The organism is Pseudoxanthomonas suwonensis (genome assembly GCF_010093235.1).
GTDB classification, from domain to species: domain Bacteria; phylum Pseudomonadota; class Gammaproteobacteria; order Xanthomonadales; family Xanthomonadaceae; genus Pseudoxanthomonas; species Pseudoxanthomonas suwonensis.
In genome coordinates, this window is sequence record NZ_PDWP01000019.1 from 1 (window position 1) to 56,607 (window position 56,607).

The 56,607-nt window shown below is 71.7% G+C and carries 47 protein-coding genes and 1 pseudogene (1 of these 48 only partly in view); 16 read left to right on the forward strand and 32 right to left on the reverse strand.

Going from position 1 to position 56,607, the window contains the following annotated elements:
* The first annotated feature begins 157 nt into the window (after window positions 1-157).
* A complete protein-coding gene (locus CSC68_RS10380; protein ID WP_162203492.1) occupies window positions 158-886 on the forward strand; it encodes a UPF0149 family protein in 729 nt (242 codons plus the stop codon).
* A 91-nt stretch (window positions 887-977) separates the two neighbouring features.
* Here the strand turns inward: CSC68_RS10380 and CSC68_RS10385 are convergent, their stop codons facing one another.
* The 3 genes from CSC68_RS10385 to CSC68_RS10395 all read right to left on the reverse strand — a co-directional run bounded on the left by CSC68_RS10385 (window position 978) and on the right by CSC68_RS10395 (window position 5,367).
* Window positions 978-1,994 carry a 3-oxoacyl-ACP synthase III gene (locus tag CSC68_RS10385; RefSeq protein WP_162203493.1) on the reverse strand — a complete coding sequence of 339 codons (1,017 nt, stop codon included), beginning with the start codon at window positions 1,992-1,994 and terminating at the stop codon, window positions 978-980.
* A 93-nt stretch (window positions 1,995-2,087) separates the two neighbouring features.
* A complete protein-coding gene (locus CSC68_RS10390) occupies window positions 2,088-2,402 on the reverse strand; it encodes a DUF4156 domain-containing protein (RefSeq protein ID WP_162203494.1) in 315 nt (104 codons plus the stop codon).
* Window positions 2,403-2,511: 109 nt separating this feature from the next.
* Entirely contained in the window at window positions 2,512-5,367 is a 2,856-nt protein-coding gene (locus CSC68_RS10395) for a M16 family metallopeptidase (protein ID WP_162203495.1), read from the reverse strand.
* 91 nt (window positions 5,368-5,458) lie between these two features.
* Here CSC68_RS10395 and CSC68_RS10400 point away from each other — a divergent pair, with 91 nt between their 5' ends.
* The 6 genes from CSC68_RS10400 to CSC68_RS10425 all read left to right on the forward strand — a co-directional run bounded on the left by CSC68_RS10400 (window position 5,459) and on the right by CSC68_RS10425 (window position 13,712).
* Window positions 5,459-6,163: an SDR family oxidoreductase gene (locus CSC68_RS10400; RefSeq protein ID WP_162203496.1), complete on the forward strand. Its 705-nt coding sequence runs from the start codon at window positions 5,459-5,461 to the stop codon at window positions 6,161-6,163.
* A gap of 420 nt (window positions 6,164-6,583) precedes the next feature.
* The gene (locus tag CSC68_RS10405; protein WP_162203497.1) at window positions 6,584-6,994 is read left to right on the forward strand and encodes a hypothetical protein; all 411 of its coding nucleotides are present in this window, start codon (window positions 6,584-6,586) and stop codon (window positions 6,992-6,994) included.
* A gap of 87 nt (window positions 6,995-7,081) precedes the next feature.
* A complete protein-coding gene (locus CSC68_RS10410) occupies window positions 7,082-7,558 on the forward strand; it encodes a tRNA (cytidine(34)-2'-O)-methyltransferase (RefSeq protein WP_162203498.1) in 477 nt (158 codons plus the stop codon).
* Window positions 7,559-7,965: 407 nt separating this feature from the next.
* Entirely contained in the window at window positions 7,966-10,983 is a 3,018-nt protein-coding gene (locus tag CSC68_RS10415) for a TonB-dependent receptor (protein WP_162203499.1), read from the forward strand.
* A 132-nt stretch (window positions 10,984-11,115) separates the two neighbouring features.
* Window positions 11,116-12,183: a cupin-like domain-containing protein gene (locus CSC68_RS10420; protein ID WP_162203546.1), complete on the forward strand. Its 1,068-nt coding sequence runs from the start codon at window positions 11,116-11,118 to the stop codon at window positions 12,181-12,183.
* Complete coding sequence (locus tag CSC68_RS10425) at window positions 12,180-13,712, forward strand: tryptophan halogenase family protein (protein WP_162203500.1); 1,533 nt, start codon at window positions 12,180-12,182, stop codon at window positions 13,710-13,712. Before CSC68_RS10420 ends, CSC68_RS10425 begins: the two co-directional genes overlap by 4 nt.
* A 20-nt stretch (window positions 13,713-13,732) precedes the next feature.
* Here CSC68_RS10425 and CSC68_RS10430 read toward each other — a convergent pair whose 3' ends face one another.
* The 4 genes from CSC68_RS10430 to CSC68_RS10445 form a co-directional block, all read right to left on the reverse strand.
* Window positions 13,733-15,109, reverse strand: coding sequence for a CehA/McbA family metallohydrolase domain-containing protein (locus CSC68_RS10430; protein WP_162203501.1), 1,377 nt, complete (start codon window positions 15,107-15,109; stop codon window positions 13,733-13,735).
* A gap of 86 nt (window positions 15,110-15,195) precedes the next feature.
* A complete protein-coding gene (locus tag CSC68_RS10435) occupies window positions 15,196-18,228 on the reverse strand; it encodes a TonB-dependent receptor (protein ID WP_162203502.1) in 3,033 nt (1,010 codons plus the stop codon).
* 130 nt (window positions 18,229-18,358) lie between these two features.
* Window positions 18,359-19,387 carry a FecR family protein gene (locus CSC68_RS10440; protein WP_162203503.1) on the reverse strand — a complete coding sequence of 343 codons (1,029 nt, stop codon included), beginning with the start codon at window positions 19,385-19,387 and terminating at the stop codon, window positions 18,359-18,361.
* Window positions 19,387-19,869 (reverse strand): RNA polymerase sigma factor, encoded by a 483-nt coding sequence (locus CSC68_RS10445; protein WP_162203504.1) that lies wholly within the window; start codon window positions 19,867-19,869, stop codon window positions 19,387-19,389. Before CSC68_RS10445 ends, CSC68_RS10440 begins: the two co-directional genes overlap by 1 nt.
* Before the next feature lie 263 nt (window positions 19,870-20,132).
* Here CSC68_RS10445 and CSC68_RS10450 point away from each other — a divergent pair, with 263 nt between their 5' ends.
* Window positions 20,133-20,690 carry an OmpO family porin gene (locus tag CSC68_RS10450; RefSeq protein ID WP_162203505.1) on the forward strand — a complete coding sequence of 186 codons (558 nt, stop codon included), beginning with the start codon at window positions 20,133-20,135 and terminating at the stop codon, window positions 20,688-20,690.
* Window positions 20,691-20,926: 236 nt separating this feature from the next.
* On the opposite strand, the gene CSC68_RS10455 is transcribed toward CSC68_RS10450, so the two are convergent.
* From CSC68_RS10455 to CSC68_RS16160, 4 genes are all read right to left on the reverse strand, one after another.
* The gene (locus CSC68_RS10455; RefSeq protein ID WP_162203506.1) at window positions 20,927-21,955 is read right to left on the reverse strand and encodes an NAD(P)H-dependent glycerol-3-phosphate dehydrogenase; all 1,029 of its coding nucleotides are present in this window, start codon (window positions 21,953-21,955) and stop codon (window positions 20,927-20,929) included.
* A gap of 22 nt (window positions 21,956-21,977) precedes the next feature.
* Entirely contained in the window at window positions 21,978-22,502 is a 525-nt protein-coding gene (gene secB / locus CSC68_RS10460; protein WP_162203507.1) for a protein-export chaperone SecB, read from the reverse strand.
* Between the two features lie 109 nt (window positions 22,503-22,611).
* Entirely contained in the window at window positions 22,612-23,046 is a 435-nt protein-coding gene (locus CSC68_RS10465; protein WP_211365734.1) for a rhodanese-like domain-containing protein, read from the reverse strand.
* Between the two features lie 81 nt (window positions 23,047-23,127).
* The gene (locus CSC68_RS16160; protein ID WP_425501240.1) at window positions 23,128-24,069 is read right to left on the reverse strand and encodes a YiiD C-terminal domain-containing protein; all 942 of its coding nucleotides are present in this window, start codon (window positions 24,067-24,069) and stop codon (window positions 23,128-23,130) included.
* A 51-nt stretch (window positions 24,070-24,120) separates the two neighbouring features.
* Here CSC68_RS16160 and CSC68_RS10480 point away from each other — a divergent pair, with 51 nt between their 5' ends.
* The 3 genes from CSC68_RS10480 (at window position 24,121) to CSC68_RS10490 (ending at window position 27,201) form a co-directional block, all read left to right on the forward strand.
* Window positions 24,121-24,867, forward strand: a complete 747-nt coding sequence (locus CSC68_RS10480) for a uroporphyrinogen-III synthase (protein ID WP_162203508.1) — start codon at window positions 24,121-24,123, stop codon at window positions 24,865-24,867.
* Window positions 24,868-24,963: 96 nt separating this feature from the next.
* The gene (locus CSC68_RS10485; protein ID WP_162203509.1) at window positions 24,964-25,938 is read left to right on the forward strand and encodes a uroporphyrinogen-III C-methyltransferase; all 975 of its coding nucleotides are present in this window, start codon (window positions 24,964-24,966) and stop codon (window positions 25,936-25,938) included.
* Window positions 25,939-25,944: 6 nt separating this feature from the next.
* Window positions 25,945-27,201 carry a heme biosynthesis protein HemY gene (locus CSC68_RS10490; RefSeq protein ID WP_162203510.1) on the forward strand — a complete coding sequence of 419 codons (1,257 nt, stop codon included), beginning with the start codon at window positions 25,945-25,947 and terminating at the stop codon, window positions 27,199-27,201.
* 81 nt (window positions 27,202-27,282) lie between these two features.
* Here the strand turns inward: CSC68_RS10490 and CSC68_RS10495 are convergent, their stop codons facing one another.
* Window positions 27,283-28,560, reverse strand: coding sequence for an acetyl-CoA C-acetyltransferase (locus CSC68_RS10495; protein ID WP_162203511.1), 1,278 nt, complete (start codon window positions 28,558-28,560; stop codon window positions 27,283-27,285).
* A gap of 168 nt (window positions 28,561-28,728) precedes the next feature.
* Here CSC68_RS10495 and CSC68_RS10500 point away from each other — a divergent pair, with 168 nt between their 5' ends.
* Window positions 28,729-29,616 carry a hypothetical protein gene (locus CSC68_RS10500; protein ID WP_162203512.1) on the forward strand — a complete coding sequence of 296 codons (888 nt, stop codon included), beginning with the start codon at window positions 28,729-28,731 and terminating at the stop codon, window positions 29,614-29,616.
* 252 nt (window positions 29,617-29,868) lie between these two features.
* Here CSC68_RS10500 and CSC68_RS10505 read toward each other — a convergent pair whose 3' ends face one another.
* From CSC68_RS10505 to glnA, 7 genes and pseudogenes are all read right to left on the reverse strand, one after another.
* On the reverse strand, window positions 29,869-30,438 hold the full coding sequence (locus CSC68_RS10505) for a superoxide dismutase family protein (RefSeq protein ID WP_425501241.1): 570 nt from the start codon (window positions 30,436-30,438) through the stop codon (window positions 29,869-29,871).
* Window positions 30,439-30,517: 79 nt separating this feature from the next.
* Window positions 30,518-31,945 carry a nitrogen regulation protein NR(I) gene (ntrC, locus tag CSC68_RS10510; RefSeq protein WP_162203514.1) on the reverse strand — a complete coding sequence of 476 codons (1,428 nt, stop codon included), beginning with the start codon at window positions 31,943-31,945 and terminating at the stop codon, window positions 30,518-30,520.
* Window positions 31,942-32,985 (reverse strand): two-component system sensor histidine kinase NtrB, encoded by a 1,044-nt coding sequence (locus CSC68_RS10515; RefSeq protein ID WP_162203515.1) that lies wholly within the window; start codon window positions 32,983-32,985, stop codon window positions 31,942-31,944. The genes ntrC and CSC68_RS10515 overlap by 4 nt, the downstream gene beginning before the upstream one ends.
* 54 nt (window positions 32,986-33,039) lie before the next feature.
* A complete protein-coding gene (locus CSC68_RS10520; protein WP_162203516.1) occupies window positions 33,040-33,786 on the reverse strand; it encodes an N-acetylmuramoyl-L-alanine amidase in 747 nt (248 codons plus the stop codon).
* A gap of 206 nt (window positions 33,787-33,992) precedes the next feature.
* The gene (locus CSC68_RS10525) at window positions 33,993-35,432 is read right to left on the reverse strand and encodes an ammonium transporter (RefSeq protein ID WP_162203517.1); all 1,440 of its coding nucleotides are present in this window, start codon (window positions 35,430-35,432) and stop codon (window positions 33,993-33,995) included.
* Between the two features lie 19 nt (window positions 35,433-35,451).
* Window positions 35,452-35,790, reverse strand: a complete 339-nt coding sequence (locus CSC68_RS10530) for a P-II family nitrogen regulator (protein ID WP_019399321.1) — start codon at window positions 35,788-35,790, stop codon at window positions 35,452-35,454.
* A 285-nt stretch (window positions 35,791-36,075) separates the two neighbouring features.
* A pseudogene (gene glnA, locus CSC68_RS10535) lies at window positions 36,076-37,484 on the reverse strand (type I glutamate--ammonia ligase).
* A 231-nt stretch (window positions 37,485-37,715) separates the two neighbouring features.
* Here glnA and CSC68_RS10540 point away from each other — a divergent pair.
* Both CSC68_RS10540 and CSC68_RS10545 read left to right on the forward strand, forming a co-directional pair.
* Window positions 37,716-38,507, forward strand: coding sequence for an undecaprenyl-diphosphate phosphatase (locus CSC68_RS10540; RefSeq protein ID WP_162203518.1), 792 nt, complete (start codon window positions 37,716-37,718; stop codon window positions 38,505-38,507).
* A gap of 51 nt (window positions 38,508-38,558) precedes the next feature.
* Entirely contained in the window at window positions 38,559-39,353 is a 795-nt protein-coding gene (locus CSC68_RS10545) for an META and DUF4377 domain-containing protein (protein WP_162203519.1), read from the forward strand.
* A 3-nt stretch (window positions 39,354-39,356) separates the two neighbouring features.
* Here the strand turns inward: CSC68_RS10545 and CSC68_RS10550 are convergent, their stop codons facing one another.
* The 10 genes from CSC68_RS10550 to CSC68_RS10595 form a co-directional block, all read right to left on the reverse strand.
* Entirely contained in the window at window positions 39,357-39,962 is a 606-nt protein-coding gene (locus tag CSC68_RS10550) for a GyrI-like domain-containing protein (protein ID WP_162203520.1), read from the reverse strand.
* A gap of 21 nt (window positions 39,963-39,983) precedes the next feature.
* Window positions 39,984-40,595: a YbhB/YbcL family Raf kinase inhibitor-like protein gene (locus CSC68_RS10555; RefSeq protein WP_162203521.1), complete on the reverse strand. Its 612-nt coding sequence runs from the start codon at window positions 40,593-40,595 to the stop codon at window positions 39,984-39,986.
* Window positions 40,596-40,614: 19 nt separating this feature from the next.
* Window positions 40,615-42,681 carry a tetratricopeptide repeat protein gene (locus CSC68_RS10560; RefSeq protein WP_162203522.1) on the reverse strand — a complete coding sequence of 689 codons (2,067 nt, stop codon included), beginning with the start codon at window positions 42,679-42,681 and terminating at the stop codon, window positions 40,615-40,617.
* Window positions 42,682-42,723: 42 nt separating this feature from the next.
* A complete protein-coding gene (locus CSC68_RS10565; protein WP_162203523.1) occupies window positions 42,724-43,719 on the reverse strand; it encodes a YheT family hydrolase in 996 nt (331 codons plus the stop codon).
* 77 nt (window positions 43,720-43,796) lie between these two features.
* The gene (locus CSC68_RS10570; RefSeq protein WP_162203524.1) at window positions 43,797-44,606 is read right to left on the reverse strand and encodes a lysophospholipid acyltransferase family protein; all 810 of its coding nucleotides are present in this window, start codon (window positions 44,604-44,606) and stop codon (window positions 43,797-43,799) included.
* A 74-nt stretch (window positions 44,607-44,680) separates the two neighbouring features.
* Window positions 44,681-45,124, reverse strand: a complete 444-nt coding sequence (locus CSC68_RS10575; protein ID WP_162203525.1) for a hotdog fold thioesterase — start codon at window positions 45,122-45,124, stop codon at window positions 44,681-44,683.
* A gap of 47 nt (window positions 45,125-45,171) precedes the next feature.
* Window positions 45,172-47,139 (reverse strand): phospholipase D family protein, encoded by a 1,968-nt coding sequence (locus CSC68_RS10580; protein WP_246193532.1) that lies wholly within the window; start codon window positions 47,137-47,139, stop codon window positions 45,172-45,174.
* The gene (locus tag CSC68_RS10585; RefSeq protein WP_246193533.1) at window positions 47,136-47,726 is read right to left on the reverse strand and encodes a YceI family protein; all 591 of its coding nucleotides are present in this window, start codon (window positions 47,724-47,726) and stop codon (window positions 47,136-47,138) included. Before CSC68_RS10585 ends, CSC68_RS10580 begins: the two co-directional genes overlap by 4 nt.
* Before the next feature lie 16 nt (window positions 47,727-47,742).
* A complete protein-coding gene (locus CSC68_RS10590) occupies window positions 47,743-48,219 on the reverse strand; it encodes a SixA phosphatase family protein (protein WP_162203527.1) in 477 nt (158 codons plus the stop codon).
* A gap of 27 nt (window positions 48,220-48,246) precedes the next feature.
* Window positions 48,247-48,879 (reverse strand): ParA family protein, encoded by a 633-nt coding sequence (locus CSC68_RS10595; protein WP_162203528.1) that lies wholly within the window; start codon window positions 48,877-48,879, stop codon window positions 48,247-48,249.
* A gap of 111 nt (window positions 48,880-48,990) precedes the next feature.
* Here CSC68_RS10595 and CSC68_RS10600 point away from each other — a divergent pair, with 111 nt between their 5' ends.
* Window positions 48,991-50,475: an AAA family ATPase gene (locus CSC68_RS10600; protein WP_162203529.1), complete on the forward strand. Its 1,485-nt coding sequence runs from the start codon at window positions 48,991-48,993 to the stop codon at window positions 50,473-50,475.
* A 33-nt stretch (window positions 50,476-50,508) separates the two neighbouring features.
* Here the strand turns inward: CSC68_RS10600 and CSC68_RS10605 are convergent, their stop codons facing one another.
* Window positions 50,509-51,426 carry an AEC family transporter gene (locus CSC68_RS10605; RefSeq protein WP_162203530.1) on the reverse strand — a complete coding sequence of 306 codons (918 nt, stop codon included), beginning with the start codon at window positions 51,424-51,426 and terminating at the stop codon, window positions 50,509-50,511.
* Between the two features lie 128 nt (window positions 51,427-51,554).
* Window positions 51,555-52,187, reverse strand: a complete 633-nt coding sequence (locus CSC68_RS10610; RefSeq protein ID WP_211365735.1) for a tetratricopeptide repeat protein — start codon at window positions 52,185-52,187, stop codon at window positions 51,555-51,557.
* 146 nt (window positions 52,188-52,333) lie between these two features.
* Here CSC68_RS10610 and CSC68_RS10615 point away from each other — a divergent pair, with 146 nt between their 5' ends.
* Entirely contained in the window at window positions 52,334-56,080 is a 3,747-nt protein-coding gene (locus CSC68_RS10615; protein WP_162203531.1) for an indolepyruvate ferredoxin oxidoreductase family protein, read from the forward strand.
* A 16-nt stretch (window positions 56,081-56,096) separates the two neighbouring features.
* Here the strand turns inward: CSC68_RS10615 and CSC68_RS10620 are convergent, their stop codons facing one another.
* Window positions 56,097-56,607: the 3' end of a LacI family DNA-binding transcriptional regulator gene (locus CSC68_RS10620; protein ID WP_162203532.1), read on the reverse strand. It continues 557 nt past the right edge of the window; 511 of the gene's 1,068 nt are visible here — the last part of the coding sequence; its start codon lies off the right edge, out of view; its stop codon occupies window positions 56,097-56,099.

Genomic DNA, 56,607 nt, shown 5'->3' on the forward strand with positions numbered 1-56,607 from the left:
CGCATGTGATCTGTATGTTTTGAAAGAACTGCAGCACACGCCCAGTCCACCACTGACTCGACCGCCGGCGGCGTCGGTTGTTAATAAGCACCCCCCCACGGCCCCGCCGCGGTCCGCCAGGGTCTACCATGCACGCCCCTCCATCGTTCCACCCGCCATGGCCACGCCCCCGCCCTATCTCGACGACGCGCAGATCGAACGCCTCTCCAACCTGCTCGACCAGCGCGCCGTGCCATTCCGCGGCTTCAACCTGGAGGCGCTCGACGGCTTCCTGTCGGCCCTGGTGGTCGCACCCTCGCCGGTGCCGCCGGAGGAATGGCAGCCGGTGGTCTGGGGCGGCAAGGCCCCGGCCTGGGGCAGCGCCGAGGAGGCCGAAGAGGTGCAGGCCCTGCTGCTGGGCCACTGGAACATGTGCGCCGCCCGCGCCCGCGCCGGGGACGAAGAGCTGCCCGACCACCTGATGCCGCTGATGTGGCTGCCGGACGACCCGGAGAACGCCGAGGAAGCGCTGGCCGAGGACGAGCTGGACGTCGGCCGCGACTGGGCGCTGGGCTTCTTCGAGGGCGTGGCCCTGCGCGAGGAGGGCTGGGACGCCTGGCTGGACGAGCACGAGTGGATCGAGGAGATCTTCGACCTGCTCGAGCGCCTGGCCTCCGGCGAGGTGGTCGATCCCGAGGACCCGGACAAGGCGCCGACCCCGCTGGCCTACCGCGAGCGCCTGGACATCGTGATGGAGCTGCCCGGCATGCTGGCCGACCTCAACCACCACCATTTCGAATCGCTCACCCCGCGCACCCCGATCCGTCGCGAGGACGGGCCGGGCCGCAACGACCCCTGTCCCTGCGGCAGCGGCAAGAAGCACAAGAAGTGCTGCGGCGCCGGCTGAGGCCGGGCGCCTGACGCCGACCGGCGGAAGCGGCGCAAAAGGAAAGGGCCGGCATGGCCGGCCCTTTCGTTTCAGGCGAAGCTGGAGGGGATTACCACTCCACCTCGGCCATCGAGCAGTTCAGGCCCGAGCCGATGCCCAGCAGGGCGATCCGGTCGCCCTTCTTCAGGCGCCCCAGCTCCTTGAGCTTGCTCAGCACGATCGGCACCGAAGCCGGGCCGATATTGCCGTGTTCGCCGAAGATGGTCATGACCTTCTTCGGGTCCACGCCCAGCGACTTGACGAAGGCCTTGGTGTGCGGGCGGCTGACCTGGTGGATCACGAACTGGTCCAGCTCGTCCACCGCCCAGCCCAGGGCCAGCTTGGCCGCGGCGAAGGTCTTGGTGGCCAGCTTGATGCCCTCGATCAGCAGCAGGCGGGTATCGGTGACCATGCGGTCCAGGTTGCCGCGGCACAGCTGGTTGAACTCGGTGGCCGAGCGGGTCACGCCGCCCTTGTAGCGCGGGGCATCCGGCACCAGCTCGCTGCGCGCCAGGACCATGGCCGCCGCGCCGCAGCCCAGGGTCAGGGCCGCCATCTCGTCGCGGAACTCCTGTTCGGTGACGTCCGGCGAGCTCATCCGCTCCAGGGTCTTCTCGTACACCAGGTTGGCGGTCTCGCCGTCCACGACCAGGGCGTAGTCGATCTCGCCGCGCTCGAGCATGCGCGCGGCGATATCCATGCCGTTGATGAAGGCCAGGCAGGCGTTGGCGACGTCGAAGGTCATGCACTCGTCGGACACGCCCAGGTTGCCGGACACGATGGAGGCGGTGGACGGCTCCAGGTAGTCGCGGCTGACCGAGGTGTTGACCAGCAGGCCGATCTTCTCCACGCCGATGCCGGCGTCGTCCAGCGCCTTGCGCGCGGCCATGGTGGCCACGTCGGAAGCCTGCAGACCGTCATCCCACAGGCGCCGCGCATGGATGCCAGCGATGTCGCCCAGCACGTCGACCCGGATGCCCAGGCGGTCCAGGGTCGGCTTCAGGCGAGCGTTGATTTCCTGGGAAGTGAGGGTATGCGGCGCATCGATGTGCGCCAGCCCCGCGATGGAGACGTTCTTGAAAAGCATGGCTGGACCACGCCGGTAAGGCGAAAGGGGCGTCGATTCTACCGGTTGCCCGCTTTCACCGCACCTTTACGTACGGCCCCGGGCCGCCCCCGTTCAGGGACAGCGCCAGGCTGCGAAGCGCTGGGTGCCGCCCGCCGGCTCGTCCAGGGGCTGGATCACGTTGGCGCCCAGGCCCGGGGCCTCGTTGCGGGCCAGGGTTTCCAGCTCGTCGCGGACCTTGACCGGGTTGCGCTGGTAGAAGGCCACGCTGTGCTTGACCGAGACCTCCACGTCGCCCAGGCGGGTGCAGCCGGCCGGGGCGGGGCCGGCGGCGATCACGCGCACCGCCTTGGCTTCGGGCTGGATCGGCACCCAGGTGCAGGCGACCAGCGGCAGGAGGAGCAGGGCGGAGGCGGCGATACGGCGCATGCGGTCGTTCCGGAATGTGAAGACAGGCTCGAAAGCCTGCCATGGTTCGGTGCAACAGGGGGACAACCGCCGGCGCCGCCCGTCGGAGCGGCGCCGGCGGCGGGCAGGTTCAGCGCTTGACCGGGCGGCCGTCGGCGTCGATCACATGGACCGGGCCGAGGTCCAGCGAGCGCACCGGCTGCTCGACCTGCTTCAGGTCGCCCACCACCACCCAGACCAGCCGGTCCGGATCCAGGGCCGAAGCGGCCTGCTGCACCTGCTCGACGGTCAGCGCCTCGATCCGCGCCTTGCGCTGGAACACCCAGTCGTCCGGACGCCCGTAGCGGACGATCCCGCCGATCGTGCCCAGCACCGCGCGACCGGTCTCGTAGGCGCCCGGCAGGCTGCGGATCTCGGTGGCCTGGATCTTGGCCACCTCGGCACCGGTCGGCGGCTTGTGCCCGGCCACGTATTCGCGGATCTCGCGATCCAGCTCGGCCAGGGCCTCGGCGGTCTTGTCGATCTGCACCGGGGCGAAGGCCATCCAGGGGCGCTGGCCCAGCGCCGGGGCGGTGAAGCTGTAGGCGCCGTAGGCCCAGTGCTTGTCCTCGCGCAGGTTCATGTTCAGGCGCGAGGAGAACTCGCCGCCCAGCACGGAGTTGCTGAAGTCGAACACGATCGCGTCCGGGTCGCGGGTGGAGGGCACGACCTGGCCGGCCAGGATGGTGGCCTGCACCGCGCCGGGCTGGTCGATCAGGTACACCGCCGACGCCCTGGGGCGCTCGACCTGCGGGATTTCGCCCGCGCCCGCCGGCGCCGGCGCGACCGCCTTCCAGTCGCCGAAGTGCCGCTCCAGCAGGGGCATGATCTCCTCGAGCGTGGTGTCGCCGACCACGATCAGGGTCGCGTCGTCGGGCCGCACCCACTGCGCATGGAAGGCCTGCAGGTCCTCGCGCGTCAGCGAGGCGATCGACGCCTCGGTACCGGAACCGCTGAACGGGATCGCATAGGGATGGTCCTTGCCGTACAGCAGCGGCGGCAGCACGCGCTGGGCGGCGCCGTTCGGGCGCGCCTTCTCCTGGGCGATGCCGGCCAGCCAGGTGGCGCGGACGCGGTCGATCTCCTTCTGCTCGAAGCGCGGACGGCGGACCATGTCGGCGAACAGCGCCAGCGACTCGTCCAGGTTCTCCTTCAGCGCCGACAGGTAGGCATTGCCGCCGTCCAGCGAGGCGCCGGCGCCGACCGAGGCACCCAGCGACTCGACCCGGTTGGCGAAGCCGATCGCGTCCAGGTCGCCGGCGCCCTCGTCCAGCATCGACATGGTGAAGCTCGAGGTGCCCAGCTTGCGGCCATGGTCGGCCGCGAAGCCGCCCTTGAACTCGTAGCTGAACTGCACCACCGGCACCGCGTCGCGGCGGGCCAGGACCACCTGCGTGCCGTTGCCGAGGGTGGCCCGCTCCAGCGCCGGGAACTTCAGGTCCGGGAAGCGCTCGGGCATGGGAACGCCCTTGCTGCGGTCGACGTCGGTCCTGACCGTCCTGTACTTGCGGTCCGGCTTGGGCAGGTTGAACGGCGCCGGGGTCGGCGACGGTTCCTCGGCCAGGACCTGGCGCTCGCCCGGCTCCACCACAAGGGTGTGCGAGCCTTCGCCCAGCCAGGTGCGACCGGCCTTGCGCACGTCCTCGACGGTGGCGCTGGAGAACACCTCCAAGCTGTCGCGGAAGCAGCCGGGGTTGCCGGTGTAGACCGCGCATTCGGCCAGCGCGTCGGCCTTGCCGCCGAAGCCGCCGATGCGCTCTACGCCGCGCACGACCGAGGCCTTCACCATGGCCTGGGCCTGCTGCAGCTCCGCGGCGGTGGGACCCTCGGCCAGCAGGCGCGCGATCTCCTCGTCCAGCACCTTCTCGACCTGGGCCGGGTCCACGCCCTGGCGCACGTCCGCGGTCACGTAGAAGGTGGAAGCCAGCTCGAACGGCAGCACGTAGGCGGAGACCTTGTCGGCGAGCTTGTCCTCGAACACCAGGCGGCGGTCCAGGCGCGAGCTCTTGCTGCCGCCCAGCACCTGCGCCAGCAGCTGCAGCCGCTCCAGGTCCGGCCTGCCGTAACGCTCCACGCTCCAGGCGCGGTAGATGCGCGCCTGCGGCACCTTGTCCTGCATGGTCTCGCGGGTGGTCGCGCGCTTCACCGGGCCCGCCTTGATGCGATCCAGCCCAGGACCCGCGGGGATGTCGCCGAAGTAGCGGGTGACCTTCTCCTTCGCGGTGGCCACGTCGATGTCGCCGGCCAGCACCAGCACCGCGTTGTTGGGGCCGTACCAGGCGCGGAACCACTGCTTCACGTCCTCCAGCGAGGCCGCGTTGAGGTCGTTCATCGAGCCGATCGTGCTGTGGTGGTACGGGTGGTCCTTCGGGTACAGCGCGCGGTAGATCAGGTCGTCGGCCTGGCCATAGGGCTGGTTCTCGCCCTGGCGCTTCTCGTTCTGGACCACGCCGCGCTGCTCGTCCAGCACCTTCTGGTCGATCGCGCCGAGCAGGTGGCCCATGCGGTCGGACTCCATCCACAGCGCCAGGTCCAGCGCGGTGGTGGGCACGTTCTGGAAGTAGTTGGTGCGGTCCAGCCAGGTGGTGCCGTTCATGTCGGTGGCGCCGACCAGCTCGAACGGCTCGAAGTACTCGCCGCGGTGGTTTTCCGAGCCGTTGAACATCAGGTGCTCGAACAGGTGGGCGAAGCCGCTGCGCCCGGCCGGTTCGTCCTTGCTGCCGACGTGGTACCAGATGTTCACCGCCACGATCGGCGCCTTGCGGTCGGTGTGGACCACCACCCGCAGCCCGTTGGGCAGGGTGAACTCCTCGTACGGGATCAGCTCCTCGCTGCCCGCCGGCGCGGCGCGGTCGGCGGCCTGCGCCGGGGCGAGGCCAGCGCCTCCAAAGGTCGCGGAAATGGCCAGTACCACTGCCGCGGCAAGCGGCCTGCGTGCGATCCTCATGGTGACGCTCCCTGTGCTTTGTGGAGCCGCGATCCTAGCCCCCGGACAGGATCATTACACTAGGCCATACGCCACACTGGCAGGAGCGGTCATGGACATGCGCCATTGCCTGGTCACCGGGGCAAACCGCGGCCTCGGCCTGGAATTCGTGCGCCAGCTGCTGGCCGGCGGCGCCCGAGTTGTCGCCACCGCGCGCCATCCGGGGCGGGCGACCGCGCTCAACGCACTGGCCGGCGCACATCCGGGGCGCCTCCACGTGCTGCCCCTGGACGTGACCGTGGCCCGCAGCCGCGACGAGCTGGCGCGGGAACTGGAGCTGGTGCTCGACGGCCAGCGCCTGGACCTGCTGCTCAACAACGCTGGCGTGCTGCACGGGGGCGAGCGCTTCGGCCAGGTGACCGAGGCCGACCTGGAGACCAGCCTGCGCACCAATGCGATCGGCCCGTTCCTGCTGGCCCAGGCCCTGGCCGGGCAGCTGGCCGACGGCGGCATCGTCGCCAACCTGTCCTCCGAACTCGGGTCCATCGCCCTGTGCCGCGAGTTCCGCACGCCCAGCTACGCCATCGGCAAGGCCGCGCAGAACATGGGAACGGTGCAGCTGGCCAAGGCGCTGGCACCCCGCGGGATCCGCGTGGTGGCGCTGCATCCGGGCTGGGTGCGCACCGACATGGGCGGCGAACGCGCGCCGGTCGCGCCGGCCGAGGCCGCTTCCGCCCTGCTGGCCGTGCTCGGGCGGCTTGGCCCCGGAGACAGCGGCCTGTTCCTGGATCCCGGCGGCAACGTCCTGCCCTGGTAGCGCGGCCTCCCGCCGCCTCCATCCTTTCCCGCCCGCTGGCCTGCGCCGCCCCCCATGGCGCAGGCGATGCGTCGCCTCGCCCCGTCTTTGCCGCCCTCCGGCGCCTTCCCAACCCCCACTGCCCCTTCCACGGCCCTGCGAGGCTTGCTGGCGTTCCGCCGTCCGGACAGGGCCGTCCGCAATCCCGCGGACGTCCGGACACCCGTGCGGACACCGGTCATCGCCAATAAACCATTGATTTTTATTGGATAAAAGTTGGCACGCGCCCTGCTTGGTAGAGGTTATCCAGGAATCCCAAACCCGGGATTCACTGAACAAACGCTGAAGCAAGGCGCAAAAACGAAAGGTTCTGGTTGCGCCAGCTGCTTAGGTGTTTTACTTTACTACCACACCACTGATCAACGACACCGGAGCACACTGATGAACGCCAAGACCCTCGCCGCCTCCCTGGCCCTGTCCCTGGCCGCCACCTCCGCCTTCGCCGCCGAAACGCCGCGCGTCGATCACATCGTCACCCTTCCCGCCGTCGAAGTCCGCCCGGACGCCGCCCTGCAGGCCGAACTGGTCGCCCACCGGATCGTGAACCTGCCGGCCGTGGAAGTCCGTCCGACCGCCACGCAGAAGGCCGAGTACCTGGCCCTGCAGGCACTGCAGACCCGCGTCGTCGACCTGGCCACCGTCTACGTCCGCCCGACCGCCGAGCAGCTGGCCGAGCGCGCCGCCATCGCGGCCCGCGAGCAGGCCGAAGCCCTCGCCACCCAGGTCGGCACGACCCTGGCCGAGCAGGCCTCGCCGGCCCGCGTCGCCGGCTTCGCCAGCGCGGGCAACTGAGTGCGGCCCGCGGAAGACACCGGCGGACGCGGCGCAGGCCGCAAGGCGCACCAGCGCCCCGTCCGCCGGCACGTCTAGAATCCGCGAATGCCAGATCCCGTTTTCGACGTCCTGCTGTACCAGCCCGAGATCCCGCCCAACACCGGCAACGTGATCCGGCTCTGCGCCAACACCGGCGCCCGCCTGCACCTGATCGAGCCGCTCGGCTTCGCCATGGAAGACCGGCAGCTGCGCCGCGCAGGCCTCGACTACCACGAGTACGCCAGCGTGCAGGTCCATCCGGACCTCGCCACCGCGCTGGAACGCATCTCCCCGAAGCGCCTGTTCGCCCTCAGCACCCGCGGCCAGGTCCGCCACGACCAGCCCGCCTACGCCGACGGCGACGCTTTCCTGTTCGGCTGCGAGACCCGCGGCCTGCCCGACGAGGTCCTGGAGTCGGTGCCGGAAGCACAGCGCCTGCGCCTGCCGATGCGACTGGGCAACCGCAGCCTCAACCTCTCCAATGCCGTGGCCGTGGTGGTTTTCGAAGCCTGGCGCCAGCACGGTTTCGCCGGCGGCCACTGAACCGGCACGGTCCCCGCGTGGCGTTCCCCGGCTGCGCCCCGGTCCCCGCATGGCGCCTGTGGCTCGCAGAGGCATGTCAACGTTGTCACAAATGTCCCAATCATCGTCTGCGACGGTCCCGGGCGGACAACCGCCGCGCCAATGCGGGGCCAGGCCGGTCCATGCACTGTCCCGCAGGGCCCTTTATCGGACAGGCAGTGGAATCCCCAGACTTTTATGCGCTTTTTCGCCTGGCTGCGGAAAACCTTGCTGCACGGCAGCAACAGCCGGAAGTGTTAGCGCTACATCTCCCGGGAATCGCCCGATTTCGCGGTTTTGTGTTGACAACGCTGTCACGCGCCATCCAAATCCGGCCCGTCGGGCGCACCGCGCCTCCTCATCCACCGTGCCGAGAGAAGGAAGGAACCATGAAGCGTTCGTACGCACACCGCCTGCCGCGCCGGCGCCTGCTGGCCACGGCGCTGCTGGTCGCGCTGGCCCCGTCCGCCACCCATGCCGTCGCCCAGGAGGTGGATGGACGGGATGACGTCAGCGAACTGGATGCCGTCGTGGTCACCGGCATCCGCGCCAGCCTGGCCTCGTCCATGAACCTCAAGCGCGACGCCCAGGGCGTGGTCGACGGCATCGTCGCCGAGGACATCGGCAAGTTCCCCGACACCAACCTGGCCGAAGCGCTCCAGCGCATCAGCGGCGTGTCGATCGACCGCACCAGCAGCGGCGAAGGCTCCAAGGTCACCGTGCGCGGCATCAGCCCGGACTACAACCTGGTGCTGCTCAACGGCCGGCAGATGCCGGCGTCCAACCTTGGCCCGGGCGGCGGCGGCACCTCCAACTCGCGCTCGTTCGATTTCGCCAACCTCGCGGCCGAGGCGATCTCGGCGATCGAGGTGCACAAGACCGGCCGCGCCGACCTGCCCACCGGCGGCATCGGCGCCACCCTCAACGTGAAGACCGCCCGGCCGCTGGACATCGGCCAGTTCCTCGGCAGCGTCGGGCTCAAGGCGGTGCACGACACCTCGGTCGACAACCTGCCGCGCAGCTTCGCCGGCAGCAAGTTCACCGGCGAGCTGTCCGGCATCTTCAGCCAGACCTTCGCCGACAACCCCTTCGGCGTCATGGTCAGCGGCAGCTACCAGGCGCGCGACTCCGGCTTCTCCCAGGCCTCGGTGGCCGACGGCTGGCTGACCTTCCCCGGCGACGATGCCACCAGCGGCCCCCGCCTGCCGCTGCCGGGCGAGCCCGGCTACGAACGCATCCAGAACCGCCCCGGCCCCGACGACATCTATGCCCGGCCGCAGAACACCGGCTACAGCGTCAACGGCGTCCAGCGCCAGCGCACCAACGGCAACATCACCCTGCAGTGGGCGCCCAGCGACGCGGTCACCGCGACGCTGGACTACAACTACATGGAGAACAAGGTCCAGCAGCAGCGCAGCGAGCTGTCGGTGTGGTTCAACTACCAGCCCGGCGACAGTTCCTGGACCGACGGCCCGGTGGCCGCGCCGACCTGGTACTCGGAGGACATCCCGGCCGGCAACAGCGACCTCTCCATGGGCGGCATGCGCCTGGCCACGAAGAACAGCGGCGATTCGCTCGGCTTCAACGTCGAGTGGGAGGTCAACGACGCCCTGGGCCTGGAGTTCGACTACCACAAGGCCAAGGCCGAATCGCGCCCGGACGGCCCCTACGGTTCGGCCGGCGTGCTCGGCGTGGCCGCGTTCGTGCGCGGCACCACCTCGGTGGACTACACCGGCGAGATCCCGATCGTGAACGTGGCGCTGCCGCCGGGCATGGGCGAAGTCAGCCCGGCCGACGCGGTGGTCACCGGCTCCGTGTTCCAGAACAGCTACAACCGCTCGGAAGTCGAGCAGTTCCAGGTACGCGGACGCTTCGAGTTCGGCGACTACTCGGGGCTGGATTTCGGCGTGTCCGCCACCGAGGTCCAGAACCGCACCGCGGCCTCGGTGATGCAGGCCGACAACTGGGGCGGCCTGGGCAGCCCCGGCGACTACGACGATGGCATCTGGTACCTGGACCACATGTCGCGGTACTTCGACGCCTTCGGCAATGCCGGCGACCCGCGCTGGAGCGACGGCTTCCTGGTGTTCGACTTCGAGCGCCTGCGCCAGCGCGCGGCGCAGATCCCGCAGCCCGACGGCCAGCCTTGCCCATCCTGTTACGAGATGCGCCCGGACTACACCGACGACCTGCGCACCAAGGAGAAGTCGCGCAGCGCCTACCTGCAGTGGACCAGCACCTTCGACTGGTCCATGCCGCTGGACGTGGCGGTGGGCGTGCGTTACGAGAAGACCGAGGTGGAGTCGTCGGCGCTGGTACGCATCCCCACCGGCATCAGCTGGGTCGCCGCCAACGAGATGTACGTGCAGTACGCCGACGAGCAGGGCTTCACCACCCTGGACGGCGAGTACGACTACGTGCTGCCCAACCTCGACCTGGCCCTGCACATCCGCGACGACCTGGTGCTGCGCGGCAGCTTCAGCGAAACCATCGGCCGCCCGGGCTGGCAGGACATCCAGGGCGGCCAGCGCCTGGACAACATCGTGCGCACCATCGGCGGCAACGGCAGCCGCGGCAACCCGGCGCTCGAGCCGCTGAAGTCGCAGAACTTCGACCTGTCGCTGGAGTGGTACTACGGCGAGGCCAGCTACGTGTCCGCCGGCTACTTCCGCAAGAACGTGGAGAACTTCATCAGCAGCACGGTGCTGCGCGAGTCGCCGTTCGAGCTGCACACGCCGGTCGGCGGCGCCTACTGGAACGAGGCCACCTCCGCCGGCGGCTGCGGCCAGACCGACCTGCCCTGCATCCGCGACTACATCTTCGCCAACTTCGACGGCCAGCCCGGCGTGGAGTTCACCGGGCTCAACTCGGCCGGGCAGCTGACCGGCACCATCGAGGGCCTGCCCGGCGATCCGGTCGCGCAGTTCGACATCACCGTGCCGGTGAACCAGCGCCGCGACCATGTCGACGGCTTCGAGGTGAGCATCCAGCACGTGTTCGGCGAAAGCGGGTTCGGCCTGGCCGCCAACTACACCAAGGTCGATTCGGGCCTGACCTTCGACAACACCAGCCTGGAAACGCAGTACCCGATGGTAGGCCTGAGCGACACCGCCAACCTGGTCGCGTTCTACGACAAGGACAGGTGGCAGGTGCGCGCGGCGTACAACTGGCGCGACAAGTTCTTCAACGGCATCGGCGGCCAGGGCCCGAATCCGAACTGGACCGAGGAGTACGGCCAGCTGGATGCGATCGTCAGTTATTCGGTGACCGACAACCTGGTGCTGAGCCTGGAGGGCATCAACCTGACAGACGAGACCCAGCGCATCCACGCCCGCCACCCGAACATGGTGCGCTATGCCACCCAGACCGGCCCGCGCTACATGTTCGGCCTGCGCTACCGGTTCTGACCCTGCAGCAATCCGCCGCGCCCCCCTCCCTGGCGCGGCGGCTTTCCGGGTCGCCGGAAGGAACCGGCGACCCTTCTTTCCACCCATGCCTTCCGGCACGATGCCGGCATGGCCGATCCGGAAACCCGGGCAATGGATGAGCAGGCCCGCCAACCCGAGGATGCACTCCTGCCGGTCGCCGCGGCGATCCCGGAGTACCTCGTCACCGCGCCGGGCGTTGTCCCCGACGAGGTGCTGCAGTCGACGCGCCCGCTGGTGCTGCGTGGCCTGGTCGCGCACTGGCCCGCGCTGGCCGCGGCCCGGCAGTCGCCGGAGGCCGCGATCGCCTACCTGCACGGCCTGGAAAGACCGGGCGCGCCGCCGGTCACCGCCACCGTCGGCCCACCGGAAATCGAGGGACGCTTCTTCTACGACGACGCGTTCACCGGCTTCAACTTCCGCCGCGAGGAGGTGCCGCTGGGCGTGGTCCTGGCCACCCTCCGCAAGTACCTCGGCCAGGAACGGCCGCCGGCGATCTACGTGGCATCGACCACGATCGACACCTGGCTGCCGGGCTTCCGCGCCGCCAACGCGCTTGCGCTGCGCGGGCAGGATCCGCTGGCCAGCATCTGGATCGGCAACCGCAGCCGCATCGCCGCGCACCAGGACCTGCCGGAGAACATCGCCTGCGTGGTCGCCGGGCGCCGCCGGGTGACCCTGTTCCCGCCCGAACAGCTGCGCAACCTCTACGTCGGCCCGCTGGAGTTCACCCCGGCGGGGCAGCCGGTGAGCCTGGTCGACTTCGCCGCACCGGACCTTGCGCGCTTCCCGCGCTTCGCCGAGGCGATGAGCCACGCCATGCGCGCCGAACTGGGGCCCGGCGACGCGGTGTTCATCCCTTCGATGTGGTGGCACCACATGGAGGGGCTGGAAGACTTCAATGTCCTGGTGAACTACTGGTGGCGCCGGGCGCCGGCGTGGATGGACAACCCGATGGACGCGCTGATGCTCGCCATCGCCAGCCTGCGCGGGCTGCCGCCCGAGCAGCGCGCGCTCTGGCGCGACGCGTTCGCGCATTACGTATTCGAGTACGACGAGGACGCCGTGGCCGGCCACGTACCCCCGCCCGCCCGCGGCGTGCTCGGACCAATGGCCGAGGCGCGGGCCGCGCGCATCCGCGCCAAGCTGCTGCAACGGCTCGCACGACGAGGATCCCGATGAGCAATCCGCCGCTGCCCGACACTCCCATCCGCCGCGTCGTGATCGCAGGAGGCGGAACCGCCGGCTGGATGGCCGCCGCCGCGCTGTCGCGCACGCTCGGCAAGGTGCTGGACATCACCCTGGTCGAGTCGGAGGAGATCGGCACGGTCGGCGTGGGCGAGGCCACGATCCCGCCGCTGCGCACCTTCCACCGCCTGCTCGGGATAAGCGAGCAGGAATACCTCGCCGGCACCCAGGGCACGATCAAGCTGGGCATCTCGTTCGAGGGCTGGAAGGCACGGGGCCACCGCTACATCCATTCCTTCGGGACCAGCGGACGCGACCACTGGTCGGCCGGATTCCAGCAATTCTGGCTGCGCGGACGGCAGGAGGGACTGGCCTCCGACTACGCCGACTACTGCATCGAGCTGCAGGCCGCGCACCAGGACCGCTTCGCCCACCTGCCGGACAGCCACGTCAACTACGCCTACCACATGGATGCGGCGCTCTACGCGCGCTTCCTGCGCGAGCTGGCCGGGCGCCATGGTTGCCGGCGCGTTGAGGGAAAGATCGCCGAAGTGGAGACCGATGCAGGCAATGGCTGCATCCGTGCGCTGAAGCTGGAAAGCGGGGACGTGCTGCAAGGCGACTTCTTCATCGACTGCACCGGCTTCCGCGCGCTGCTGATCGGCCAGGCACTGGGCGTGGGCTTCAGCGACTGGTCGCAGTGGCTGCCCAACGACCGCGCCCTTGCCACCCAGACCACCGCGGTGCGCGACGCCGTGCCGTACACCCGCGCCATCGCCGGCCGCGCCGGCTGGCAGTGGCGCATCCCGCTGCAGCACCGGGTCGGCAATGGCATCGTCTATTCCAGCCGCTTCATGGACGACGACGAGGCGTGCGAGGCGTTCCTTTCCAGCCTGGAAGGCGAGGTGATCCGCACGCCGTGGCCGGTGCGCTTCCGACCCGGCCAGCGCGAGCGCTGCTGGGAGAGGAACTGCGTGGCCCTGGGCCTGGCCGGCAGCTTCATCGAGCCGCTCGAGTCCACTACCATCCACCTGATCCAGCGCGGCATCGTGCGCCTGCTGCAGTCGTTCCCCGGGGTGCTCAGCCAGGCCGCCATCGACGATTACAACGCGCAGCTGGACGCCGAACTGCAGCACGTGCGCGACTTCGTGGTGCTGCACTACCACGCCACCGAGCGCCGCGACTCGCCGTACTGGGAGGAGGTGGCCTCGATGCGGCTGCCGCCGAGCCTGCAGCACCGCATCGACCTGTTCCGCGAGACCGGCCTGGTGTTCCACCAGCCGGGCGAGCTGTTCGCCGAGAACTCCTGGATCCAGGTGATGATGGGCCAGGGCATCCAGCCGCGGCGCCACCACCCGGTGGCCGACGTCATGACCCGCGAGGACCTGGGCCGCTTCCTCGGCGACATCCGCCGCAACGTGCTCGACACCGTGCGCCAGTTCCCGGCGCACATGGACTACCTGCGCCGCTACGCCCCCGCGCCCGTCCCCGAGGCGGTGAAGCGGGCGCAGGCGCTGCCGTAGGTGCCGGCGGTGCCGCGCGGTCAGGTCCCGCTGCGGACGAACACCGGGTTGGAGTAGAACCACAGGTCCTGCCAGGGATCCTCGCCGGGCGGATCGGGCTGCGGCTCGGCCTCGGCGGTGCTGCTGCCGCGCACGCGCAGGAAGCCGCCGCCCGCCGGGGCCGCGATCTCCCAGGACAGCGACAGCCAGCGGCCGTCGCGGCGCCAGTCGCCCGCGCCGGCGCGGCGCACCTCCATCCGCGGCGCGCCGTCCGGGCCGCGCGCGCCGACGATCAGGTCCACGTGGTCCAGCCGCGGCCGCTGTCCGTTGGCGTTGGGCCCGGCGGGCTGGCGCAGGCGCAGTTCCACCCGCAGCCGCGCGCCCTCCGGCACCCGCAGCGTGCCGCCCAGCGTGGCCGCATCGCCGCCGTCCGGGCCGCGCACGGTCAGTTCCAGCGCATCGACCAGGTCGCCGGTGACGGCGAACATGCGCCCGTGGCGCATGGCGTCGAGGATGTCGGCAGGTTCGTGCCGCGCCCACACGTAGGTCTTGCTGTACTCGCCGGGGTCGAAGTCGCGGCCGCCGTCGCGGCGGTTGACGTGCGAGGCCGAGGGCGCGGGGATCCAGAAGCGGCGGCCCTGGGCCAGCATGCCGTCCCAGACGCCGCCGACCTCGGCGGTCATCTGGTCGAAGCCGCCGAAGGTGGGCGCACCGGCGTGGCGGTAGAGCCCGCGCTCGGGCGCGGCCTGGTGGCCGGGCGCGCCCTCCATGCCCACCAGCACCTGCGGCGCGGCGTCGTGCCAGGCCAGCAGCTCCACCGGCTCCACCTGGCCCCAGCGGCCGACGCCGGTGGAGCTGCGCGAGGGGTGGTTGACGAACACCAGCGGCGGCGCCGGCAACGCGCGCATGAGCGCCAGGGCCCGCAGCATCAGCCGGCCGTCCTCGCGGGTGCCGGGCTGCAGCGGCTCGGCGCGGCCGTAGTCGCGTTCGATGGCCACCAGTTCGTCGCGCTCGGCCGGCCCGGGCGCGATGATCAACGAAGCGTGTTCGCCGCCGGGTACGTCGAATTCCATGCCGTTGAACTGCACCAGCTCCAGCACCTCGCGCCTGGCCTGCAGCAGCGCCGGCCAGGCATGGTCGCGGGTGACGGCCGAATGGCCCGGGCCGCCGTGGTCGGTGTGCACGATCCACGCCAGGCCGTGGGCCAGCGCCTGGCGCGCGTTGCGCGTGCGGCTGTAGGGGGAGTCGCCGCCGCGGATCGGCGTGGGCGGCGTGGTGCTGCGGTCCCAGCCCACGCTCCATTCGCTGTGGACGTGGTGGTCGCCGGCCAGCCAGCGGCGGCCGTCTTCGGCCGCGGCCGGCACGGCGGCGGCGCAGGCCAGGGCCGCCACGGCCCGCAGGAGGGGCGTGATGCGCATGTTCGGTTCCTCTCGGGGCGGCGGCACGGCAAGCGCCGTCGCGGGGATGCCCGGCGGCGCGGCGGCCGCCGGGCGCGGTGCGCCGGTCAGAAGTCGGCGCGGATGCCCAGGCTGATGCGGCGGCCCGAGCGCTCGTACATGGTCGGGAAGGCCGGGTCCATCGTGTACCCTGTGGTTTCCTCGTCGGTCATGTTGATCCCCTTCAGGCTCAGCTTGACGTGGTCCGTCAGCCGGTAGCCGATGGAGATGTCCACCTGGCCGTAGGCGTCGCGCCAGATCGGGTACATGTCGTAGCCGATGGACTCGACGTACTCGCCCTTGTGGTTGTACGAGACGCGGGCGTCGAAGCGGTCGTTCTCGTAGTAGGCGGTGAAGTTGTAGCTCTTCTCCGCCAGGCCCGGCATCGGGGTCTGGATGCCCAGCGCGGACTCGCCGGCCAGGGAGCTGTCGAGCATGGTGTAGTTGGCATTGATGCCGAACCCTTCCAGCGCCGGGTGCAGCGTGCCCAGCGGCAGCTGCGCGATCAGCTCGATGCCGTCCACGTCGTACGAGCCGTCGGCATTGACCGGCTGGTAGACGTCGAAGTCGAAGTGGCCGTTGAGCGTGCCGTTGGCGTTGTAGACCGCCACGTTCTCCACCACGCCGGTCAGCGAGTTGATCACCACGCCGTCGATCTTCTTGTGGAAATACGACGCCGCCAGCAGGCCGCCGTTCTCCAGGTACTTCTCCAGGCCGATCTCCCACTGCCTGGCGTACGTGGGCTGCAGGTCGGGGTTGCCGTCGGTGAAGCGGAACGAACTCCAGCTGGCGGTGCGCTTGTAGGCCACGTCGGTCAGCGCCGGGCGGATCAGCGTCTCGGAGGCCGCCGCGCGCAGCAGCAGGTCCGGCGCCAGCTCGGCGGTCAGGTTCAGGCTGGGCAGCACGTCGCTGTAGTCGCCCTTCCGCGACACCGGCGCGTCGGTGTAGCCGGTGCTGCCGTCCGGGTTCTGCACCGGGTGGTAGCCGTAGGACTGCACCGCGGTGTCGACGTAGCGCGCGCCGGCGTTGAGGTTCGCCGGCACGCTGCCCAGGTCGAAGGCGAAGCCGGCCATCGCGTACAGGCTGGCCACCTCCTCGTCCACGCGGTAGTACTGGCCGTCGTCGAACGGGGTGGAGAAGCCGGGGTAGCGGAAGTAGCCGCGCGCCCAGTCGTTGGACGCCTGCTGCCAGTCCAGGTCCTTGACCGTGTAGGCGCCACCCGGCACCAGGTCGCTGATCCACTGCAGCGGGCTGTCGGCCAGGGTGCGGGTGTTGACCCAGGAGGTATCGCCGGCCCCCGGGCCGGTGATCTTCAGCTCGCCGTAACTGCGCTCCTTGGACTTGTCGGTGTAGCGCGCGCCGAACTGCACGGTGCGCAGCGCGGGCAGGAACGCCAGGTCCATCGCGCGGCTCACGTCGACCTGCGCGGCATACTTGTCGTCGGTGATCTTCTCCAGAGTGGTCTCGTAGGCCTCGAACAGGTACAGCTCCGGCGCGCCGTACATGTCGATGGTGCCCGGGTTGGCGCTGGGGACGGTCTCGCCGCTGCGTCCGGTCCAGCGGGTGCGCGAGGGCGCGTAGGCCACGTGCTTGAGGTTGGCGTAGTCCAGCGTCTTCTCCGCGCCGGAGTAGCCGACCATGGCGTCCACGCCCCAGACGTCGCCCTTCCAGTCCAGCGCCAGGCTGTACTGCGCGTAGTCGGTCTCGTTGACCCGCTCCTTGCTCAGGAACTCGTGCTGGGTGGCGGTGTAGGACACGTCGCGCAGGACCACCATGCCGTACTCGGACAGGGTGCGGTCGTCGTACTCGTGGATCGTCTCCAGCGTGCTGCGGCTGGAGGCCGAGTACGCCGCCGCGTCGTACTCGTCTTCGGTGGCGTCGTAGCCGCCGAGCATGGCGTCGAAGGTCAGGCTGAAGCGGCTGCTGGGCCGGTATTGCAGCGACGCGGTGGCGCCCCACTTGTCCTGCTCGTTGAGGTACACGCGGTCGCCGACCTTGTCCTGGAACACGATCAGGTTGGTCTCGCCGGTGTCGGTGCGGTCGCGCACTACCACGCCCGCGTCGCGCGCCAGCACCTCGGCGGCCTGGGTGCCGCGCGTGCCCGAGGCCCCAAGGAAGCGCGACATGGGGCGGAAGTTGATGCCGGAGGTGGAGTCGGTGCGGTTGGTGCGCCTGGCGGTCGAGAACGACACCAGCGCGCCCCAGTCGCCCCAGGTGTCGCTGGCCAGGAACGAGAACTTCGGGTCGGTCTCCTCGGAGATGGAGTTGAACGCACCCTCGGCCGAGGCCACCAGCTTGCGCCCGGTGTAGTCGAACGGCCGCGCGGTGGAGATGAGCACTGAGCCGGCGATGCCGCCCTCCTCGTCCGCCGCCGTCGGCGACTTCTGCACCGTCACCTGCTGGATGATCTCCGAGGCGAAGATGTCGAACTCCACGTCGCGCCCGCCGCTGCCCGAGGCGGTGGCCAGGCCGTTGATCGACACGTGGGTGTACTCGGACGGCAGGCCGCGCACGTTGACCTTGGTGCCCAGGCCCTTGCTGCGCTCGATGGTCACGCCCGGCATGCGCTGCAGCGCCTCGGCCAGGTTCTGCTCGGGGAAGTCGGCCACGTCGGTGGCGACGATGGAGTCGGAGAAGCCGATGCCGGCGCGCTTGATGTCCACCGCGCGCTCGAGGCTGCGGGCGTAGCTGCCCACCACCTCGATGCTCTCCAGTTGCACCGGGCCGCCGGACTGCGCCTCGCCCGCCCCGGCCGCGGGCGGCGTCGCCGGCTGCCCGGTGGCGGGCGCGGCCGCCGGGGCCGCTTCCGCCTCGATGGTGACGGTGGCGGCGTTGAGGTAGCGGTGGCGCAGGCCGGTGCCGGCCAGCAGCCGCCGCAGCGCCTCCTCGGCCGGCAGCCCGGCCGGCACCGCGCGCGTGGCCGGGTTGCCCGCGGCCTGCGCGTCGTAGACGAACTGCAGCCCGGTCTGGCGCGAGAGCGCGTTGAGCGCGCGGTCCAGCGACTGCGCGGGGATGGCTTCGGCCGCGACCGTGGCGGCTTCCTGCGCGGTCGCGGTGGCGGCCAGGGCGAGGGCGATGGAAAGAACGAGGGTTCGACGCATCGTGGGGTCCAGTGGGGGTGGTGACGAAGGGCGCGGACGTCGCCGCGCATGCCTAGACATACGATGGGTTCGGAAGCGGATCGGGCACCGCTTTTTCCGTGAATTTTTTCTTACACCGCGGCCGATGCGGCTAGCGCTGCGGCGCCCGCGCGCGGCGGCGGCTGGCGACGTGGATGCCGCCGTCGGCCACGCGCGTGGACAGCGTGGGCTGCTCGTCGAGGAAGGCGCGCAGCGAGGCGAGGTCGCCGGCGGCCAGGTTGCCGGGCGGCCGCAGCGGGCCGGCGGCCTCGTCCTCCACGTGCAGGCGCAGCGGGTTGAGGCGGTTGAAGCGCTCGGCCACCTCGCGCTGCGGCACGTCGCGGAACACGACGCGGCCGCGCCGCCCCGCGGTCATCGCGTCCGCCTCGCCGCGCTCCAGGCGCACCGTGCGGCCGTCGTAGGCCACGCGCGCGCCGTCGCCGGCACGCAGGTCCGCCAGCAGGCGCGCGCCGGCGGCCACGTGCACGCGTCCTTCGCTCACGGCGATGCGCGCCTGGTCGCGTTCCAGCGCCACGTCGAAGGTGGTGCCGATGTCGCGCACCACCAGGCCGGCGGCGTGCACGGCGAAGGGACGGCGGTCCGGCGCGACCTCGAAGCTGGCCTGCCCGCGCGCCAGCTCCACCCGCCGCTGCAGCAGCCACAGGCGCGCGCGCAGTTCGCTGTCGCCGTTCATGTGCACCCGCGTGCCATCGGCCAGCGCGAAGCTGCGCGGCGCGCCGGCGGCGGTGCGGTACTGCACCGGCTGCGGCCACAGCAGCGGCAGCACGCCCAGCGCCAGCACCGCCGCCGCGGCCGCGGCGAACCGGCGCAGCCGCGGCCGCGCGGGCGGCCGCGCGGTCGCGCCGCGGGCGACCGGCAACGGCACCACGTTGGCCGGCTCGGCGGCGGCATCCTCGCCTCCGGCGGCGTCCAGGTCGATGCGCATGCCGCGCATGGCCTCGGCCAGTTCGCCCGACACGCGGGCCACGGCCAGGTATTCGTGCAGGTGCTCGGGCGCGGCCACCAGCCAATCCATGAACTGCGCCTGCTGCGCCGCGCTCATCGCGCCCTCGCGCTGCAGCACGTGCCATTGCGCCGCCTCCTGCGTCGCCCACCCTCGGGCGGGCCGGGTTCCGTCCATCACGCCTCCGCGTCGGCCAGGGCCCGCCGGCACACCGACAGCCCGCGCACCACGTGCTTCTTCACCATGTGCGGCGAAACCCCCAGGCGGTCGGCGATCTGCCGGTAGCTCAGGCCGTCGCGGTACTGCATCACCAGCACCGCGCGGGTGCGCTCGGGCAGGCTGGCCAGCAGCGCCTGCAGGCGCTGGCGCCGCTGCGCGCGTTCGGCCGCGTCTTCCACGCTTTCCTCGCTCGCCAGCAGGGTGGTGAGGTTCTCCAGTTCCTCCAGCGGCACGGGCGTGCGCCGGCGGCGCGCCGCCTGCTCGCGGGCCAGGTTCAGCGCCACGGTGAACAGGTAGGCCTCCGGGTTGGCGATCGCCGCCTGGCCCTGGTGCGCGCGAAGCAGGCGCAGGTAGGTCTCCTGCACCAGGTCCTCCGCGTCGTCGTTGGCCCCGCGCCGCGCGAAGAAGCCCCGCAGCACCGGACCGTGTTCCGCGAACATGCGGGCCAGTCCCCGCTTTGCCTGCTCGGCCAATGCGCCGTCCTGCCCCTGGAGTGGGCGGCAGGGTAAGCGCCGGTCATGACGCGGCGGTGACGCGCACGCAAGGCGAGGAAAGTTCCCGCACGCGCCGGGCAATTCATGTACCGGTCAGTTCGGTATTCAGGCCGCGTTCCCGCGGCCTGCGAATAATTCGTTACGCCGCTGCCGCAGCCGCTTTCCGCGCCGGTGGTGGCGCACACAACAACGAGACAGCGAGTGTCCACATGAAGAAGAATTCCGTGCTTGCCCTGGCCCTGCTGGCCGCCCTTCCCTTCGCCGCCACGGCCGCCGAGGGCGTGTCCTACAACTACGTCCAGGGTGGCTACACCGCGACCAACACCGACGGCGCCGACGCCGACGGGTTCGGCGTGGACGGCTCGGTTGCCATCGCCCCCAACTTCCACCTGTTCGGTGGCTACAGCAACCAGGAGATCGATCACACCTCGATCGACTTCGACCAGTACCGCTTCGGCGTCGGCTACAACCGCGAGGTTGCCCCGGCCGTCGATCTGGTCACCCGCGTGGCCTATGAGAAGTTCGATGCCGGCCACGGCTTCGACTACGACGGCTGGAGCGCCGAGGTCGGCGTGCGCGGTTCGCTGCATCCGAACTTCGAGGGCTACGCGATGGCCGGTTACGAGGACGGCGACGAGTACGACGGCGAGTTCTACGGCCGCGTCGGTGCGCTGGCCAAGTTCAACCAGAACTGGGGCATCAGCGGCGACGTGAAGTTCGTCGATGGCGATACCCAGTGGTTCGTGGGCCCGCGCTTCACCTGGTGACCCGCTGCAAGTCCGCGCAGGGCGGGTGGTCTCTCCCCCGACCCGTCCTGCATGGCGGTGCTGGCGTGTTCCTCTCCCCCACGCCAGCCACCCGGAGCCCGGCCTCGTGCCGGGCTCCTTTTTTTTGCGCGGGCACCCGGCGGCGGGCGCGCGAAACGGCACGCACGCAGGCGCCGCCCGGCCGGGCGGCATCGACGGATGAGGGACGCAGCCCGCGCCAGCTACGGCGCGGGGGCTCAGCGGAACAGGGTTTCCGGGTATTCCGGTTTCTGTTCGCGGGCCAGCAGCTGCTCCAGGCCCTGGCGCGGCGTCAGCTCGCCGTGCAGCACGGCATGCACGCCGGCGGAGATCGGCAGTTCCACGCCATGGCGCCCGGCCAGGCGCATGACCTCGTTGGCGGTCTGCACCGACTCGACCACCTGGCCGATCTCGCGCACCGCTTCCTGCAGTTCCTTGCCGCGGCCCAGGGCCAGGCCCAGGCGACGGTTGCGGGACAGGTCGCCGGTGCAGGTCAGCACCAGGTCGCCGAGGCCGGCCAGGCCCATCAGGGTCTCCGGGCGCGCGCCGATCGCCGCGGCCAGGCGCAGCATCTCGTTGAGGCCGCGGGTGATCAGGCCGGCGCGGGCGTTCAGGCCAAGCTCCATGCCGTCGGCCACGCCGGTGGCCACGGCCAGCACGTTCTTCATCGCCCCGCCCAGCTCGGCGCCGACCATGTCGTCGCCGGTGTAGGCCCGGAACGCCGGGCCGTGCAGCGCCGCGGCGACCTTGCGGGTGAACGCGGCGTCCTCGCCGTGGACGGTCACCGCCGTGGGCAGGCCCAGGGTGACTTCCTTGGCGAAGGAGGGGCCGGTGACCACGGCCAGCGGCACGCGGGGGCCCAGCACGTCGGCCGCGACCTCGTGCAGGAAGCGGCCGGAGCCGGGCTCGAAGCCCTTGGTCGCCCAGGCCACGCCGGCACCGGCCGGCAGCAGCGGCTTGAGCGCGTGCAGGGTCTCGGTGAAGGCGTGCGAAGGCACCACCACCAGCACCCAGTCGCAGCCGGCGACGGCCGCGGCCAGCTCGGTGGTGGCGCGCAGGTTCCCGGGCAGCGGAATGCCCGGGAGGTAGCGCGGGTTCTCGTGGCGCTGGTCGATGGCCTCGACCACCGCCGCGTCGCGGCCCCACAACGTGGTCTCCAGGCCGTTGCGCGCGCTGAGCGTCGCCAGGGCCGTGCCCCACGAGCCGGCCCCGAGGACCGCCAGCCTGCTGCCGGTTGTAGCAGTCATCGGATGACCGTGGACCGCCGGATCAGGCGTTGCCGGCCGGCTCGGCCGAGGCCACGTCGCCGCCGGCCTGGGCCTGCTGCTGGCGCTGGCGCAGGGTCTCGGCGTACAGCGCGTCGAAGTTGATCGGCTGCAGCAGGAACGGCGGGAAGCCGCCGGCCTGGATCAGGTCGCTGGCCAGCTGGCGCACGTACGGGAACAGGATGTTCGGGCACTGGGTGCCGAGCAGCACGTCCACGCCCTGCGGCGGCAGGCCGGCGATGCCGAACACGCCGGCCTGGTCGATCTCGACCATGTAGGCGGTCTTCTCGCCGACCTTGCAGGTCAGGGTTACGCGCAGGGAGACCTCGAACGCGGTCTCGTTCAGGCGCTGGACGCGCTGGTTGAGGTTCAGCTGCAGGTCGGGCTGGCCCGGCTCGTTGAAGATGGCCGGGGAGCCGGGCGACTCGAAGGAAACGTCCTTGACGTAGATCTTCTCGACGCTGAAGGCCGCGCCGGCGGCTTCCTGCGGGGCGGCGGCGGCAGCGCCGTTGGTGGTTTCGTCGGACATTTCGGACTCCAGAATCGCTGATGGTGGGCCGGTGGCGCCGGCCGGGAACGGTAACGCGGGATTATGGCACGGGCGCCCGTGGCGGCGGGGCGCGGCCCCGCCGGAGGGCTCAGCGGCCCTTGACCAGCGGCAGGCCGGCGGCCTGCCAGGCGACGATGCCGCCGTCGAGCCAGGACACCTGCTCGAAACCGGCCTTCTTCAGCTTGCGCGCGGCGCCGGCCGAGGCCATGCCGGTGCGGCACACCACCACCACCGGCGACTGCTTCGCGCCGGCCAGCAGCTTGCCGGCCGGGTCGAACTGGCTGGGAATGACGTTGCGGCTGCCGGCGATGTGGCCCTTCTCGAAATCGGCGATCGCCGACAGGTCGACCACGACCGCGCCGGGCTGGTTGGCCACCAGCGGCAGCTCGGCCGGCTTGAGCGCCTTGTAGCCGCGCAGCAGGCGCATGATCTCGGTGTAGATGATCGCCACGGTCAGACCGGCCAGCGCCAGCGACAGCATCGGGTGGCGGCCGGCGAAGGCCATCAGGGTCTCAAGATTCACGGCGCGCGTTCTTCGTTGCGGATGGGACGGGGCGGCGATTGTCGCACACGGCCCGGGCGACGCCGCGGACGGCCAGGGGGGCTAGTGGCCGTCCCAGAAGTCCGGCAGGCCCGCGCCCTGCCACCAGCGGCCGGCGGCCGCATCCCAGCGCCAGGTCTCGCGCCAGCGCACCGTGCGTTCGGCCTGGGTGTGGCGGTTGACCGCGCCCACCTCGACCTCACGCACCACGGTGCCGTCGGGCAACGCGATGCTGCCGCCCTCGCGGTAGCTGGTCACGCGCAGCTGGCGGTAACGCTCCAGTTCCAGGTCGGTCACGGGGTTGGCCGCCAGCCAGTCGGGATCGACCAGCTGCAGCGCCTGCTCGTAGTCGCTCCAGCGCACCGCGGACGCAAACGCGGCCTGGGCCTGTTCCAGCAGCCGCCCCTGGCGCGCGCCGCGGGCATGCGCCGGCAGCGCCAGCAGCATCGCGGCCAGCACCAGCAGCAGGATCGCGGGCTTGCGCATCGTCGGGCTCCAGCGGGAACTGGCCGGCATGCTAGCAGCTGGCGCCGCTGCCCGGCCGCCGGCCAGGGCGACGTAGCGACCGCTGAACACCGTGGCCTCGCCGCCATCCGGCAGGGCGATGCGCGCGGCGATGCGGCAGCGCGCGCGGGAGCGCTGGCGGAAGGTGGCGACAAAATCGTCCCACTGTCCGTCCTCCAGCCACGCCTCGGCTTCCAGCGCGTCGTACAGCGGCGCCAGGTAGCGCACGTTGCTGTCGGCCACGTAGACATCCGCCGGCAGGCCGGCCTTCGCCAGCTGCCAGGTCGCCAGGCCCCAGCCGGCCAGGGTCATCAGCGAGACCAGGCTGCCGCCGAAGGCCGAGCCCTTGTCGTTGATGTTCGGTGCCAGCGGCGCACGCAGGCGCAGCCGGCCGTCGCCGGCATGGGCGATCTCGATCTGCATCTGGCGGGCCAGCGGGATCGCGCACAGCTGCGCGCGCACCGCGGCCAGGGATTCGTCGCGGGGGTCGATTCCGGTCATCGGCACAGGGTAGCGGAAGCCCGCGCCGGGCTGCGCCCGCATAATGCCGCGATGCCGACGCCCACCTGGACCCTGTTGTCGCTGCGCCCGGCCGGCGGCCACGATGGCATGCGCCGTGCCGCCGCGCGCCATGGCGGGCGCCTGCTGGCGCTGTCGCCCTGGACGCTGCTGCCCTGCGCGGACGCCGAAGCCACCCGTGCCCTGAATGCCGCGCTGTCCTGCGAGGCGGTGCTGTTCACCAGCCCCGCGGCGGTGCGCGCGGCGGCGGCGCTCCGGCCGCTGCGCCCGCGTCCGGGACAGGCATGGCTGGGGGTGGGGGCCGGCAGCGCCGGGGCCCTGCGCCGCGCCGGCGTGGACCAGGTGCTGGCCCCGGGGCGGATGGACAGCGAAGGCGTCCTCGCCCTGGACGCGCTCCAGGCCCCGGCCAGCGTCGGCCTGGTCACCGCGCCGGGCGGACGCGGCGTGATCGCACCTACCCTCCAGGCCCGCGGCGCGGAAGTCGTGCGCGCGGACGTGTACCGGCGCCAGCCACTGCCGCCATCCCCGCGCGCGCTGCAGTCGCTGCGCGCGCTGCAGGGTCCGGCCTGCCTGGCCGCCAGCAGCGGCGAGGCGCTGGCCCTGGTGCTGGACACCTGGCCGGCGGACGTTGCCGCCGTGCTGCGCCGCTGCAGCGTGGCGGCCGCCAGCGAACGGCTGGCGGAGCTGGCCAGGGAGCGCGGCTTTGCCCGGGTGGCGTCGGCGGGAAGCCCCCGGCCGGCCGCGTTGGCCGCGCTGGCGCAACAGCTGGTTGCCGGCTGAGTCCTTGCGGCACCGGCGGGGCCAAGCGATGCTTGTCGCCGGCCGGCTGGCCGCGGACCCCGCGGCACCCCCGCCCGGCCCGACAAGGATGCAGCCGTGAACGAGATTCCCCCTTTCCGCCGGCCGTCCGCGCGCCTGCTCGCGTGGCTGCTGGCGCTGTGCGCGCTCGTGCTGGTCGCCGCCTACGGGTGGCATGCCTGGCGCGAGCGGCAGGCGCAGGCGCAGGACCAGGACGCCGACCAGGCGCGCCAGATCGAGGCCCTGCTCGCGCGCCTGGACAACCTGCGTGGCGACCTGGCCACCCAGTCGCGGCTCATCCGCGACGCATCCAATGCCAACCGCGTCCTGCGCGACGAGGTGCTCGGCCTGGGCCAGCGCAATGCGCTGCTGGAGGACAACGTCGCGCGGCTGGCGGCGACCACCCGCGACAGCGGCCGCAGCGCGCGCCTGGACGAGGTCGAGCTGCTGCTGGTGATGGGCGCCCAGCGCCTGCGCATCGCCGGCGACATCGAAGGCGCGCGCCGCGCCTATGCACTTGCCGCCGGCGTGCTGGACGACCTGCGCGATCCGTCGCTGATCAACCTGCGCCAGACCCTGGCCGAGGAACGCGCCCTGCTCGACCGCCTGGGCCCCGGCCCGCGCGCGGCCATCGCCGCCCGCCTGGACGCGATCGCCACACGCATGGCCAGCCTACCGCTGGATCCGCCCGACGCGACCGAAGGCGGCGCGCACGCGCCCTGGTGGCAGCGCGCGCTGGCACCGCTGGTGCAGATCCGACCCTCCGGCCGGCACGCCCTGCTTACCGGCAGCGAGCGCAACGCATCCGAGGCCGCCCTGCAGCTGGAACTGACCCTGGCGCGGGCCGCGCTGGAACGCGGCGACGCCCGTGCATTCACCTCGGCGCTGGACCGCGTGCTCGCCGCCACCCGGCGGTTGTGGCCGGATTCACCCGCCCTGCGCGAGGTTCAGGGTCAACTGCAGGCCCTGCGCGGCGAACCGCTGCAGCTGCAGGAGCCGGTGCTGGAAGCCACCCTGCTGCAGCTGCGGGCCGCGCGCGACGCAAGGAGGTAACACGCAATGAAGCCCTATCGATGGCTGGTGGCCTTGCTGGTGGCGGCGGTACTGGGCGTGCTCGCCGCGCAGTGGATGGCGCAGCAGGACGCGGCCGCGCTTGGCCGGGTGATCGTGCGCACCGGCGGCTACGACTACAGCGCCAGCCTGCCGGTGGCGATCGCCCTCGCGTTGCTGGCGTTGGTCCTGCTGGCCGTGGTCTGGCGCCTGTTGCGCCTGCCCTTCCGGGCATGGGGCCGCTACCGCAAGCGGCTCGGCCGCGGCCGCCTGATCGAGGGCATGCGCGCGGTGTACGGCGGGCGCTGGAGCCAGGGCGAACGCCTGCTGGGCGATGCCGCCGAGGACGCGGAGGCCGGCACCCTGGCCCTGGTCGGCGCGGTGCGCGCGGCCGACGCCCGTGGCGACGAGGCCGCCGCCGACCAGTGGCTGGCCCGGCTGGCCGAACGCGATCCGGGGCTGCACGCGGTGCTGCAGGGCGAACGGATGCTCGCCCGCGGGCGTCCGGTCGATGCGATCAATGCACTGGACGTGGCCCGTGCCCAGCCGCTGCCGCCGCGCGGCCTGCTGCTGCGTGCCCGCGCCCTGGCCGCGGTGCATCGCGCCGGCGAGGCCTACGGCCTGCTGGGCGCGCTGCGCCAGCAGGGCGCGCTGCCCCCGGACGAGCTGGCCACGCTGGAAGTCGAGCTGGCGGCCGCCTCGCTGGACGAGACCGACGACGCCAACCTGCTGGCCGAACGCTGGGAAGCCATGCCCAAGGCGCTGCGCACCGAACCGGCGGTGATCGGCGCCTATGCCCGCCGCGCTTCGGCCCTGGGCTGGCACGAGGCCGCGATGCGCCACCTGGAGCAGGCGCTGGAAGCCAACTGGGACGAGGAGCTGGTGGACCTCTACGCACGGCTGCCGGTCGGCCACGTGGATTCGCGTCGCGCCAGCGCCCAGCGCTGGCTGCAGCAGCGCCCCGCCAGCCCCGCGCTGCTGGTCGCGCTGGCGCGGCTGGCACGACAGCAGGAACAGTGGCCGCAGGCGCGCGACTTCCTGCAGCGAGCCCTGGAACAGGGGGCCGGGGCCGATGCCTGGGAACTGCTGGGAGACGGCCTGGCGGAGGCCGGCGAGCACGCCCTGGCTGCGCAGGCCTACGCCAACGCGCTGCTGGCCTCGCGCGGCGAGCCGGTGCAGCCGCTGCCGGCCGCGCTGGTCGAGGCCGCCCCCGACATCGACCCGGACGTGCGCGACGCCAACGGCCTGCCTCGCCTGCTGGAGTAGGCCGGCGTTCCGTCCCGGCGAGGACGCGGAAAAAGAAAGGCGGCCCGGAGGCCGCCTTTTTTCATCGCGCCGGCGCGAAGTTCAGCGCTCGACGATCGCCACCACGCCCATGCCGCCGGCGGTGCAGATCGACACCAGGGCGCGGCCGCCGCCGCGCTCGGCCAGCTGCTTGGCGGCGGTGGCGATCACGCGCGCGCCGGTGGCGGCGAACGGATGGCCGGTGGCCAGCGAGGAGCCGACCGGGTTGATCTTCTCCGGGTCGATCCTGCCCAGCGGCGCATCCAGGCCCAGGCGGTTGCGGCAGTAGTCCTCGCTCTCCCACGCGCGCAGGGTGCACAGCACCTGGGCGGCGAAGGCTTCATGGATCTCGTAGATGTCGAAATCCTGCAGGGTGAGGTTGTTGCGCTTGAGCATCTCGGCCACGGCCACGGTCGGGGCCATCAGCAGGCCCTCGCCATGGACGAAGTCCACCGCCGCCACGTGCGCGTCGCGCAGGTAGGCCAGCGGCTCGTGGCCGTGGGCGCGCGCCCACTCCTCCGAGGCCAGCAGCACCGCGGCGGCGCCATCGGTCAGCGGGGTGGAGTTGGCGGCGGTCAGGGTGCCGCGGCCGGAGGTCTTGTCGAACGCCGGCTTGAGCGTGGCCAGCTTCTCCAGCGAGGTGTCCGGACGCAGGATGTTGTCGCGCTCCACGCCACGGAACGGCGCGATCAGGTCGGAGAAGAAGCCGCGCTCGTAGGCGGCGGCCAGCTTCTTGTGCGAGGACACCGCCCACTCGTCCTGCGAGTCACGCGAGATGTTCCACTGCTTGGCCATGTCCTCGCAGTGGTCGCCCATGCTCTTGCCGGTGCGCGGCTCGGCCACGCCCGGGAAGTCGGGCTTGAGCTCGGACAGGCGGAAGCCCTTGAACGCGGCCAGCTTGTCCTTGAAGGTCCTGCCGCGGTTGGCGGCCAGCAGGCGCGCGCGCAGCTTCTTGCCGTAGACGATCGGCACGTCCGAGGTGGTATCCGAGCCGCCGCCGATGCCCGAGTCGATCTGCCCGACGGCGATCTTGTTGGCGATGGTGATGATCGAATCCAGGCTGGTGCCGCAGGCGCGCTGCAGGGTGATGCCCGGGGTCAGCGGCGACAGCCCCGACGACAGCGCCGCCTCGCGGCCCAGGTTCCAGTCGGAGGAGTGCTTGATGACCGCACCCATGGCCACCTCGCCGAGCTGCTGGCCGTGCAGGCCGAAGCGTTCGACCAGCGCCCCCAGGGTGCGCACCGACATGCCGAGGTTGCCCACGTCGGAGTAGGCGGTGTTCTGGCGGCAGAACGGGATGCGGACGCCGCCAATGATGGCGACGGGGCGGGTGGATGGCATGGGATGACCTCGGGTGGATTCCATCGGGATTACGGTCTGCATACGCGACCGAATGCATAATGGCCGAAGTGTATCCCCCAGCCGTCAGGCGGCCAACGATGCAGACCGATTTCGCGATGAATGGCACCCCCCGCCTCCGCATCCACCCTGCCCGCGGGAGGACCGCGCGTGGCTGACACCGTGTTCCGTGGCGTTTTCGCGCTGGAACTGGCCGGCGGCCAGGCTCCGGGCCGCGCGGCCCTCACCCAGGAGGAGGCCGGCGCCCTGGCCGTGGCCGTGGGCCGCGACCTGGCCCGGCTGGTGCCCGACGTGGCCTCGCTGGACCTGGTCCTGGCGGCGGCCCACTTCGACCCGGCCGAGGCGCTGCGCCCGGGCTGGTCGCTGCACCGCAGGCTGGAGGAGCTGCACATGCGTGCCCCGGGCCGCAACCAGAGCCCGCGCGTGGTCGCCTTCGGCGCCGATGCCTCCGGCGACATCCCGCTGCCGCTGCAGGCCGATCCGGCCCTGACCGGCGGCGGCCTGCGGGTACTGCCCTTCATCCTCGCCGGTTCCGCCGACGTCCTGGCGATGGTGTCCGGTGCCCTGGAGGAACAGCTGCTGCCGCAGGGCATGGCCAGCGCCGACACCGCGCTGCTGGCCCAGGACGGCTTCCAGGCGCGGATCGAGCACGCACGCTACCTCAGCGCCCACGACCTGGCGGCGATGATGGCGATGCAGTACGAGAACCAGGGCCTGTCGCCGCTGTGGAACCTGATCGAGGCGGCGCTGCTGGCGCCCGGCTCGGTCGAGTGGCTGGACGCCGGCCCCGAGCCGCTGCTGCGGCTGGCCGATGGCGAAGCGCGCATGGCCCTGTTCGATCCGGCCAGCTGGTGCGCCCATTCCCACGGCGGCTCGCCTGGCGAGGGCGAATGCGACCGCCTGCAGAAGGTCTACGAAATGTTTCTCGCCCGCCAGCGCCAGCTGGCCGCGGTGCTCGAGGCACACGGCATCCCGGTGCTGTACGTGCATGCCGACGGCCGCCGGGACGCGCGCGAACTGCTCTCCCAGGCGGGGTGATCTGGTTCCCTCTCCCTGCGGGGTGAAACGTGCTTGCGCGCATGGCACGCACGCACCGTCGAACGCCCGCGTCCTGCCGGTCGCGGGCCGGGGCGCGAAACGGGGGATGGGGAGAGGGTTGGTTGCCGGCGGCAGGAGCGGGCGCATGGATCCGTTCGCGCCCGGTTGCGCGGCCGGACTTCGACGTCGCAACGGTTCCGGCCTCTCCGCAGCCCCTCTCCCATGTGGGGAGAGGGGCCAGGAAGCCGCTTTTCAGCGGACGACCTTGATCACGCCGCACGCCACGCGTGCGCCCGCATTGCCGGTGGGCTGGCTCTGGTAGTCGTCCGGGTCGGCATGCACGATCACCGCGCGGCCGGCGATGTCGTTGGCCGCGCCGCCGCCGAGGGTGACCCCGTGCAGGTGCGCATCAACCGCGGCCACGCCTTCGGCATTGCTGGTGAGGTTGTCCATGTCGCCGCCGTGGTGGGCGCCGCTGCCGGCGCGGCCGTGCGGCGCACCGGCCGGATTGAAGTGGCTGCCCGCGCTGGTGGCATCGGCTGCGCTGCAGTCGCCCTTCTCGTGCACGTGGAAGCCGAAGCGGCCGTTGGGCGCCAGCCCGCCGACCTCGCCGCGCACGTGCACGCCTCCGGTCACCGGGACCAGGCCCAGCTTGCCGCTGACGCGGCTGCCGGAGGCCGAGGCCAGGACCACCGTCGCTTCCTGGGCGGTGCTGACCGGGGCCGGCTCGGCCGGCGGCGGCGGAGCCACCGGTTCGGTGGTGCTGCAGGCGGCCAGCAGCAGCAGGCCGGTCGTCGCAAGGCAGGCGCGGGCGATATGCATCATCGGCTCCTCGGGTCCATCGGGGCCGCCGAGGATACCCGGCCGGGCGCATGGGGCGGATGAACCCGCCGCTGGCGCGTCAGCGCCGGCTGCGTCCGGGCCCGAGCTTGCGCGTCACCGTGTTGCGGCCCACGCCCAGCAGCGCCGCCGCCTCCACCCGCCGCCCGCCGGTGTGTTCCAGTGCGGCATTGAGCAGGGCACGGTCGAAGCGTTCGCGCGCCTCCGCATGCAGTTCGCGCGCGCCGGCGCGCAGGCAGTCCAGCGCCCACTGCCGCAGCTGCATGTCCCACTGCCCCGCCGGGGTCGCCGGGGCCGGGCTGGACGCCACCGGCGCCTGCAGCACCTGCAGGTCCTCCAGGGTGATGGTCTCGCCGGGGGCCAGCGCGGCCAGGCGCCAGCACAGGTTCTGCAGCTCGCGCACGTTGCCCGGCCAGTCCATCGCCTGCAGCGCGGCCAGCGCGCCGGGCTCGAAGCGCTTGGCGCCGCCGCCCAGCTTGCGCGAGGCACGGTGCAGGAAGGTGGTGGCCAGCAGCGGGATGTCGCCGCGGCGCTCGCGCAGCGCCGGGATCTGCAGCCGCACCACGTTGAGCCGGTGCAGCAGGTCGGCGCGGAAGCGGCCCTGCTGCACCAGCGCCTCCAGGTCCTGGTGGGTGGCGGCGATCACCCGCACGTCCACCCGGATCAGTTCGCGGCCACCGACGCGGAAGAACTCGCCCTCGGCCAGCACGCGCAGCAGGCGGGTCTGCAGCGAGGCCGGCATGTCGCCGATCTCGTCCAGGAACAGGGTGCCGCCGTTGGCCTGCTCGAAGCGGCCGACATGCCTCTTCTGGGCGCCGGTGAAGGCGCCGGCCTCGTGGCCGAACAGTTCGCTCTCCAGCAGCTCGGCCGGGATCGCGGCGGTGTTGAGCGCCACGAACGGACCGTCGGCGCGCGGCGACTCGCGGTGCAGGGCGCTGGCGACCAGTTCCTTGCCGGTGCCGGTCTCGCCGGTGATCAGCACCGACAGCGGCGCCTGGGCCAGGCGGCCGATCGCGCGGAACAGCGCGCGCATGGCCGGGGTATCGCCGATCAGCTCCTGGCTGGCGGCCTCCTCGGCGACGGCGGCCGGCACGGGCGCCGGCGGCGGCGTGCCCTCCGCCGGCAGCGCGCGCGCGGCCAGCGCCACCGCATCGTCCAGGTCGAACGGCTTGGACAGGAACTCGTGGGCGCCGCCGCGGAACGCGGAGGCGGTGCTGGCCACGTCGGTATAGGCGCTCATCACGATCACCGGCAGCTGCGGGTGCGCGGACTTGAGCCGGTCCAGCAGCTTGAGGCCGTCGTCGCCGGGCATGCGCACGTCGGTGAACAGCAGGTCCGGTGCGCCGCGCACGCGCAGCGCCGCCAGCGCGCTGGCGGCGTTCTCGAAGCCGTCCACCTCGTAGCCCGCGTCGCGCAGCGCGGTGGCCAGCACGAAACGCACCGAGCGGTCGTCGTCCACCACCCAGACGCGGCGGCTGTCGGAATTCATGCGGCGGTTTCTCCTTCGGACTCGGTCTGCGGCAGCAGGAGGGTGAAGACGGTGTGCCCCGGGCGGGAGCGGAAGGTCAGCGAGCCGCGGTGCTCGCGCGCGACCTGGTGGGCCAGGGCGAGCCCCAGGCCGGTGCCTTCGGCGCGACCGCTGACCAGGGGCAGGAACAGGTGCTCGGCCAGTTCCTCGGGCACGCCGCGGCCGTCGTCGACGATTTCCACCCGCAGCGCGCGCGCGTGCATGTGTTCGCGGATGCTGAGCCCGTGCTCGAAACGGGTACGCAGGATGATGGTCGTGGCGCCGGCCTGCAGCGCGTTGTTGACCAGGTTCCACACCGCCTGGGCGAGGCGGTCGGCGTCGCCGGGGAATTCGGGGATGGACGGGTCGTAGTCGCGCTGCATGCGCACCGGCTTGCCGCCCTCGGCCTCGGCCAGGCGCAGCACCCGCTCGAGCACGGCATGGATGTTCACCGGCGCGTGCGGACGCTGCGGCACCGGAGAAAGCAGCTGGTCCACGAGGGTGCTCAGGCGTTCGATCTCCGAGCCGATCAGCTCGATCAGTTCGCGTTCGCCGGCATCGTCCTGGCGCGCGGCGGCGCGCCGCGACAGCAGCTGGGCCGCGCCCTTGAGCCCGGCCAGCGGATTGCGCAGCTCGTGGGCCAGGCCCTTGAGGGCGGCCTGCAGGGCTCCCGGCAGGGCCTGTGCCGGATCCGGCACGGCCAGGCCATCGCTGGGATGGGCCTCCAGCAGCCAGCCGCCGTCGACCCGGGTGAGCCAGCCATCGGCCATGTGCGGGGCCTCGCCTGGCACGCCCAGCGCGATCCGGTGCAGGCGCAGGACCTCGCGTTCGCCCTGCTCCAGGAACCGCGCCAGGGCATCGCCTTCCTGCTCCAGCGCGGCCAGCGGCTGGCCAACCAGTCGCCGGGGACCGATGCCCAGCCAGCGCGGGAAGGCGGCGTTGACCCCCACGATGCGGGCCTGGTCGTCGGCCCAGACCACGGGCGTGGCGAGGTGTTCGAGGGTCGGAGCGGCGGCGGTCATGGGCATTGCACCAATTTAGTGCAAGCCGGGTCCGCCGGCGATGCCCGGCCGCATTCAGCGCCGTCGGCGGGCCTGCAGCACCAGCGAATGCAGGATCCGCAGGTCCTCCGCATCCAGGGTGTCCGCCTCGTCACCACGGTAGTGGCGGCGGGACGCGCGCACGGCAGCGGCAGGGGCGTGCCGCGGCCAGCCGATGGCCTGCATCGCCAGCCACGGGTCGAAGCCTGGCGGCGGCGCGCCGTCGGCCGGGTCCGGCCAAAGGCCAAAACCGGCTTCGGCCAGCTGCCGCCACGGGAACAGCGGACCCGGGTCGCGCTTGCGCGTGGGCGCCAGGTCGGCATGGGCGATGACCGCGTGGCGCGGGATGCCCAAGCGCGTGGCCAGGTCCTCGAGCAGGCGCAGCAGGGCCTCGATCTGCGCGGGCGGGAACGGTGCGGCTCCATCATTGTCCAGCTCGATCCCGATGGACGCGGAATTCAGCTCGCCCAGCGTGCCCCAGCTGCCGCCGCCGGCGTGCCAGGCCCGGCGTCCGTCCTCGACCAGCTGGTACAGGCTGCCGTCGGCTCCGACCAGGTAATGCGCGCTCACCGGCCCGCCGCTGTTGCCGGTGCGCAACGTGCGCAGGCTCTGCGCGACCGAGTCCTGCTCGGTCGCATGCAGCACGACCAGCGAAGGTCGCCGCGCGTCGTGGTTGGGCGAGGGCGTCCACTGCGCCAGCGGACTGCGCTGCGGCGCGCTGGCGCAGGCCGCGAACAGGAGGCAGAGGACGGCGGGAAGGAGCGTGCGCAGGTCCGGGCTCATGCCCCATTGCACCGCCCCGCGACGGCGGCGGCAAGCACTGCCTCCGGCGCGCATGGGTGACGGGAAGGCGGAACACGGTTCACCTCGGCGCATTGCGGCGCATCGCACGGGTGGCGGTGCGCGGGAATCGGGCGGTGGCGCCGGCAGGCGCCACCGCGGTTGTTGCCGGAAACGCGCCGCGGCCGGGGCCGCGGCGCGGGTACCACTCAGGCCTCGTAGGCGGATTCGCCGTGCGAGGTGATGTCCAGGCCGACGCGCTCGGCCTCTTCGCTGACGCGCAGGCCGAAGGCCAGCCTGGCGACCAGCAGGGCCAGCACGGTGACCACGGCGCACCAGACGATGGTGAAGCCGATGCTGACCACCTGGATCCAGACCTGGCTGCCGATGGAGAAGTCGGCGTCGCCGGTGCCGCCCAGCGACGGAGCGGTGAACACGCCGGTCAGGATCGCGCCGACGATGCCGCCGACGCCGTGCACGCCGAACACGTCGGCGGTGTCGTCGACCTTCAGCAGCTTCTTCAGGCCGGTGACGCCCCACACGCAGATGGCGCCTGCGGCCAGGCCGATGACGATCGCGCCCAGCGGGCCGACGGTGCCGCAGGCCGGGGTGATGCCGACCAGGCCGGCGACCGCGCCCGAGGCGGCGCCCAGCGCGGACGGCTTGCCCTTGCTGATGGCCTCGACCAGGGTCCAGCCCACGACCGCCGCCGAGGTGGCGAGGATGGTGTTGATGAAGGCCAGGGCGGCGGTGCCGTCGGCGGCGGCGGCCGAGCCGGCGTTGAAGCCGAACCAGCCGATCCACAGCAGGGCGGCGCCGATGAAGGTGAACGGCACGTTGTGCGGCTTCAGCGCGGTCTGGCCGAAGCCCAGGCGCTTGCCGACGAAGTAGGCGCCGACCAGGCCGGCCACGCCGGCGTTGATGTGCACCACCGTACCGCCGGCGAAGTCGATCGCGCCCAGCTCGCCCAGGTAGCCGCCGCCCCACACGATGTGGGCCATCGGCAGGTAGCTGAAGGTGAACCACAGCACGGAGAACAGCAGCACGGCCTTGAACTTGATGCGCTCGGCGAAGGCGCCGACGATCAGGGCGGTGGTGATGGCGGCGAAGGTCGACTGGAAGGCGACGAACAGCAGCTCGGGAATCGTGCCGCTGAGGGTCTCGACGGTAATGCCCTTCAGGAACGACTTCTCGGTGAACGAGCCGAAGAAGGCGTTGCCTTCGGTGAACACCGCGCTGTAGCCATAGAAGGCCCACAGCACGATCACGACCGAGGCCACGACCAGCACCTGGCTGAGCACCGACAGCACGTTCTTGCTGCGGACCAGGCCGCCGTAGAACAGGGCCAGGCCGGGCACGATCATCAGCAGCACCAGCAGGGTCGAGGTCAGCATCCAGGCGGTGTCGCCGGAATCAAGGACGGCCTCTTCCTCCGCGGCCGCTTCGGCGGCGGGCTCGGCGGCAGCGACGTCGGCCGCGGCTTCGGCCACGCCGGCGGTTTCGGCGACCATTTCGGTGGCGGGCGGCGTCGCGGCCTCCTGGGCCGCGGCGTTGCCGGCGAAGGCCAGGGTGGCCGTCGCGCTGACCAGCATCATCAGGCACACGGAATAGAACCGGGTCTTCCACCCGGCCAGGATTCGCGTCTTCATGGGTCTCTCCGGGGTGGGTTCAGAGGGCGTCCGCGCCGATCTCGCCGGTGCGGATGCGGATGACCTGCTCGACGGCGGTCACGAAGATCTTGCCGTCGCCGATCTTGGCCGTGCCGGCGGACTGCTGGATCGCCTCCAGCACCGCGTCCACGCGATCGTCGGTCACGACGGTTTCGATCTTGATCTTTGGCAGGAAGTCGACGACGTACTCGGCGCCCCGGTACAGCTCGGTATGACCCTTCTGTCGGCCGAAGCCCTTGACTTCGGTGACGGTGATCCCGGACACGCCAGCCTGGGCGAGGGCTTCGCGCACCTCGTCGAGCTTGAACGGTCGGATGATTGCGGTGATCAGTTTCATGTTCGCATCCCGATGGTGGTGGTTCCGGCCGTTGCGGCCGGCGTTCGGAACTCCGGAGGCGGCCGGGCCGGCAAGGCCCGGCACTCCGTTCGACATGGCCGCTCCTTGACGGCGGCGGCGCCCCGATTCGCAGGCTGCACCCGACTTCTTGGGGGAGGTCGTGCAGGCCCTGTCGAATCCTGTTGCGGTGCTTCCTCTCTCCTCTTGCGGCCGCCCGGCCCCCTGCCGGACGGCGATGCGGCCCGAAGCAAGGACGGCGCGGGGTTTCCCCCGCGCCGCCATCGATCAGTTGCCGTAGTACAGCTGGTATTCCAGCGGGTGGGTCGCCGCGCGGAACTTGGTGACTTCCTGCATCTTCAGCGCGATGTAGCCGTCGATGAAGTCGTCGCTCATGACGCCGCCGGCCTTGAGGAACTCGCGGTCCGCGTCGAGCGCTTCCAGGGCCTGGTCCAGGCTGGAGCAGACCTTCGGGATGTTCTTCTCCTCCTCCGGCGGCAGGTCGTACAGGTCCTTGTCGCTCGGCGCACCCGGGTCGATCTGGTTACGGATGCCGTCCAGGCCGGCCATCATCAGCGCGGTGAAGGTCAGGTAGCCGGACTGCAGCGGATCGGGGAAGCGGATCTCGATGCGGCGGGCCTTCGGGTTGGAGACCCACGGGATGCGGCAGGAAGCCGAGCGGTTGCGGGCCGAGTAGGCCAGCATCACCGGCGCCTCGAAGCCCGGGACCAGGCGCTTGTAGCTGTTGGTGCCGGAGTTGGCGAAGGCGTTGATCGCCTTGGCGTGCTTGAAGATGCCGCCGATGTACCACAGCGCCAGCTGCGACAGGCCGCCGTAGCCGTCGCCGGAGAACAGGTTCTTGCCGTCCTTGCCCAGCGACTGGTGCACGTGCATGCCGCTGCCGTTGTCGCCGACGATCGGCTTGGGCATGAAGGTGGCGGTCTTGCCGTTGCGGTGGGCGACGTTCTTGACGATGTACTTCAGCGTCAGCAGCTCGTCGGCCTTCTTCACCAGGGTGTTGAACTTGGTGCCGATCTCGCACTGGCCGGCGGTGGCCACCTCGTGGTGGTGGACCTCGACCTCGATGCCGGCCTCTTCCAGGGTCTTGCACATCTCGGCGCGCAGGTCGTGCAGCGAGTCGGCCGGGCCGACCGGGAAGTAGCCGCCCTTCACGCCAGGGCGGTAGCCGGTGTTGCCGGTCTCGTACTTGGTGCCGCTGTTCCAAGCCGCTTCCTCGGACTCGATCTCGAAGAAGGTGTGGCCCATGTCGTTGGCGTAGCGCACGGCGTCGAAGATGAAGAACTCCGGCTCGGGGCCGAAGAACGCCAGGTCGGCGATGCCGGAGGACTTGAGGTAGGCCTCGGCGCGCTTGGCCACGCCGCGCGGGCAGCGCGCATAGGCCTGCATGGTCGCCGGGTCGAGCACGTCGCAGGTCAGGATCAGGGTCGGGTCGGCGGTGAACGGATCGAGCAGCGCGGTCTCCGGATCCGGCATCAGCAGCATGTCCGACTCTTGATGCCCTTCCAGCCGGCGATCGAGGAGCCGTCGAACATCTTGCCGTCCTCGAACAGCGCGTCCTCGACGATGCTGGCCGGGAAGGTGACGTGCTGCTGCACGCCGCGCATGTCGACGAATCGCAGGTCGACGAACTCGACCTTGTTGTCCTTGATCAGCTTCTGAACGTTTTCCACGGACATCGCGTGCAACCTCGGGGTGATGGGTAACCACCCAGTAGCACGGCGCGTGCCAACTGGAAGAACCGTCACAAGCCATTGATTTGACTTAACTCCGTCCCTGAAGCGGGGATGTCGCACCAAACAGGTGCATTATTTTGGTGCGGCTCTTGCACCACTTTGGGGATATACGCAGTGCAGCATTTGCTCGCGTATGCTCAGGCACACCCCCGCCCGAAACCGACAAACCCCCACGTGTCCGACATGCTCTCCGCCCTGCTGCTGGGCATCCTCGAAGGACTGACGGAATTCCTGCCCATCTCCAGCACCGGGCACCTGCTGATCGCACAGCACTGGCTCGGAGCCAGGTCGGATTTCTTCAACATCGTCATCCAGGCCGGCGCGATCCTCGCCGTGACCCTGGTGTTCCGCCGCCGCCTGTGGGAACTGGCCACCGGCCTCGGCGATCCGGCCAATCGCGACTACGTCGCCAAGCTGGCGGTCGCGTTCCTGGTGACCGCGATGGTCGGGCTGCCGGTGCGCCTGGCCGGCTGGGAACTGCCGGAGACGGTCACCCCGATCGCCTGGGCGCTGGTGCTGGGCGGCGTGTGGATGCTGGTGGCCGAGCACTACGCCGGCAAGCGCGGCGACGTGCCCACGATCAGCTGGAAGGTCGCGGTCCTGGTCGGCCTGGCGCAGGTGGTGGCGGGCGTGTTCCCGGGCACCTCGCGCTCGGCCGCGGCGATCTTCATGGCCATGCTGGCCGGCACCAGCCGCCGTGCCTCGGCCGCCGAGTTCGTGTTCCTGGTCGGCATCCCGACCATGTTCGCCGCCAGCGCGTACGCCTTCCTGGAGCTGGCGATGGAAGGCGGGCTGGGCGGCGAAGCCTGGGGCGACGTGCTGCTCGCGTTCGCTGCCGCCGCAGTCACCGGTTTCGCCGTGGTGCGCTGGCTGATGGGTTACATCAAGGCACACCCGTTCACCGGCTTCGCGGTCTACCGGATCCTGTTCGGCCTCGGCCTGCTGGTGCTGATGCCGGCGCTGTAACACCTGGCGGCGCAGGATCGCGCTACTCCCTGCCACCCCCGGAGGCACGCCATGTCTGCGGTTCCACGCACCCTCCTGCCGCTGCTGCTGGCCGCCATGCTGGAAGGCTGCGCCTCCCCGGGAGGAAGCTCCGCGCTGCCGGCCGGCGAAGTCGCCACGCTGCTGGCGGCGCACCACTGGCGGCTGGACGAGGCCACCGACCGGCGCGGCCGCGCCATCGACGCGCTCATGGCCCGGCCCGGCCAGCCCCTGCAGCTGGACTTCGGCGACGGCCGCCTGGCCGTCTCCAACACCTGCAACCGCATGTCCGCGCCGTGGCGCATCGAAGCGGATGCGCTGCAGCTGGGACCACTGGCATCGACGATGATGGCGTGCACCGACCCGGCGCTGGCATCGCTGGACCGCGAGGTCGCCACGCGCCTGCGGGGGCGCCTGCAGCTGGCGCTGGACGCCGGCCCGCGGCCGCGCCTGGTGCTCACCACCGCCGGCGGCGACCGCCTGGCGTTCTCCGGCCATCCCACTGCCGCCACGCGCCACGGCGGGGTGCCGGAGCGGATCTTCCTCGAGGTCGCCGCCCAGGCCCGGCCGTGCCACCACCCCTTGATGCCGGAAATGCAGTGCCTGCAGGTGCGCCAGGTGCATTACGACGCGCACGGGCTGGAAGCCGGCCCCCGTGGCGAATGGCAGCTGCTTTACGACCCCATCGAGGGCTACGTGCACCGGCCCGGCGTGCGCACCGTGTTGCGCATCGACCATTACCGGCGCCGCGAACCGGTGCCGGCCGACGCCTCGCGCCATGCCTACGTGCTGGACATGGTGGTCGAATCGGAGGCGGTGGACCCGTAGGCCTCAGGCCATCGGCTGGCGCAGGATGGTCTTCCACTTCGCCGGCGCGATCCGGCGCGCGTCGTTGAGGTAGATCTCGTGGTGGCGGCCGCGCAGCGCCGAACGGGCGCGGATGTACTCGTGCAGGCGCACGATCGCCGGCCCCTCCTCCGCATATGGGCCCACGTGCAGCAGCTGCGCGCAGCGGCCCTCGGCGAGGGTTTCCAGGCGCACCCGTCCCAGCGCCGGCAAGGCCTTCTTCGCGCCGGCCGAGACCACAGCGGCCGCGACCATGGCCGCGTCCACCTCCGGCGGCTGCATGATCATCGCCGTCCACTGCCATGCATCGCGCGCGCCACGCACGAAGCTGGACAGGTCGTCGGACCACCACGACGCCTCCAGCGGCATCACCACGTAGTCCAGCGCGCGCTGCTTCTTCAGCGCGAACTTGAGCGTGTAGGCCACCGCGAACAGCGCCTCGACCGCCTCGCGCCACGCGGGCGAGGCATCGGGATCGCCGCGCCCGTCGACCATGAGGAAACCGAAGGCGGGAACCTCGACCTCCACGATGCCACTGGCCGGCGGACGGTAGAGCGAGCCCAGTTCGCGCTTGAGGTCGATCTTCCGCATGGCCGGAGACCGCGCGGCGCCTCAGCCCAGGCGGTTGTTGAGGGTGTAGGTGCCGTGCACCGCCGCCTCGCCGCGTACGTGGCCGTGCATGGCGCGCAGCACCTGGCCGGCGGTGAAGCGGTCCGGCACGTCCAGGCGCGGCACGTCCAGCGCGAACAGGCGGAAGAAGTAGCGGTGCACGCGGGCGTCGTTGAACGGCGGATACGGGCCGTCGTAGCCGTGGTAGTCGCCGCCCATCTCCGCGTCGCCGGCGAACCAGGCGGTGTAGTCGTTGATGCCCTGGCGCGCGCCGGGCGGCCCCGGCGGCTGGCGCTTGCCGCCACGGGTCACCCCGTCGCTGCAGCTGCCGGCCTCGATCACGCGCACGGCGGGATCGATGTCGACCATCGCCCAGTGCACGAACTCGGTGCGCGGCTGGCCAACCGGGATCTCCATGTCCTGGCGGCCGACCGTTTCCGGCACGGTCGGCGCGTCCGGATCGATGCACAGCAGGACCAGCGAACGGGTGCCCTCCGGCACGCCGTCCCAGGCCAGGTGCGGGTTGCGGTTGCCGCCGAAGCCGTCGACGGCACCCAGCGCGAACTCGGCGGCGATCGGGCCACCGGCGGGGAAACTGTCGCTCCAGATGCGCATGGTCCTTCCTCCTTGTGGATCAGTCCGCAGCGTAGCCGAGGCGCACGGCGACCGGCGTCAGCGCCGCGAACGGGCCGGCCAGCGCCTGCGCGTATGCGCGCCAGCGCCCCGCGGGCAGGCGCGGCGGAGCCGGCGGGGCCGGCGGCAGGGGCACGCCCAGCACCTGGCTGAGCGAGGCGCCGAGCGCGACCGGATCGTTGATCACCTCGTCCACGCGCAGCAGCAGGTGCGGATAGAGCTCCTGCTCGTGCAGGTCGGCGAGCTGCCCCAGCACCCCGGCCAGCCATCGCGCCGCCTCGTCGGCCGAGGCCAGCTGCAGCGGCAGCGGCGCGCCGTGCGCGTACCAGTCCAGCAGCATGTCGCGCGGGTCGCGCAGGACCGCCATCAGGCGCCCGCCCGGCAGGTGCGGGCGCAGGGCCAGCAGCAGGGCGTTGTCCCAGTGCAGCAGCCAGTCGACGACCTCGGTGTCGGTGGCACCCCGCGCCGGCAGGCGCTCGCGCCACTGCGCCACCACCGCGTCCGCCGGCAGGCGGCCTTCGGCCAGGGCCGGGCCGGTGCCCAGGCTCTGCAGCGGATCCTGCGGCGGACCGGGACGGAAGCGGTCGGTCAGCAGCGGCGCGCCGGCGGCGGTGAGCAGGTCGACCACGCGCTCCACGGCCGAACCCGGGGCGCCCCACAGCAGCACCGGGCGCGGCGCGTCGGCCGCGGCCTCGGCCAGTGCGGGCCAGGACTGCGGGGCCACGGCCGGGGCCGGCGGCTCGGCACGGCGCCCGCGGTTGCCGTCATGCAGTTCCTGCCACAGCGACAGTGCCTCCTCGCTGCGGCCGAGGCGGTCGAGCAGGCGGCCGATCCAGCCGCCGACCACGTCGCGCCGCGGCCCCTCCGGCGTCCGCTCCATGATCTGGCGCGCCCGTGCAAGCGCGGCATCGGGATCGGCTTCCAGCTGCGACTCGACCAGGAACTGCAGGCCCGCCGGATGTTCGGGCGCGACCTCCAGGAGCCGGCGCGCGGCCTCGCCCACGACCGCGGCATCGCCGATCCGACCGGCATGGGCCAGCGCCGCCTCCAGCGCCGGCACGTGCCCGGGCATCGCCGCCAGCCATCGCTCGAGGACGGCCGAGGCCTCGGCACTGCCCGGCTGCTCGAACGACTGGCGTGCGGCCCACAGCATGCCGTTGCCCGGGTGGGCGGCCAGCAGCGATTCCAGGGTGGCGCGGCCGTCGTCGCGGTCGCCGGTGGCGGCCCACAGGTTCATCAGCCCGCGCAGGGCCAGGGCATCGTCGGGTGCCGCTTCCAGCGCGGCCCCCAGCCACTGGCGCGCCTGGCCGGCGCGTCGCGCCTGCAGGGCGTAGAGGCCGGCCGTGCGCAGGAGCGCGGGCGTGGCGGAGGCCGGCTCGGCCAGCAACGGCGCCAGCAGGTCGGCGGCCTCGCTGGGGCGGCCCTGCGCGGCGACCGCCTGCGCCAGCAGCGGCTGCACGCCCCGCGCGTCCGGGACCAGGTCGACGACGCGGCGGAGCGCCTGCTCGGCGAACGCGTGGTGGCCCTTGGCCGCGTAGGCGAAGGCCAGCACCGAGAACCCCTGGGGATCGTCCGGCAGCCGCTTGCTGGCGGCCGAAGCCAGGGCCAGGGCGCGCTCGGCGTCGCCACGGCGCATCGCCAGCAGGCCGTCCAGGGCCGCCAGCTCCGGATGGCCCTCGCCGATGCGCGCGGCGATGCGCACCAGGCGCTCGGCCTCGTCCAGCCGGCCGAGGGACATCGCCAGGCGCGCCTGGGCGAGGTAGGCCGGCAGGTTGTTCGGATCCAGCTCCAGGCTCTGCCCGAACGCGGCGTGCGCGGCGGCCGCGTCGCCCTTGCGCGCCAGCAGCAGCGCGCGATCGTGGTGCAGGCCGGCATCGTCCGGGGCCAGGGCGATGGCCTGGTCCAGTGCCGCCAGCGCGGCGGCGGGGTCGCCGGACTGCGCCAGCGCATGGGCCAGCGCGCGGTGGGCGGCGGCGAGGCCGGGCTCGGCGGCGGTCCATTCGCGCGCCAGCTGCAGCGCCTCGTCGTGCGCGCCGCGTTCCAGGGCCTGGTGGATCTTCTGCTGCATCGGGGCTTTCCACGGGAAAACCCGGATTCTAGCCTGCGCCGCTCAGTCTGCCGGCAGCGCCGCGCACAGCCGTTCGGCCACCCAACGCTCGGCGAAGCCGTCGCCGTGCAGGTTCTCGACGAAGGCGCAGTGCCCGCCCCACGAGGCCACTTCCAGCCGCACCCGCGGCGGCAGCTGCCAGTGCTCGAAGTCCTCGAACGGGATCACCGGGTCGTCGCGCGACATCAGGATGTCGGACGGGACTTCCAGCGCGGCCAGGCGCTGGCCGGCGATCGAGTAGCTGTCGAAGTAGGCCTCGACCGAGCCGAAACCGGCGTGGCGCTGCGCCAGCCAGCCCATCAGGCCGCGCAGGTCCAGCTGCAGGGTGGCGTCGTCGTAGCCGAAGCGCTCCGGGAACAGCTCGCGCTTGCGCAGCAGCGAGCTGCGCCACTTGCGCCGGAAATACCAGTCGTAGAACTGCGGCGCGCGCTCCATGTGCTCCATGGTCCGCGACGGGTCCACCAGCGGGCAGACCGCGGCGATGTGGCGCAGCGGCAGGCCGGCCAGCGCCGCGCGCAGGCCCAGGCGCAGGGCGTGGTTGCCGCCCAGCGAGTAACCGGCCACCACCAGGTCGCGCACCCCCAGGCGCGCGACCATGTCCGCGGCCGCGTGCACCACCTCGTCGAGGCGGTTGGAGTGGAACAGGTCCTCGTTGAGGTGGTGGGTGTCGCCGTGGTCGCGGAAGTTGAGGCGGAAGACCTCGAAGCCGCAGGCCAGCAGGCGGGCGGCGGTCATGCGCATGTAGCCGGACTCGGCGCTGCCTTCCCAGCCATGCAGCAGCAGCGCCATGCCGCGCGGAGCCATCCCGGGCACCCGGCTGTGCCAGCCCTGCAGGCGCACGCCGTTGCCGCCGTCGAGGATCAGTTCGCGGCTCTGCGCGCCCACGGCCGCGAGCGCACGCAGTCCGCGGTGGCGGCGCAGGGCGCTGGAACCGAGGACCGACTGCAGGTGCGGGTTGCGCAGCAGGCGCGGCGGCTGGAAATCGGCGGCGGTGAGCATTCGGGGGGATGGACGGTTCGGGCGTGACCATACCGCGTCACACGGGGGCGCGGTGCAGGCAGGCCGTCCCGCGCGGCTCAGGACTCCATCGCCGCGAGGATGCGCTCGCGCGACAGCTCGGCCAGGCGCCGGCGGCCCTCGACCTGCCCCGGATGGATCGGCTCGAGGAAGTGCACCTCGGCGCGCCGTGCCGGCTCGCCAAGCAGGCGGACGAAGTTGGTCGCGAAGTTCTCGCGCGGGCCGAACGCCACCACCGTCTGCGCGTCGCCGCGCTCACCGTAGCGCAGCGCCACCGGCTGCACCGGCACCCCGGCCTCGACCGCCGCCTGGAAGATGCGTGCGTGGAACGGGCCCACCTCGCGACCGTCGCGGGTGCGGCCTTCCGGGAACACGCCCACCGAACGGCCCTGGCGCAGGCGCTCGAGCATCACCGCGATCACGCCGGCCAGCGAATCGGTGCTGCCTCGCTGGTGGTAGATGGTCTGGCCCAGGGTGGCCAGCCAGCCGACGATGGGCCAGCTGGCGATCTCGCGCTTGGCGACGAAACCCATCATGCGCTGGCTGTGCAGCACCTCGATGTCGACCCAGCTGACGTGGTTGGCCACGAACAGCGTCGCCCCCGGCAACGGCCTGCCGGACCGCACCAGGCGGAAGCCGAACACCCACATCAGCCCGGCGGACCAGGCCCGCACCGCGCGGTCGCCCAGCGTCTCCTCGCCCCAGCGCAGGCGCGCCAGCGGCGGCAGCTGGCACAGCAGGGTCAGCGGCAGCGGCACCAGGATGTGCAGCAGGAACAGCGGCACGCGGTACAGGTAGCGGAACAGGCGGGCAACGCCGGAACCGGAGCCTGAGCGGCGCCGGGCGGCTCGAGGGGGGGCGGGGTCCATAGGAGGCGCACGATACCGGATCGAACGGCTGTTTGGGGATCGCGGGCGCAGTGGCGCGCGGGCCGGGACGCAGGTCAGCCGGCGCGGCCCTCCGGCGGCGCCACCGGGACCACGGCCAGGGTCAGGCGCGAGACGCAGCTGGCGCGCCCGCGCGCGTCCTCGATGCGGATGTCCCAGACCTGGGTGCTGCGGCCCACGTGCACCGCCCTGGCGGTACCGGTAACCACGCCCTCGCGCACCGCGCGCAGGTGGTTGGCATTGATCTCCAGCCCCACCGCCTGCTGCCGGGTGGTGTCCAGGCACAGGTTGCCGGCACTGCTGCCCAGGGTCTCGGCCAGCACCACCGATGCGCCGCCGTGCAGCAGGCCGTAGGGCTGGCGGGTGAAGCCTTCCACCGGCATGGTCGCCTGCAGCCAGTCATCGCCGGCGGCGGTGAACACGATGCCCAGGTGCTCGATCAGGGTGCCGCGGCTGAGGCGGTTGAGTTCTTCCAGGTCGACCGGGCCACGGAAGGCCATGGGCGCTGCTCCTGCGGGAAAAGAAGGCGGCGATTATCGCCGCCGCCTCACAGGATCGGCACCAGCCCCGCGCCGAAGGCGGTGAGCATGCGGGTGAGGATCGTGCGCGGTCCCAGGCTCACTTCCGGGAAATCGCCCACCGCCACGTAGCACTGGTGGAAGCGCGGGTCACGCCGCGGCAGCGGCTCCGGGCAGTCCGGACCCGGCTGGAACTCGTAGCTGGTGGCGTAGCGCCACGGCCACAGGTCCAGGACCGGCGACTTCTCCAGCACCTTGCCCACGCTGTAGTTGAGCCCGGACAGCACCGGCGGCCGGCCGCGCGGGGCCACCGTCCAGGAATTGCCCGGTGCGATGTCGCGCTGGATGCTCTCGGCCAGGGCCTGGGCGAAGCCCTCGTCCTCGATCACCACCACCGCCTCGGTGTTGTAGTTCTCGCTGCGGGGGTCGAAGTTGTGGGTGCCGATCACCGCGATGCGCCGGTCGATCACCATCGACTTGGCATGCAGGCCCATGCGTGGGCGCTTGCCCTGCGAGCGCACCGGCAGCGGGCGGTTGGCCGGCGTGCTGGTGCTCAGCAGCGAGGGACGGCTCTCGGTACGCAGCTTGTCGCGCACCTGCCTGCGGTCGCGGTCGCCCCCGCCGGGTCGGCCGCTGCCGGCCCGGGATCCGGCGCCCGGCAGCTCGCTGCGCGCCACCGACGGCTCCGGGGTGTCCGGGTCGCCCGGCTGCCACGCACCCAGCGCCGGATCGACAGGCGGATCTGCAGGGAAGGGCTTGTACTCGAAGATGTCGAAGCCCAGCTCGCGCACATTGCGGCGCTTGTACTTGTAGGTCAGCGCGTAGACGATCGCGTTGTCGGTGGCGGCCAGGCTGTTGGTCGAAGCCACCACCCGCGGCGGCTCCGGGCCTTGGCGCAGCTCGCGGAAGATCTCCACGGCGCTGTCGGAGAGCACCAGGTACGGCGTCTGCAGCAGCACCTCCTCCTTCGCCTGCGACAGCAGCCCGGCCAACCCGGACGCGCCGCTGACCCGGCTGCCGCCCTCGCGGTGCTTCCTCGGCACGTCGGCCAGGTAGCTGACCCGGCCGACCGCCAGCGCGTTCCGCGCCAGGCGCTCCTCGACCAGCTCGCCGTCTGCGGCCGCCTGGCGCATCAGTTCCACCCGCTCCGGGCGCGCCGGGCGCGCCGGCGGCAGCTCCGGCACGCCGGACGCCAGCAGCAGCCTGCCCACGTCGTCCAGCCGCTCCACCGGCACGCTGCGGCGGTCGTTCCAGTACAGGGCGAAGTTGCGCTCCATCTCGCGCACCACCGGGCCGGCCACCAGCACGTCGCGGTCGCGGAAGTTGTACTCGGCGTCCCAGTCGTAATAGTCGTCCTGGTAGTTGCGCCCGCCGGAGATGCCGACCGCGTCGTCGACCACCAGCAGCTTGTTGTGCATGCGCTGGTTGAAGCGGCGGAAACAGCAGATCACGCTGGCGGCGTAATGCAGGTAGTTCGGCTTGGCGCGGCCGAAGGTGGGGTTGTAGATGCGCAGCTGCAGGTTCTCGTGCGCGCCGGCCAGGGCGCCGAGGATCTGCAGGTCGGCGATCGCCGAGAGCTGGTCGATCAGCACCCTCACCTTGACCCCGCGCCTGGCCGCGGCCAGCAGCTCGTCGATCACCAGGCGCGCGCTGTCGTCCTTGTCGAAGATGTAGGTCTGCAGGTCGATGCGGCGGGTGGCGCTGCGCATCAGGTTGATCCGCGCCAGCAGCGCGTCACCGCCCTCGTCGAGGATCAGGGCGCGGTGGCGCGGCTGTCCGTCCGGGGCCGAGGCGGTCTCGGCGAACGCCTCGCCGGCCAGCTCGCGCAGCGGCGAGGGCTCGGCGCAGCGGTCCGCGCGCGTGCATTCAACGGTCGAATCGCGCGCGGACACCGCCACCGCGGCCGCCCGGTCGCGCTGCTGCGGGCTGAGCGTGCTGCAGGCGGTCGCGGACAGCGCCAGCAGCGCGGCCAGCAACGGACGGGCCCAGGCGTTCACCGCGCGCCCGCCTCCCTGAGCCAGACTTCCATCGTGAAACGCACCCGCTCGGACAGCACCACCTGCCAGTCGTCCATGCCGTAGCGGGCCCGGGCGATGTCGCCGTGGACCTGCACCGCGCAGTCCAGGCCCGGGCGCTCGCAGGCCGCCGGCTCCACGTCCAGGCTCTCGGCCCGGGTGGCGCCGCGCAGGGTCAGGTGGCCATGCAGTTTCCCGCCCTGCGCCAGCGCGTGGGGCGGGAACGGGTCGGAAACGAATTCCATCCAGGGATGCCGCAAGGTGTCGAAGAAGCTGTCGCCACGCATCCAGCCGGTGTAACGCGGCTTTCCCGGGATCTCGGCGGCAGCGGTGGAAACGCGCAAGCGTACCCGCTGGCGGCCGTCGGGCAACAGGTCGACCAGTCCTTCGTAGCGCGGGAATTCCCCGCGCAGCCGCTGGCCCAGGCGGGTCCGCACCTCGAATTCCAGGCGCGTATGCGCCTGGTCCAGCTCGTACAGGGTCACCGCCTGCTGGGCAGGCGGGGCAGGATGGTACTGGCCCGCCGCCACGCCCGCGGCAGGCAGCAACAGCGCCAGGAACAACGACAACCGCGACAACATCCGCTCAGGGCCACCAGAACGCGTCGAGCCTGCCAATCCCTGGTTCCATCGCCCGCCCCTGCGGCAGCGTCAGCACCGCCACCGCCGCCGGCGGCATCCCGCGGTAATCGTCCGAACGGCCGCTTCCCAGCAGCGCCACCAGCCGTTCCAGGCCGGGGTTGTGGCCGACCAGCATCAGCCGTTCGACGTCGCGCTGCTCCTCCAGCAGGCCGATCAGGGTGCCAGGGGTGGCCTCGTAAATCGCCTCCTCCAGCCGCTGCTCGGCATAGCCGGTGATCGCCAGCACCGCCTCCAGGGTCTCGCGCGTGCGCCGCGCCGGGGAGCACAGCACCCGGTCCGGCAGCAAGCCGTTGCCAGCCAGCCAGCGGCCGGCCGCCTCGGCCTCGGCCAGGCCATGGGGCGAGAGGGGGCGGTCCATGTCCGCCTGCCCGGGCGCACCGGGTTCGGCATGGGCATGGCGCAGCAGGATCAGTTCACGCACGTGGTTTCCTCCCGGGGCGGCAGGCGCTCATGCCTGGCCCAACCATTGGAGCAGGGGCTCCCAGTCGGCCTGGTGATCGCGCACCTGGGCGGAGTGGTAGTCGAACAGGCTTCGGCCCAGGCCCACCAGGACCACGTAGGCCTGGGTGTCGCGCAGCTGCGCGACCACCGGGTAGGGCCATCCTTCCAGCATCTGCAGCGCCTGCTGGCTGGTATTGGTCCAGGGCTTGGCGCGGTTGAGCACCAGGCCCACGGGCAGCTTCCGCGCGTGGACCCGCGGCACCTTGGCCAGGGTGTTCAGGAAGGCGACGGTGGCCTCGATGTCCAGCGCCGAGGGCTGCAGCGGCACCACGACGGCGTCGGCCTGGTCCAGGAAGCCACCGAGATCGGCGGCCAGCGCGCCGGCCGGGGCATCGACCACCACCAGGTCGGCATCCGGGGGCAGCCGCGACTGCCAGGCCCGGCGCCCGCTGGCATCCAGCGGCAGCACGGCGCTGTCGAGCGCGGCACGACGCTCGGCCCAGCGGGTGGCCGACCCCTGGGGATCGGCGTCGGCAAGCACCGTGCGCCGCCCGCGCAGCGCCGAGTGCGCCGCCAGGTGGGTGGCGACCGTGGTCTTGCCCACGCCGCCCTTGGAACCCGCCACCAGGATCGTCTTCATCCGCCGCCTGCTCCCGTTGGGCTGGCCGCAGGTTACACCGCCCTCCCGTGGACGCGGTAGGAAGGGTCCCGGTATTGCTATCTTCACGCCCCCTCCCGCCACGGAAGCGCCATGAGCCAGCTGCAGGACCTCACCGCCCTGATCCGCGCCAATACCCCGCTGGTGGTGATCGAGACCCGCGACGAGGTCCGCGTCGTGGAACTGTTCCGGCAGTCGCTGACCCATGTCTGGCGCGCCCTGCACCGCTGGACCATCACCGAGGGACTGCGTCGCCTGGACCTGGACCGCGAGGATCCGGCCGACGGCCCGCCCGATGCCTCCTACGTGCTGCGCGCCATCCAGGACGCGGAGCAGCGCGGCGTCTACCTGCTGCTCGACTTCCACCCCTACCTGGGCTACGCCAGCCACCAGCGCCTGCTGCGGGACATCCTCCAGCGACGCCACTGCCAGCCGCACGTGATCGTGCTGGTCGGGGCCAGGGTGGAACTGCCGCCCGAGCTGGAGGCGATGGCGGTGCGCTTCGCTCCCCGCCTGCCCGACGCGGCCGCCCTGCTGAAGCTGGTGCGCGAGGAGGCGGAGGCCTACGCGCGGGAGCACGGCGGCCGCCGGGTGGAGGTCGACGCCGAGGCGGTGCAGCAGATCGTGCGCAACCTGCACGGCCTGGACCTGCACGACGCGCGCCGCATCGCGCGCCAGCTGATCCACGCCGACGGCGCCCTCACCGCCTCCGACCTGCCGCAGCTGGCGAAACTCAAGTTCGAGCTGCTCAACCGCAGCGGCCACCTGCACTACGAGTACGACACCGCGGCCATGGACGAGGTGGCCGGCGCACGGCGGCTCAAGCGCTGGGTGCAGCTGCGCAAGGCCGCCTTCGCCGGCTCGCCGCCGCCGGGCCTGGACCCGCCGCGCGGCATCCTGCTGCTGGGCGTGCAGGGCTGCGGCAAGTCGCTGCTGGCCAAGGCCATCGCCGCCGGCTTCGGGGTGCCGCTGTTGCGCCTGGATTTCGGCACCCTCTACGCCAAGTACCACGGCGAGACCGAGCAGAACCTGCGTTCGGCGCTGGCTTCGGCCGACCAGCTGGCCCCCTGCGTGCTGTGGATCGACGAAATCGAGAAGGGCGTGGCGGCCGACGGCGGCGAGGGCGATGGCGGCGTGTCGCGCCGGGTGCTGGGCTACCTGCTGACCTGGATGGCCGAACGCAAGGCGCCGGTGTTCCTGGTGGCCACCGCCAACCAGGTCCAGCACCTGCCGCCCGAACTGCTGCGCAAGGGCCGCTTCGACGAGATCTTCTTCGTCGACCTGCCCGACCCGGACACCCGGGTGGAACTGCTGCGCATCCACCTTGCGGCGCGCGGACTGCCGCCGGACGACTTCAACCTGCCGGCGCTGGCGGCGGCGGCCAACGGCTTCTCCGGCGCCGAGATCGAGCAGGCCATCGTCTCCGGCCTGTACGCCGCCCACGGCGAACAGCGGGTGCTGGACACCCCCCTGCTGATGGACGAGATCCGCAACACCCGGCCGCTGTCGGTGCTGATGGCCGAGCAGGTCGAGGCGCTGCGCGCCTGGGCGCTGCCGCGCACGGTACCGGCCGACTGACGCCGCTGCGGCGCGCGGCCGCTGCCCCGGCCGTCAGCCGTGGATGCGTCCCAGCAGCCAGGCCCAGGCCGGCAGCGTGGCCAGGCATACGACGATGCCGTAGCCGACCAGGCCCGCGCACAGCCGCGGCGCCAGGCCATGGGCCATGGCCAGGGCCGCGACGGAGACCATGGTCGGCATCGCCGATTCGAGCACGTTGGCGCGCAGCATCAGCGGCGGCATGCCGAACAGCAGCGACAGCGGCAGGGCGATGGCCGGCATCACCACCAGCTTGAGCGCCAGGCCGGTGGCCAGCGGGCCCAGCTCCTCGCGCGGCAGGCGCAGCCGGATCGACAGGCCCACCGCCAGCATCACCAGCGGCAGCATGGAGTCGGCCAGTCGCTGCAGGCCCGCGCCGATCCAATGCGGCGGGTCGGCCGGCATCACCGTCAGGCCCAGCAGCAGCGCCCACGCCGGCGGGAAGCGCCCGATCCGCCGGGCCATCTCGCGCGGACCCGGAGGGGCATCGCCGCTGTAGCGCGCGCAGATGTACAGGCCGAGCGTGGACAGCATCACGAAGGTGCCGAACTGGTCGTACACCACCGCGTACTGCACCGCGCTCTCGCCCAGCAGCGCGCGCACCATCGGGTAGCCGAGGAAGCTGGTATTGCCCAGGCCCACGCACAGCAGCAGCACCGCGTACTGCTCGCGGCCGAACTTCCATGCGCGCGCGGCCAGCGCGACCAGCAGCCAGGTCGCGCCCATCAGGATCCACGGCGTCAGCGCCATGCCCAGCAGCGACCATTCCAGGTGCAGTCGCGGCACGTACAGCAGCACCGCCGCGGGCAGGCAGACGTAGAGCACCACCAGGTTGAGCACCTCGGACGCGTTGTCCGGGAGCAGGGTGGTGCGGCCCATGGCCATGCCCAGGGCGAGCATGGCCAGGATCAGGGCAAATGCATCGAACGCCATCGAACCGCCCTCACTGCCTCCGTACGCAGGCGTGCGTGCACGCCGGGCAGGGGTCGCTTCCGGGGTCGATGCAGGTCATGGGGGCGTGGCCGTGTGGGGGACGATCATTGTCCCACGCACGGACCGGATCAGGGCCAGGTCGGCGGATTGGCTTCCCAGGCCCGGTGGACCTCCGCCAGCACCGTCCGCTCCTCCTCGGTCCAGTCAGGCAGGAGGGTGGCGTGGTTGGCCGGATCGCTCCACTGCTGCGGCTCGGTACGGACCGCGGCCGCGTACCACTTCACCGCCTCATCCCGCCGGCCAAGGGTCCACAGCACCAGGGCGAAGGTCGGCGGCTGCCAGCCGGGCGCCGCCGGCCAGCCACCCACCAGCCCGGACCACTGCTCCAGCGCGCGCTGCGGCTCGCCGTTGCGGAACAGGTCCCAGCCGTAGTTCCAGACCACGGCGCGCTGCAGGCGCTGCTTGCCCGACACGGCCTTCAGCGCCGCATCGTAGAGCTGCGTGCCGAGCTCGGTGCGGCCGGAGCGCATCGCGATGTGGGCCAGCTGCACGCGCGGCTCCACGTCGCTCGGGCGCCTCTGGATCGTGGCCGTGAGGCGCTCCACGACCTCGTCGCCATCGCCCTGCACGGCGATCAGCTCGCGCGTGGTGAGGCTGTCCTCGTCGAAATAGAACTCCTTGGGCGCCGGCAGCGACTGCGCCAACGCCACGACCGGGACCAGCACCAGCAGGTGCGCGAGCACCAAACTCAACTTCTTCACGTCGTTTTTCCCCCGAGAGAAGATCCCTCCCGCGCCAATGCTAACCAACCTTGGCCCTTATTGCTGCGTTCAATGTCCCGGGGCGCGAGCTTGATTATGATGTCGCGCTCAGCCGGGCGCCCGGCACAGCCACGCTCAGGCCTGTCATGACCAGTACCGCCGAACTGACCTCGCCCGCGTCCGCCAACCAGCCCGGGCTCGCCACCTTCGACGCCGACTACGCGCTGGAGCATCGCTATACCCGGCGCGATGGCCGCATCTACCTGAGCGGCGTACAGGCGCTGGTGCGCCTGCCGCTGATGCAGCAGCTGCGCGACGCGGCGGCCGGACTCGACACCGCCGGCTTCATCAGCGGCTACCGCGGCAGCCCGCTGGGCGGCTTCGACCTGGAGCTGTGGCGCGCGCGCAAGCACCTGGAAGCGGCCAGGGTGCGCTTCCAGCCGGGCCTCAACGAGGACCTGGGCGCGACCATGGTCTGGGGCACGCAGCAGACCAACCTGTTCCCCGGGGCCAAGGTCGATGGCGTGTACGCCATGTGGTACGGCAAGGGTCCGGGCGTGGACCGCTGCGGCGACGTGTTCAAGCACGGCAACGCCGCCGGCACCTCCCGGCATGGCGGCGTGCTGGCGCTGGCCGCCGACGACCATGCCTGCCGCAGCTCGACCCTGCCCCACGGCAGCGAGGACGAGTTCGTCAGCGCGATGATGCCGGTGCTCAATCCGGCCGGCGTGCAGGACATCCTCGACCTGGGCCTGGTCGGCTGGGCGATGAGCCGCTACACGGGACGCTGGATCGGCTTCAAGACCATCGCCGAGACGGTGGAATCCTCCGCATCGGTGGACGTGGATCCGTTCGCGCGCCGGATCGTGCTGCCGGAGGACTTCGAGCTGCCGCCGGGCGGACTCAACATCCGCTGGCCCGATCCGCCGCTGGACCAGGAGATGCGCCTGCACCGCTACGCGGTGCGCGCGGCCCAGGCCTTCGCCCGCGCCAACCAGGTCGACCGCATCGTGCTGGACTCGCCGCGCGCGCGGCTGGGCATCGTCACCACCGGCAAGAGCTACCTGGACGTGCTGCAGGCCCTGGAATACCTGGGCCTGGACGAGGAAGCGTGCCGCGACATCGGCATCCGCGTGTACAAGGTCGGCATGAGCTGGCCGCTGGAGCCGCAGGGCATCGCCGCCTTCGCCCGCGGGCTGGAAGACATCGTCGTGGTGGAGGAGAAGCGCGCCTTCATCGAGCGACAGATGAAGGAGCAGTTCTACAACTGGCCGGCCGACTGGGGCCGGCGCCCGAGCATCGTCGGCAAGTACGACGAGGCCGGCGAGTGGATCCTGCCGTCCACCGGGGAGCTGACCCCGGCCACCATCGCCGGCGTGATCGGCCGGCGTATCCAGCGCTTTTTCACGACCGAATCCATCGAGCAGCGCCTGCGCTGGATGGAGGAGAAGGAAGCGGAGATGGCACTGCCGCGGGCGCAGTTCCCGCGCGTGCCGCACTACTGCTCCGGCTGCCCGCACAACACCAGCACCCGCGTGCCGGAAGGCTCGCGCGCGCTGGCGGGCATCGGCTGCCATTACATGGTCACCTGGATGGACCGCTCCACCGACACTTTCACCCACATGGGTGGCGAAGGCGTCACCTGGGCGGGCCAGGCGCCGTTCACCGAGACGGAGCACGTGTTCCAGAACCTCGGCGACGGCACCTACTTCCACAGCGGCTCGCTGGCGATCCGCCAGGCCGTCGCCGCGAAGGTGAACATCACCTACAAGATCCTCTACAACGACGCCGTGGCCATGACCGGTGGCCAGCCGGTGGACGGCACGCTGACGGTCCCGGACATTGCCTGGCAGATGCGCGCCGAGGGCATCGACACCATCGTCCTGGTCAGCGACGACATCTCGCGCTGGCACAAGCGCGAGCTGTTCCCGCCGGGCGTGGAGTTCCACGACCGCAGGGAACTGGACGCGGTGCAGCAGCGCCTGCGCCAGGTCAAGGGCGTGTCGATCCTGATCTACGACCAGACCTGCGCCACCGAGAAGCGGCGCCGGCGCAAGCGCGGCAAGCTCGAGGACCCGCAGAAGCGGGTGATGGTCAACACCCTGGTGTGCGAGGGTTGCGGCGACTGCGGTCAGAAGAGCTTCTGCGTGTCGGTGCTGCCGCAGGAAACGGAGTTCGGGCGCAAGCGCCAGATCGACCAGTCCAACTGCAACAAGGACTACAGCTGCGTCGAGGGCTTCTGCCCCAGCTTCGTCACCGTGCACGGCGGCCGCCCGCGCAAGGGCCCGCGCGCCGAGGCCGCGGCCCTGCTCGACAACCTGCCGGCACCGCAGGTGCGTACGGAACTGGAGCGTCCCTGGAACATCCTGATCACCGGCGTGGGAGGCACCGGCGTGGTCACCATCGGCGCCCTGCTGGGCATGGCCGGCCACCTGGAAGGCAAGGGCGCGACCGTGCTCGACCAGACCGGACTGGCGCAGAAGGGCGGTGCGGTCACCACCCACGTGCGCCTGGCGCGCAGGCCGGCCGACATCCACGCCGTGCGCATCGCCGCCGGCGAGGCCGACCTGGTGCTTGGCTGCGACATGGTCGTGGTCAACGACTACTGGGCCCTGTCCAAGGTGCGCGCCGAGCGCTCGGAAGTGGTGCTCAACACCTACGAGGCCATGCCGGGCAGCTTCACCACCCGGCCCGACCTGCACTTCCCAGCGGCCGAGATCATCGCCGGGGTGAAGCTGGCCCTGGGCGGGCGCGAGCCGCGCCTGCTCGACGCCACCCAGCTGGCCACCGCGCTGCTGGGCGACGCCATCGCCACCAACCTGTTCATGCTCGGCTACGCCTGGCAGCTTGGCCTGGTGCCGCTGTCCGAAGGCGCGCTGATGCGCGCGATCGAGCTCAACGGCGCAGCGGTGGAGATGAACAAGCAGGCCTTCGCCTGGGGTCGACTGGCGGCGGTGGACCCGGATGCGGTGGCCAAGGCCGCCGGCCTGGTCGCCAACCCGGTCACCGCGGCGGAGGAGTTCGCCGACGACCTGCAGGTGCTGCCGCCCGGCGACTGGGAAGGCAGCGAATGGGGCAGCACCAGCGCGCCGCGTCCGGCCACCGGCGGGCGCGAGTGGCGGGGGCTCCCGGCCTCGGCGGCCGAGGCCGCCGGCAATGGCCATGCCTCGCCCCTGGATACCGCCACCGGCAACGTCGCGCCGCTGCCGCTGGACGACCTGCGCCTGTCGCGCAGCCTGGAGGAACTGGTCGAACGCCGCCGCGTGTTCCTGACCGCCTACCAGGACCGCGCCTACGCCGAGCGCTACACGAAGCTGGTGGAGAAGGTCCGCGCCGCCGAACAGGAACGCGTGCCCGGCTCCACCGCGCTGACCGAAGCGGTGGCGCGCTACGCGTTCAAGCTGATGGCCTACAAGGACGAGTACGAGGTCGCGCGCCTGTACACCGGCGGCCACTTCCAGCGCCGCCTGCAGCAGCAGTTCGAGGGCGACTACCGCCTGCACTTCCACCTGGCGCCGCCGCTGCTGGCGAAGAAGGACGAGCACGGCCGCCTCGTCAAGCGCGAGTACGGTCCGTGGGTGTTCACCGCGTTCCGCTGGCTGGCGAAGCTGAAGTTCCTGCGCGGCACCGCATTCGATCCGTTCGGCCGCACCGCCGAGCGGCGCATGGAGCGGCAGCTGGTGGAGGACTACTTCGCCACCATCGAACGCCTGCTGCAGAAGCTGGACGGTGGCAACGTCGGCCTCGCCGCGCAGATCGCCTCCATCCCGGACCAGATCCGCGGCTACGGGCACGTCAAGGAAGCCCACCTGCACGCGGCCAGGGCACGCGAGGCCGAGCTGCTGCGGCAGTGGGACGATCCGCTGCGGATCGTGGTGCGCGACGCGGCCTGAGCGCGGTGCGCCGGCCTCAGTCCAGCGGGGCCGGCCCGGTGGAATCGCGCAGCTGCAGCGCGTAGGGCATGTGCACCATGCTGCCGGCACCGCGGTCGCGGATCGCCGCCAGCAACTGCATGGTCGCCACCTGGGCCATGTCCCGGGTCGGCTGCTGCACCGTGGTCAGCTGCGGGAAGATGTGCTTGGCGATGGGCGTGTTGTCGAAGCCGCAGACCGAGACCTCGGCCGGCACGCGCAGGCCCATCTCGCTGGCCGCGCGCATCACTCCGGCGGCCATGTCGTCGTTGGCGGCGAAGATCGCCGTGGGCCGTTGCGGCAGCGACAGCAGGCGGCGGCCGGCTTCCAGGCCCGAGTCGAACGAGAACTCGCCGTTGACCACCAGTTCCGGGTCGTAGCACAGGCCGGCGCGGCGCAGCGCGGTGCGGTAGCCGGCCAGGCGCCACTCGCTGGCGCCATGGTCCGGATGCCCGCGCACATGGCCGATGCGGCGATGGCCCAGCGCCACCAGGTGGGCCACCAGTTCG

Bases quoted from the DNA above. Each gene is read 5' to 3' on its own strand.
- CSC68_RS10380 (WP_162203492.1), top strand. From the start codon at position 158: ATGGCCACGCCCCCGCCCTATCTCGACGACGCGCAGATCGAACGCCTC.
- CSC68_RS10385 (WP_162203493.1), bottom strand. From the start codon at position 1,994: ATGCTTTTCAAGAACGTCTCCATCGCGGGGCTGGCGCACATCGATGCG.
- CSC68_RS10390 (WP_162203494.1), bottom strand. From the start codon at position 2,402: ATGCGCCGTATCGCCGCCTCCGCCCTGCTCCTCCTGCCGCTGGTCGCC.
- CSC68_RS10395 (WP_162203495.1), bottom strand. From the start codon at position 5,367: ATGAGGATCGCACGCAGGCCGCTTGCCGCGGCAGTGGTACTGGCCATT.
- CSC68_RS10400 (WP_162203496.1), top strand. From the start codon at position 5,459: ATGGACATGCGCCATTGCCTGGTCACCGGGGCAAACCGCGGCCTCGGC.
- CSC68_RS10405 (WP_162203497.1), top strand. From the start codon at position 6,584: ATGAACGCCAAGACCCTCGCCGCCTCCCTGGCCCTGTCCCTGGCCGCC.
- CSC68_RS10410 (WP_162203498.1), top strand. From the start codon at position 7,082: ATGCCAGATCCCGTTTTCGACGTCCTGCTGTACCAGCCCGAGATCCCG.
- CSC68_RS10415 (WP_162203499.1), top strand. From the start codon at position 7,966: ATGAAGCGTTCGTACGCACACCGCCTGCCGCGCCGGCGCCTGCTGGCC.
- CSC68_RS10420 (WP_162203546.1), top strand. From the start codon at position 11,116: ATGGATGAGCAGGCCCGCCAACCCGAGGATGCACTCCTGCCGGTCGCC.
- CSC68_RS10425 (WP_162203500.1), top strand. From the start codon at position 12,180: ATGAGCAATCCGCCGCTGCCCGACACTCCCATCCGCCGCGTCGTGATC.
- CSC68_RS10430 (WP_162203501.1), bottom strand. From the start codon at position 15,109: ATGCGCATCACGCCCCTCCTGCGGGCCGTGGCGGCCCTGGCCTGCGCC.
- CSC68_RS10435 (WP_162203502.1), bottom strand. From the start codon at position 18,228: ATGCGTCGAACCCTCGTTCTTTCCATCGCCCTCGCCCTGGCCGCCACC.
- CSC68_RS10440 (WP_162203503.1), bottom strand. From the start codon at position 19,387: ATGGACGGAACCCGGCCCGCCCGAGGGTGGGCGACGCAGGAGGCGGCG.
- CSC68_RS10445 (WP_162203504.1), bottom strand. From the start codon at position 19,869: ATGTTCGCGGAACACGGTCCGGTGCTGCGGGGCTTCTTCGCGCGGCGC.
- CSC68_RS10450 (WP_162203505.1), top strand. From the start codon at position 20,133: ATGAAGAAGAATTCCGTGCTTGCCCTGGCCCTGCTGGCCGCCCTTCCC.
- CSC68_RS10455 (WP_162203506.1), bottom strand. From the start codon at position 21,955: ATGACTGCTACAACCGGCAGCAGGCTGGCGGTCCTCGGGGCCGGCTCG.
- secB (WP_162203507.1), bottom strand. From the start codon at position 22,502: ATGTCCGACGAAACCACCAACGGCGCTGCCGCCGCCGCCCCGCAGGAA.
- CSC68_RS16160 (WP_425501240.1), bottom strand. From the start codon at position 24,069: ATGACCGGAATCGACCCCCGCGACGAATCCCTGGCCGCGGTGCGCGCG.
- CSC68_RS10480 (WP_162203508.1), top strand. From the start codon at position 24,121: ATGCCGACGCCCACCTGGACCCTGTTGTCGCTGCGCCCGGCCGGCGGC.
- CSC68_RS10490 (WP_162203510.1), top strand. From the start codon at position 25,945: ATGAAGCCCTATCGATGGCTGGTGGCCTTGCTGGTGGCGGCGGTACTG.
- CSC68_RS10495 (WP_162203511.1), bottom strand. From the start codon at position 28,560: ATGCCATCCACCCGCCCCGTCGCCATCATTGGCGGCGTCCGCATCCCG.
- CSC68_RS10505 (WP_425501241.1), bottom strand. From the start codon at position 30,438: ATGCATATCGCCCGCGCCTGCCTTGCGACGACCGGCCTGCTGCTGCTG.
- ntrC (WP_162203514.1), bottom strand. From the start codon at position 31,945: ATGAATTCCGACAGCCGCCGCGTCTGGGTGGTGGACGACGACCGCTCG.
- CSC68_RS10515 (WP_162203515.1), bottom strand. From the start codon at position 32,985: ATGACCGCCGCCGCTCCGACCCTCGAACACCTCGCCACGCCCGTGGTC.
- CSC68_RS10520 (WP_162203516.1), bottom strand. From the start codon at position 33,786: ATGAGCCCGGACCTGCGCACGCTCCTTCCCGCCGTCCTCTGCCTCCTG.
- CSC68_RS10525 (WP_162203517.1), bottom strand. From the start codon at position 35,432: ATGAAGACGCGAATCCTGGCCGGGTGGAAGACCCGGTTCTATTCCGTG.
- CSC68_RS10530 (WP_019399321.1), bottom strand. From the start codon at position 35,790: ATGAAACTGATCACCGCAATCATCCGACCGTTCAAGCTCGACGAGGTG.
- CSC68_RS10545 (WP_162203519.1), top strand. From the start codon at position 38,559: ATGTCTGCGGTTCCACGCACCCTCCTGCCGCTGCTGCTGGCCGCCATG.
- CSC68_RS10550 (WP_162203520.1), bottom strand. From the start codon at position 39,962: ATGCGGAAGATCGACCTCAAGCGCGAACTGGGCTCGCTCTACCGTCCG.
- CSC68_RS10555 (WP_162203521.1), bottom strand. From the start codon at position 40,595: ATGCGCATCTGGAGCGACAGTTTCCCCGCCGGTGGCCCGATCGCCGCC.
- CSC68_RS10560 (WP_162203522.1), bottom strand. From the start codon at position 42,681: ATGCAGCAGAAGATCCACCAGGCCCTGGAACGCGGCGCGCACGACGAG.
- CSC68_RS10565 (WP_162203523.1), bottom strand. From the start codon at position 43,719: ATGCTCACCGCCGCCGATTTCCAGCCGCCGCGCCTGCTGCGCAACCCG.
- CSC68_RS10570 (WP_162203524.1), bottom strand. From the start codon at position 44,606: ATGGACCCCGCCCCCCCTCGAGCCGCCCGGCGCCGCTCAGGCTCCGGT.
- CSC68_RS10575 (WP_162203525.1), bottom strand. From the start codon at position 45,124: ATGGCCTTCCGTGGCCCGGTCGACCTGGAAGAACTCAACCGCCTCAGC.
- CSC68_RS10595 (WP_162203528.1), bottom strand. From the start codon at position 48,879: ATGAAGACGATCCTGGTGGCGGGTTCCAAGGGCGGCGTGGGCAAGACC.
- CSC68_RS10600 (WP_162203529.1), top strand. From the start codon at position 48,991: ATGAGCCAGCTGCAGGACCTCACCGCCCTGATCCGCGCCAATACCCCG.
- CSC68_RS10605 (WP_162203530.1), bottom strand. From the start codon at position 51,426: ATGGCGTTCGATGCATTTGCCCTGATCCTGGCCATGCTCGCCCTGGGC.
- CSC68_RS10615 (WP_162203531.1), top strand. From the start codon at position 52,334: ATGACCAGTACCGCCGAACTGACCTCGCCCGCGTCCGCCAACCAGCCC.